Origin of the sequence: Caenimonas sedimenti (genome assembly GCF_007833165.1) — a bacterium.
GTDB lineage: Bacteria > Pseudomonadota > Gammaproteobacteria > Burkholderiales > Burkholderiaceae_C > Ramlibacter > Ramlibacter sedimenti.
This window is the reverse complement of the sequence record NZ_VOBQ01000005.1, coordinates 1-57,671: the sequence shown is the minus strand read 5'-3', so window position 1 is coordinate 57,671 and position 57,671 is coordinate 1. Positions and strand designations below refer to the sequence as shown.

The 57,671-nt window shown below is 66.3% G+C and carries 51 protein-coding genes and 1 tRNA gene (1 of these 52 running past the window's edge); 34 read left to right on the top strand and 18 right to left on the bottom strand.

Going from position 1 to position 57,671, the window contains the following annotated elements; all coding sequences use genetic code 11:
- The 4 genes in view from FN976_RS07630 to lptF are tightly spaced (at most 43 nt apart) and all read right to left on the bottom strand, a layout consistent with a single transcriptional unit that may run on beyond the window.
- A protein-coding gene (locus FN976_RS07630) for a CysB family HTH-type transcriptional regulator (RefSeq protein WP_145892413.1) crosses the window boundary here: on the bottom strand, positions 1–387 show its 5' portion. Its footprint begins 558 nt before the window's first position; only the first 387 of its 945 coding nucleotides appear in the window; its start codon is at positions 385–387; its stop codon lies beyond the left edge, outside the window.
- Between the two features lie 43 nt (positions 388–430).
- Complete coding sequence (locus tag FN976_RS07625) at positions 431–790, bottom strand: sirohydrochlorin chelatase (RefSeq protein WP_145892412.1); 360 nt, start codon at positions 788–790, stop codon at positions 431–433.
- Between the two features lie 2 nt (positions 791–792).
- Positions 793–1,896 (bottom strand): LPS export ABC transporter permease LptG, encoded by a 1,104-nt coding sequence (gene lptG / locus FN976_RS07620; protein WP_145892411.1) that lies wholly within the window; start codon positions 1,894–1,896, stop codon positions 793–795.
- On the bottom strand, positions 1,893–2,993 hold the full coding sequence (lptF, locus tag FN976_RS07615; RefSeq protein ID WP_145892410.1) for an LPS export ABC transporter permease LptF: 1,101 nt from the start codon (positions 2,991–2,993) through the stop codon (positions 1,893–1,895). Before lptF ends, lptG begins: the two co-directional genes overlap by 4 nt.
- 30 nt (positions 2,994–3,023) lie before the next feature.
- On the opposite strand from lptF, the gene FN976_RS07610 reads away from it, so the two are divergent.
- The 9 genes from FN976_RS07610 (at position 3,024) to FN976_RS07570 (ending at position 19,702) form a co-directional block, all read left to right on the top strand.
- The gene (locus FN976_RS07610) at positions 3,024–4,544 is read left to right on the top strand and encodes a leucyl aminopeptidase (RefSeq protein ID WP_145892409.1); all 1,521 of its coding nucleotides are present in this window, start codon (positions 3,024–3,026) and stop codon (positions 4,542–4,544) included.
- Positions 4,545–4,557: 13 nt separating this feature from the next.
- Entirely contained in the window at positions 4,558–4,995 is a 438-nt protein-coding gene (locus FN976_RS07605) for a DNA polymerase III subunit chi (protein ID WP_145892408.1), read from the top strand.
- The gene (locus tag FN976_RS07600) at positions 4,995–5,333 is read left to right on the top strand and encodes a hypothetical protein (RefSeq protein WP_145892407.1); all 339 of its coding nucleotides are present in this window, start codon (positions 4,995–4,997) and stop codon (positions 5,331–5,333) included. The genes FN976_RS07605 and FN976_RS07600 overlap by 1 nt, the downstream gene beginning before the upstream one ends.
- A 153-nt stretch (positions 5,334–5,486) precedes the next feature.
- A complete protein-coding gene (locus FN976_RS07595) occupies positions 5,487–6,608 on the top strand; it encodes a branched-chain amino acid ABC transporter substrate-binding protein (protein WP_145892406.1) in 1,122 nt (373 codons plus the stop codon).
- A 265-nt stretch (positions 6,609–6,873) separates the two neighbouring features.
- Positions 6,874–13,485 carry a hybrid sensor histidine kinase/response regulator gene (locus FN976_RS07590; protein ID WP_349291352.1) on the top strand — a complete coding sequence of 2,204 codons (6,612 nt, stop codon included), beginning with the start codon at positions 6,874–6,876 and terminating at the stop codon, positions 13,483–13,485.
- Between the two features lie 9 nt (positions 13,486–13,494).
- A complete protein-coding gene (locus tag FN976_RS07585) occupies positions 13,495–15,558 on the top strand; it encodes a hybrid sensor histidine kinase/response regulator (RefSeq protein WP_255440218.1) in 2,064 nt (687 codons plus the stop codon).
- Between the two features lie 25 nt (positions 15,559–15,583).
- Positions 15,584–15,674: transfer RNA gene (locus tag FN976_RS07580), tRNA-Ser, on the top strand.
- Between the two features lie 140 nt (positions 15,675–15,814).
- Positions 15,815–17,359 carry a caspase family protein gene (locus FN976_RS07575; RefSeq protein ID WP_145892405.1) on the top strand — a complete coding sequence of 515 codons (1,545 nt, stop codon included), beginning with the start codon at positions 15,815–15,817 and terminating at the stop codon, positions 17,357–17,359.
- A gap of 78 nt (positions 17,360–17,437) precedes the next feature.
- Positions 17,438–19,702 (top strand): arginine/lysine/ornithine decarboxylase, encoded by a 2,265-nt coding sequence (locus tag FN976_RS07570; RefSeq protein ID WP_145892404.1) that lies wholly within the window; start codon positions 17,438–17,440, stop codon positions 19,700–19,702.
- A 94-nt stretch (positions 19,703–19,796) separates the two neighbouring features.
- Here FN976_RS07570 and fabI read toward each other — a convergent pair whose 3' ends face one another.
- Positions 19,797–20,585, bottom strand: coding sequence for an enoyl-ACP reductase FabI (fabI, locus tag FN976_RS07565; protein WP_145892403.1), 789 nt, complete (start codon positions 20,583–20,585; stop codon positions 19,797–19,799).
- 37 nt (positions 20,586–20,622) lie between these two features.
- Between fabI and FN976_RS07560 the strand changes: the two genes are divergently transcribed.
- The 12 genes from FN976_RS07560 (at position 20,623) to FN976_RS07505 (ending at position 36,429) form a co-directional block, all read left to right on the top strand.
- Positions 20,623–22,422 (top strand): extracellular solute-binding protein, encoded by a 1,800-nt coding sequence (locus tag FN976_RS07560; protein ID WP_145892402.1) that lies wholly within the window; start codon positions 20,623–20,625, stop codon positions 22,420–22,422.
- On the top strand, positions 22,423–23,445 hold the full coding sequence (locus tag FN976_RS07555) for a microcin C ABC transporter permease YejB (RefSeq protein WP_145892401.1): 1,023 nt from the start codon (positions 22,423–22,425) through the stop codon (positions 23,443–23,445). It begins immediately after the preceding gene.
- Positions 23,411–24,481: an ABC transporter permease gene (locus tag FN976_RS07550; protein WP_145892400.1), complete on the top strand. Its 1,071-nt coding sequence runs from the start codon at positions 23,411–23,413 to the stop codon at positions 24,479–24,481. Before FN976_RS07555 ends, FN976_RS07550 begins: the two co-directional genes overlap by 35 nt.
- Positions 24,478–26,085, top strand: a complete 1,608-nt coding sequence (locus FN976_RS07545; RefSeq protein WP_145892399.1) for an ABC transporter ATP-binding protein — start codon at positions 24,478–24,480, stop codon at positions 26,083–26,085. Before FN976_RS07550 ends, FN976_RS07545 begins: the two co-directional genes overlap by 4 nt.
- 160 nt (positions 26,086–26,245) lie before the next feature.
- Positions 26,246–26,839 (top strand): ribosome maturation factor RimP, encoded by a 594-nt coding sequence (gene rimP, locus FN976_RS07540; protein WP_145892398.1) that lies wholly within the window; start codon positions 26,246–26,248, stop codon positions 26,837–26,839.
- Positions 26,836–28,332, top strand: a complete 1,497-nt coding sequence (gene nusA / locus FN976_RS07535) for a transcription termination factor NusA (RefSeq protein ID WP_145892397.1) — start codon at positions 26,836–26,838, stop codon at positions 28,330–28,332. Before rimP ends, nusA begins: the two co-directional genes overlap by 4 nt.
- 20 nt (positions 28,333–28,352) lie before the next feature.
- Positions 28,353–31,220: a translation initiation factor IF-2 gene (infB, locus tag FN976_RS07530; protein WP_145892396.1), complete on the top strand. Its 2,868-nt coding sequence runs from the start codon at positions 28,353–28,355 to the stop codon at positions 31,218–31,220.
- Between the two features lie 49 nt (positions 31,221–31,269).
- Complete coding sequence (gene rbfA, locus FN976_RS07525) at positions 31,270–31,638, top strand: 30S ribosome-binding factor RbfA (RefSeq protein WP_145892395.1); 369 nt, start codon at positions 31,270–31,272, stop codon at positions 31,636–31,638.
- 2 nt (positions 31,639–31,640) lie between these two features.
- Complete coding sequence (truB, locus tag FN976_RS07520) at positions 31,641–32,591, top strand: tRNA pseudouridine(55) synthase TruB (RefSeq protein WP_145892394.1); 951 nt, start codon at positions 31,641–31,643, stop codon at positions 32,589–32,591.
- Positions 32,588–34,429 carry a translational GTPase TypA gene (gene typA, locus FN976_RS07515; RefSeq protein ID WP_145892393.1) on the top strand — a complete coding sequence of 614 codons (1,842 nt, stop codon included), beginning with the start codon at positions 32,588–32,590 and terminating at the stop codon, positions 34,427–34,429. The genes truB and typA overlap by 4 nt, the downstream gene beginning before the upstream one ends.
- 39 nt (positions 34,430–34,468) lie before the next feature.
- On the top strand, positions 34,469–35,341 hold the full coding sequence (locus FN976_RS07510; RefSeq protein WP_145892392.1) for a DMT family transporter: 873 nt from the start codon (positions 34,469–34,471) through the stop codon (positions 35,339–35,341).
- Positions 35,338–36,429 (top strand): enoyl-CoA hydratase/isomerase family protein, encoded by a 1,092-nt coding sequence (locus tag FN976_RS07505; protein ID WP_145892391.1) that lies wholly within the window; start codon positions 35,338–35,340, stop codon positions 36,427–36,429. The genes FN976_RS07510 and FN976_RS07505 overlap by 4 nt, the downstream gene beginning before the upstream one ends.
- A 7-nt stretch (positions 36,430–36,436) precedes the next feature.
- Here FN976_RS07505 and smpB read toward each other — a convergent pair whose 3' ends face one another.
- On the bottom strand, positions 36,437–36,910 hold the full coding sequence (smpB, locus tag FN976_RS07500) for an SsrA-binding protein SmpB (protein WP_145892390.1): 474 nt from the start codon (positions 36,908–36,910) through the stop codon (positions 36,437–36,439).
- Positions 36,911–36,975: 65 nt separating this feature from the next.
- Here smpB and FN976_RS07495 point away from each other — a divergent pair, with 65 nt between their 5' ends.
- Together FN976_RS07495 and FN976_RS07490 are read left to right on the top strand one after the other, a co-directional pair.
- Positions 36,976–37,422: a type II toxin-antitoxin system RatA family toxin gene (locus FN976_RS07495; RefSeq protein ID WP_145892389.1), complete on the top strand. Its 447-nt coding sequence runs from the start codon at positions 36,976–36,978 to the stop codon at positions 37,420–37,422.
- The gene (locus FN976_RS07490) at positions 37,419–37,757 is read left to right on the top strand and encodes an RnfH family protein (protein ID WP_145892388.1); all 339 of its coding nucleotides are present in this window, start codon (positions 37,419–37,421) and stop codon (positions 37,755–37,757) included. Before FN976_RS07495 ends, FN976_RS07490 begins: the two co-directional genes overlap by 4 nt.
- 10 nt (positions 37,758–37,767) lie before the next feature.
- Here the strand turns inward: FN976_RS07490 and FN976_RS07485 are convergent, their stop codons facing one another.
- Entirely contained in the window at positions 37,768–38,316 is a 549-nt protein-coding gene (locus tag FN976_RS07485) for a DUF4124 domain-containing protein (RefSeq protein WP_145892387.1), read from the bottom strand.
- Positions 38,317–38,437: 121 nt separating this feature from the next.
- On the opposite strand from FN976_RS07485, the gene guaB reads away from it, so the two are divergent.
- From guaB to FN976_RS07435, 10 genes are all read left to right on the top strand, one after another.
- Complete coding sequence (gene guaB / locus FN976_RS07480) at positions 38,438–39,907, top strand: IMP dehydrogenase (protein ID WP_145892386.1); 1,470 nt, start codon at positions 38,438–38,440, stop codon at positions 39,905–39,907.
- A 71-nt stretch (positions 39,908–39,978) separates the two neighbouring features.
- Positions 39,979–40,248, top strand: a complete 270-nt coding sequence (locus FN976_RS07475; RefSeq protein ID WP_145892385.1) for a type II toxin-antitoxin system Phd/YefM family antitoxin — start codon at positions 39,979–39,981, stop codon at positions 40,246–40,248.
- The gene (locus FN976_RS07470; RefSeq protein ID WP_186510781.1) at positions 40,245–40,667 is read left to right on the top strand and encodes a type II toxin-antitoxin system VapC family toxin; all 423 of its coding nucleotides are present in this window, start codon (positions 40,245–40,247) and stop codon (positions 40,665–40,667) included. The genes FN976_RS07475 and FN976_RS07470 overlap by 4 nt, the downstream gene beginning before the upstream one ends.
- On the top strand, positions 40,668–42,281 hold the full coding sequence (gene guaA, locus FN976_RS07465) for a glutamine-hydrolyzing GMP synthase (RefSeq protein ID WP_145892383.1): 1,614 nt from the start codon (positions 40,668–40,670) through the stop codon (positions 42,279–42,281).
- Positions 42,282–42,435: 154 nt separating this feature from the next.
- Entirely contained in the window at positions 42,436–43,449 is a 1,014-nt protein-coding gene (locus FN976_RS07460) for a catalase family peroxidase (RefSeq protein ID WP_145892382.1), read from the top strand.
- A 34-nt stretch (positions 43,450–43,483) separates the two neighbouring features.
- Positions 43,484–43,792, top strand: a complete 309-nt coding sequence (locus FN976_RS07455) for a high-potential iron-sulfur protein (RefSeq protein WP_255440215.1) — start codon at positions 43,484–43,486, stop codon at positions 43,790–43,792.
- A gap of 108 nt (positions 43,793–43,900) precedes the next feature.
- A complete protein-coding gene (locus tag FN976_RS07450; protein ID WP_145892381.1) occupies positions 43,901–44,512 on the top strand; it encodes an FMN-binding negative transcriptional regulator in 612 nt (203 codons plus the stop codon).
- Between the two features lie 8 nt (positions 44,513–44,520).
- The gene (locus FN976_RS07445; RefSeq protein ID WP_145892380.1) at positions 44,521–44,745 is read left to right on the top strand and encodes a hypothetical protein; all 225 of its coding nucleotides are present in this window, start codon (positions 44,521–44,523) and stop codon (positions 44,743–44,745) included.
- Between the two features lies 1 nt (position 44,746).
- Entirely contained in the window at positions 44,747–46,120 is a 1,374-nt protein-coding gene (gene tadA, locus FN976_RS07440) for a tRNA adenosine(34) deaminase TadA (protein ID WP_145892379.1), read from the top strand.
- Positions 46,117–47,052, top strand: a complete 936-nt coding sequence (locus FN976_RS07435; RefSeq protein WP_145892378.1) for an LD-carboxypeptidase — start codon at positions 46,117–46,119, stop codon at positions 47,050–47,052. The genes tadA and FN976_RS07435 overlap by 4 nt, the downstream gene beginning before the upstream one ends.
- Positions 47,053–47,071: 19 nt before the next feature.
- Here FN976_RS07435 and FN976_RS07430 read toward each other — a convergent pair whose 3' ends face one another.
- From FN976_RS07430 to FN976_RS07390, 9 genes are all read right to left on the bottom strand, one after another.
- Positions 47,072–47,413: a hypothetical protein gene (locus FN976_RS07430; RefSeq protein WP_145892377.1), complete on the bottom strand. Its 342-nt coding sequence runs from the start codon at positions 47,411–47,413 to the stop codon at positions 47,072–47,074.
- 200 nt (positions 47,414–47,613) lie between these two features.
- The gene (gene soxB / locus FN976_RS07425; RefSeq protein WP_145892376.1) at positions 47,614–49,350 is read right to left on the bottom strand and encodes a thiosulfohydrolase SoxB; all 1,737 of its coding nucleotides are present in this window, start codon (positions 49,348–49,350) and stop codon (positions 47,614–47,616) included.
- Positions 49,351–49,420: 70 nt separating this feature from the next.
- The gene (gene soxX / locus FN976_RS07420) at positions 49,421–50,077 is read right to left on the bottom strand and encodes a sulfur oxidation c-type cytochrome SoxX (RefSeq protein WP_145892375.1); all 657 of its coding nucleotides are present in this window, start codon (positions 50,075–50,077) and stop codon (positions 49,421–49,423) included.
- Positions 50,078–50,085: 8 nt separating this feature from the next.
- Positions 50,086–50,886: a sulfur oxidation c-type cytochrome SoxA gene (gene soxA / locus FN976_RS07415; protein ID WP_145892374.1), complete on the bottom strand. Its 801-nt coding sequence runs from the start codon at positions 50,884–50,886 to the stop codon at positions 50,086–50,088.
- Positions 50,887–50,907: 21 nt separating this feature from the next.
- Entirely contained in the window at positions 50,908–51,219 is a 312-nt protein-coding gene (gene soxZ / locus FN976_RS07410) for a thiosulfate oxidation carrier complex protein SoxZ (protein WP_145892373.1), read from the bottom strand.
- A 24-nt stretch (positions 51,220–51,243) separates the two neighbouring features.
- Positions 51,244–51,696, bottom strand: coding sequence for a thiosulfate oxidation carrier protein SoxY (gene soxY, locus FN976_RS07405; protein ID WP_145892372.1), 453 nt, complete (start codon positions 51,694–51,696; stop codon positions 51,244–51,246).
- Positions 51,697–51,769: 73 nt separating this feature from the next.
- On the bottom strand, positions 51,770–52,816 hold the full coding sequence (locus FN976_RS07400; protein ID WP_145892371.1) for a c-type cytochrome: 1,047 nt from the start codon (positions 52,814–52,816) through the stop codon (positions 51,770–51,772).
- On the bottom strand, positions 52,800–54,146 hold the full coding sequence (soxC, locus tag FN976_RS07395) for a sulfite dehydrogenase (protein ID WP_145892370.1): 1,347 nt from the start codon (positions 54,144–54,146) through the stop codon (positions 52,800–52,802). Before soxC ends, FN976_RS07400 begins: the two co-directional genes overlap by 17 nt.
- 103 nt (positions 54,147–54,249) lie before the next feature.
- A complete protein-coding gene (locus FN976_RS07390) occupies positions 54,250–54,585 on the bottom strand; it encodes an ArsR/SmtB family transcription factor (RefSeq protein ID WP_145892369.1) in 336 nt (111 codons plus the stop codon).
- 150 nt (positions 54,586–54,735) lie between these two features.
- Here FN976_RS07390 and FN976_RS07385 point away from each other — a divergent pair, with 150 nt between their 5' ends.
- Positions 54,736–55,881 (top strand): YeeE/YedE family protein, encoded by a 1,146-nt coding sequence (locus FN976_RS07385; protein ID WP_145892368.1) that lies wholly within the window; start codon positions 54,736–54,738, stop codon positions 55,879–55,881.
- A 336-nt stretch (positions 55,882–56,217) separates the two neighbouring features.
- Here FN976_RS07385 and FN976_RS07380 read toward each other — a convergent pair whose 3' ends face one another.
- Positions 56,218–57,342, bottom strand: a complete 1,125-nt coding sequence (locus FN976_RS07380) for a hypothetical protein (protein ID WP_145892367.1) — start codon at positions 57,340–57,342, stop codon at positions 56,218–56,220.
- Positions 57,343–57,447: 105 nt separating this feature from the next.
- A partial coding sequence (locus tag FN976_RS29130) for a hypothetical protein (RefSeq protein ID WP_222432785.1) occupies positions 57,448–57,671 on the bottom strand: 224 nt, incomplete at its 5' end.

The window sequence follows — 57,671 nt, the reverse complement described above, 5'->3', positions numbered from 1 at the left end:
GCCCTGGTGCAGGCTGACGCTGACCTTCGGGTATTGCTCGCGCAGCCGCGCCACCGGCACCGGCAGCACGTAACGCGCCTGGGTGTGGGTGGTGGCGATCGAGAGCGTGCCGCTGTCCTGGGCACTGAACTGCTCGCCGATGCGCTTCAGGTTTCCCACCTCGCGCATGATCAGCTCGATGCTCTGCAGCACGTGCTGGCCGGGCTCCGTCACGCGTTTGAGGCGTTTGCCGTGCCGCGCGAAAATCTCCACGCCCAGCTCTTCTTCCAGTTCGATGATGGCTTTCGACACCCCAGGTTGCGAGGTGTGCAGCGATTTGGCGGCTTCCGTGAGATTGAGATTGCGCCGCACCGCTTCCTGGACGAAGCGGAACTGATGCAGATTCATAACGAATTTCTTCTAAGAGAGAAGTTCATTATGCCAACGGTTCTTATTCCATCGCAATCTTTGCCAGCATTTGCAGCACCCGGGGGTCTTCGCCGACGGGCGGTTGCAACACGAATTCGACTTGCGGGCAGGCGTGGCGGAAGTGGTCCACCAGGGTCGGCAAGTCTTCCCTGACGTGGCGGCCCGTTCCAAGGAACATCGGGACCACGGTGATGTGCGTCACGCCCTTGGCGACCAGGTCGCCGGCGGCAGTGGCCAGATCCGGCGCGGTGAGTTCCAGGAAGGCACAGCGCACGGGCAGCTCCGGCGCCTGCGTGGCCAGCAATGCGGCGACGGCGTCGATCGGCCGGCGCCACAGCGGATCGCGGGACCCATGGCCAAAGAGGATGACGGCGCGTTTCACGGCTACCGCCTCAGCACCAGCCAGCCGAACGCACTCAGGGAGATCACCGAATAGATCATTCCGGGCGCGCCCGCGGCGACCCACGGCCGCCAGTTCTGCAGGTTGCCGATGTAGCCGAACACGTTGTTCAGCAGGAAAAAGCTGATCCCGATCAAGACGCCGCCGAACACATACGAAGTGATGCCGCCGGAGCGGAAGTGCAGGTAGGCGAAGGGCAGGGCCAGGACGACCATCACCAGGCACGAGAGCGGGTAGAACACCTTGCGCCAGAACTCGATCTCATAGCGCTGCGAGGTCTGCGCGTTGGCCTCGAGGTGCCGGATGTACTGGAAGAGCGCAATGGTGCTCATGCGGTCCGGCTTGAGCAGCGCGACGGACACCATCTCCTGCGTGATCTCGGTGGGCCAGCGCAGGGTGGGCACTTTCAGGCGGTCCACCCGCTCCTGCGCATTGCCGGGCGTGCTGAACTCCGTGCGCTCCGCGTTCTGCAGGATCCAGGAGCCGTCGTCGGCGAAGCGCGCGCGCTGGGCCTGCGTGATGCTCACCAGGAAGCCGCGCGAGTCGGCCTCGAAGATGCGGATGTTCTGCAGGTCGCCCTCGGGGCTCAGCGCCCCCACGTTCACGTTGTAGCTGTTGAACTTCTGCCGCTCCTTGAGCCAGGCCCCCGTCTGCCCCACGGTCAGCCGTCCCTCCAGCCTGGCTTTCAGCAACTGGCCCGCGCGATCCGCCAGCGGCGCCAGGTAGTCCCCGGTCGCGAAGGTGAGCAGGGTGAACATCAGGCCCAGCACCAGCAACGAGCGCAGCGCCCGGCCCGGGCCGAGGCCGCTGGTGCGCAGGATGGTGTATTCCGAACTCTGCGCCAGGCGCGCCATCACGAAGATGGTGCCGATCAGCACCGCGATCGGCAGCAGCTCGTACAGGTGGTTCGGGATCCGCAAGGCGACGTAGAGCAGGACGCTCGTGAGCCGGTAGGGCTCGGTGGCCTTGGAGAGGTTCGGCAGTTCGTCGACGAAGTCGAAGAAGAAGAACAGGGCCAGGAAGCCGATGCACACGAAGATGACCGCGAAGATCACTTCGCGGTAGATCAGCCGGCGGATCGTCTTCAAGCGGGTGTGCTCCGCAGGCGGCGCAGAACCGACGGCAGTGCCCAGTTGTTGTGCTGCTTGCCCAGCCAGAACAGCGCGGCGGCGAAAATGCCGCCGTGCAGGCCGAGCAGGAACCCGGCGAACGAGGTGCGGCCGTGGCCGATCCAGCTCTGGCCGAGGTTGAGCATGTTGAAGTACACGATGAAGGCGAAGAGCGCGAAGATGAGGTTGCCGCTGCGGCCGGCGCGCGGGTTGACGCTGGACACCGTGATGGCCAGGACGACGAAGTTGAACGCCGCCAGCGCCAGCCCGAGCCGCCAGGCGAGTTCGGCCCGGTTGACCGGCGTCGGTTCCAGCATGAGGGCCAGGGTCGAGCGGGCCTTGGCCGGACTCGCGTCGAGGGAGCCCAGGCCGCCCCCGTTGACCCGGCTCCCATGCTGTTCGAACTCGCTGATCCGCATGCCCTCGTTCTTCAGCGAGCTCTCCAGGCGCTGCCCGTTCGACAGCAGCAGGAACTGCTGGTCCCCGATGGTCTCCACGCGTCCGCCGCGGGCCGACGTGACCGTCTCGCGATGGTTCTCCACCGTGGAGATGAAGATGTTCTTGCCCGATTTGTTGTCCGGCGTGTCCTTGTCCAGGAAGAAGACCCGGCGCCCGCTGGCAGATTCCTGGAACTGGCCCGGTGCGACCCGCTCGAGGTCGCCCCGGCGGCCGTAGCGGTCCTTCAGTTCCTGCGTCTGCTGGTTGGCCCACGGCCAGATCACCAGGGCCAGGGCGGCAATGGCCAGCAGGATGGGCCAGGCGAAGCCGAACAGGGGACGCAGGAAGGCGGACAGGCCCCGGCCGGCCGAGAACCAGATGACCATCTCGCTGTCGCGGTACATGCGCGAGAGCGTGCCCACGATGGCCACGAACAGCGACAGGGTCAGGATCGGCGGCAGGAAGCCCAGCACGGTGTAGCCCATCACCATCATCACTTCCTGCGGGTTCACGCTGCCGCGGCTCGCCTGGCTGAGCGTGCGGATCAGCGTCATCGTCATGACAATGGTCACCAGCACCACGAGCGTGGCGCCGAAACTCCGGGCGAGCTCCTTGCGCAGGGTTGAATGGAATAACATCGGCGGCAGACCCAAGAACAACGGCGGATTATGGACTTCGAACTCAGGACCCTGGACGCGGCGGGCGCGGCCGGCGAGAAATGCGACGTGCTGCTCGTGCTGGTGACGGAAGGCCACCCAGGCGGCAAGGACCCCGTGTCGGCCCTGGTTGCGGCGGCGCTCGCCGCGCGCGATCTCGAACCCAAGCCGGGCAAACTGCTGCATGCGTACCGCAGCGCGGGCATCTCCGCGCCGCGCGTGGTGCTCGCGGGCGCTGGTGACGGCTCGGGCAAGAAGATCCAGGCGGCCGTGGGTGCTGCCGTGGGCGCGCTGCGCTCCAGCAAGGCGAAGAAGCTGGTCATCGTGCTGCCGCCGGGCAGCGGGGCCGATGCCGTGCGGGCCGCCGTCTGCGCGACGGCCGAGAGCAGCTACGTGTATGTGGCCACCAAATCGAAGCCGGAGGCGCGCGAGTTGCAGCGGGTCGTCGTCGGCGCAGCCGACGCGGCCCTGCACAAGGACGCATTCGCCAAGGCACGCGCTGCGGCGACCGGCATCGAGTTCGCCCGTGAACTCGGCAATCTCCCACCCAACTATGCGACGCCCACCCGCCTGGGCGACGAGGCGAAGAAGCTCGCCAGGGCGCATGGCTTCCAGTGCGAGGTGCTGGGGCCCAAGGAAGTCGCCAAGATCGGCATGGGCTCTTTCATGGGCGTCGCCCAGGGGTCGAACGAGCCGCTGCGCTTCATCATCCTCAAGTACCAGGGCGGCGGCCGCGCCGATGCGCCCACCGTGCTGGTGGGCAAGGGCATCACCTTCGATACCGGCGGCGTCTCGATCAAGCCGTCGGCCGAAATGGACGAGATGAAGTTCGACATGGGCGGGGCGGCGAGCGTGCTGGGCACCTTCCGCGCGCTGGCCGAACTGAAGCCCGCGATCAACGTCGTCGGCCTGATCCCCACCTGCGAGAACATGCTGGACGGCGGCGCCTACAAGCCCGGCGACATCCTCACCAGCCTGTCGGGCCAGACGATCGAGGTGCTGAACACGGACGCCGAAGGCCGGCTGATCCTGTGCGACGCGCTCACGTACGCCGAACGCTTCAACCCGCGTGTCGTCATCGACATCGCGACGCTCACCGGCGCCTGCGTGATCGCCCTGGGCGGCGTGCGCAGCGGCCTGTTCGCCACCGACGATGACCTGGCGGCGCAGCTGCAGGCCGCCGGCGAGGCCGCCCTGGACCCGTGTTGGCGCATGCCGCTGGATGACGAATACGCGGAAGGGCTGAAGAGCAACTTCGCCGACGTCGCCAATGTGGCGGGGCGGGCGGGGGGCGCCATCAACGCGGCCAAGTTCCTGCACCGCTTCACGCAGAACTACCCCTGGGCGCACCTCGACATCGCCGGCACGGCGTGGAAGGGCGGTGCCGCCAAGAGCGCCACCGGCCGGCCGGTGGGCCTGCTGCTCGAATACCTGCTGGGCCAGGCGGGCGACGATGGCCCGACGCGCAAGCCGCAAGGTGCCAGGGCCAAGCCTGCCAAGGCGCCGAAGGCCCGTTCGAAGGCGGCCGCCTGATCCCCGGTCCCGCATGACCGAGGTCTCTTTCCACTTCAACGCGCCCGACAAGGTGGGCTATGCATGCCGGCTGCTGCGCAAGGCCACGGGCACGGGCGCTCGCGTGGTTGTCACGGGCGAGCCGGACACCCTGCGCACGCTCGACACGAGCCTGTGGACCTTCTCGCCACTGGAGTTCATCGCGCATTGCCATGGTGCAACGGCGCCGCCCGAAGTGCTTGCAGCCTCGCCGGTGGTCCTGGCCGAAGCGCCGCGCGCCGCGCCCCACCAGCAGGTGCTGGTGAACCTGGGCGCGGTGGTGCCCGAGGGCTTCGAGCGCTTCGAACGCCTGATCGAAGTGGTGACCCCGGACGAGGACGACCGGCAGCAGGCGCGCCGCCGCTGGAAGCACTATGCCGATCGCGGCTACGCGATCACCAGGCACGACCTCGCGACGCGGGAGGCCGGCTGATGGCCACCCGCGCGCCGCCACGGTTCGTTCCCACGCTCACCGAAGTCGTGCAAGGCGGGGCGCCGCCCGCGCAGGCCGCGGTTGCCGCGCGGGACGCGGCTGCCGACGCTGGGCCGCAGCTGTCGCAGGAGCAGCTCGCGCAACGCGTGCTGCAACGGCTCGACCTCACGCTCGACCGGCGGGTGCGCGAAGCGATTTCCACCGTCATCCTGGAACAGACGAGCGCCCTCGGCCCCTTGCTGCGGGAGCGTCTCGAGGCCGTCGTGCGCCAGGCGGTGGCGCAGGCTGTCGCGGAAGAATTGAAGGCGCGTCAACGGCCGGGCGCGAGAGGCGTTTGAGAGGGACGCCATTAGCGGCGCTGCTCACCGGGAAAACCCCCTGATGCCCGATCACCTAGACGTTTCCCTATGGTTCGGGCCTGGAAATTGCGATATGGTCGCGCCCGTTGAGCAATAACGGATCTCAACCTTTTCCCTACATCTGGAGGTTTTATGCAAATCAAGCTGATTGCCGCAGCGGCCATCGCCGTCGTTTCCGGCGTCGCGATCGCTCAGGACACCGTCGTGAAGATCGGCCACGTGGCGCCCCTGTCGGGTGCCCAGGCGCACTACGGCAAGGACAATGAAAACGGCGTCCGCATGGCCATCGAGGACCTGAACGCGCAAGGCGTCACCATCGGCGGCAAGAAGGTCAAGTTCGAGATCCAGGCCGAAGACGACGCCGCCGATCCCAAGCAGGGCACCGCCGCCGCGCAGAAGCTGTGCGACGCCAAGGTCGCCGGCGTGGTCGGCCACCTGAACTCCGGCACGACGATCCCCGCCTCCAAGGTCTACAACGACTGCGGCATCCCCCATGTCACCGGCGCGGCGACGAACCCCAACCTGACCAAGCCCGGCTACAAGACGACGTTCCGCATCATCGCCAACGACAACGCCCTGGGCGCTGCGCTGGCCCTGCATGCCGCGGACAAGCTGAAGCTGAAGAAGGTCGCCATCATCGACGACCGCACGGCCTACGGCCAGGGCGTCGCCGAAGTGTTCAAGAACACCGCCAAGTCCAAGGGCATGACGGTGGTCGACGAGCAGTTCACGACCGACAAGGCCACCGACTTCATGGCCATCCTGACCGCCATCAAGGCCAAGGCGCCTGACGCCATCTTCTACGGCGGCATGGATCCCCAGGCCGGCCCGATGCTGCGCCAGATGGAACAGCTGGGCATGGGCAACGTCAAGTACTTCGGCGGCGACGGCATCTGCACCAGCGAAATCATCAAGCTGGCTGCCGGCGCCAAGACGCTCGAGAACGTGATCTGCGCCGAAGGCGGCGCGTCCCTGGGCAAGATGCCCGGCGGCACCGCCTGGAAGGCCAAGTACGACAAGAAGTACCCGAACCAGTTCCAGGTGTACAGCCCGTACACCTATGACGCGACGTTCGTCCTGGTCGAAGCCATGAAGGCCGCGAAGTCCACCGACCCGAAGGTCTACACGCCGTTCCTGGCGAAGTCGAACTTCAAGGGCGTGACCTCCACGATCGCCTTCGAAACCAACGGCGAACTGAAGAACGCCGCGACCACCCTGTACACCTACAAGGGCGGCAAGAAGGAACCGATGTAAGACACGCGTAACCGCGTGTTTCGAAAGGCCGCCTTCGGGCGGCTTTTTCATGGGCCCGGCCGATTCCAAAGTGCTGTTTTCGCCTCATTTGCTCCTGTAGGTTCGACCGCTTTCTTGCTGTCAGTGCCTTCCTACAACCCGCGCCAATGCTGGCTCTGCGAGGGATTGACCGGGCGCTGTTGTTGTCGGCGTGCCGTGAACCCGCTACCCTGCTCCGGGCTTGCTGTTGACCTGCCAACAGTTGCTTACCAACGGGGGATATGAAATGGAAGTAGTGGCCAAGCTGCCAGCGGCGGACCACCGTGACAGCGACCTCAAACTGGTGCTGAAGGCGCTGAGCGCCTTTCGCCGGGGCGAATCAGGGGTCACCCTGCCGACGGAATGGGACGGCCTGTACGGAAAGATCGCCGGCGAGTTCAACGAACTGTCGGCGCAGGCGGCACGCACGTCGCAGCGCTTGAAGGTGGTCGAATCGGCCACGCACAACGGCTCACGCGTCACGCGGCGCATCGCCGACGAAAAGCTGACGGGCTTCTGGCAGGAGAACGTCGCGTGTGTCAACGCGCTGCTTGATGAGGTGGAGACGGGCGTCGAGCGCAGCCGCACGCTGCTGGGCGGCTTGTCCGACCTGAAGAAGGGCAACACCTCCGCCGAACTCCCGCACGACTGGACGGGCATGTACGGCAAGGTGGCCGATGCCTTCAACGACGTGGTCGCCGAGAACGTCCGCATGTCGCAGGAGCTCGCCCGGCTGTCTCGCGTGGTGGGCAAGGAAGGCAAGCTCAAGGAGCGCGCCTCCATGCCCGCGGCCAGCGGCTTCTGGCGCGACTCGGCGGAATCGATCAACTCGCTGATCTCGGACCTGGTGCACCCGACCTCCGAAGTGGCCCGCGTGATCGGCGCCGTCGCCCAGGGTGACCTGTCGAAATCGATGGCCCTGGAGGCCGAAGGCCGCGCGCTGGAAGGCGAATTCCTGCGGACTGCCATGACCATCAACAAGATGGTGCAGCAGCTGGGCACCTTCTCCGCCGAAGTGACGCGCGTGGCGCGCGAAGTCGGTACCGAAGGCAAGCTGGGCGGCCAGGCCGAAGTGCAGGGCGTGGCCGGCACGTGGAAGGACCTGACCGACTCGGTGAACTCCATGGCCGGCAACCTGACCGCGCAGGTGCGGAACATCGCGGAAGTGACCAAGGCCGTGGCGGCCGGTGACCTGTCCAAGAAGATCACGGTGGACGTGAAGGGCGAAATCCTCGAACTCAAGAACACCATCAACACGATGGTGGACCAGCTGCGTTCATTCGCCTCCGAAGTGACGCGCGTGGCGCGCGAGGTGGGCACAGAAGGCAAGCTGGGCGGCCAGGCCGACGTGCAGGGTGTGGCCGGCACGTGGAAGGACCTGACCGAGTCCGTGAACTTCATGGCCGGCAACCTCACGTCGCAGGTGCGGAACATCGCCGACGTGACGAAGGCGGTGGCGGCCGGCGACCTTTCGAAGAAGATCACGGTGGACGTGAAGGGCGAAATCCTGGAACTGAAGAACACCATCAACACGATGGTGGACCAGCTGCGTTCATTCGCCTCCGAAGTGACGCGCGTCGCGCGCGAAGTGGGTACCGAAGGCAAGCTGGGCGGCCAGGCCGACGTGCAGGGCGTGGCCGGCACGTGGAAGGACTTGACGGATTCGGTGAACTCCATGGCCGGCAACCTGACGGCGCAGGTCCGGAACATCGCCGACGTGACAAAAGCCGTGGCCGCGGGTGACCTCTCCAAGAAGATCACCGTGGACGTGAAGGGCGAAATCCTGGAACTCAAGAACACCATCAACACGATGGTGGACCAGCTGCGATCGTTCGCGTCGGAAGTGACACGGGTGGCGCGCGAAGTCGGTACGGAAGGCAAGCTGGGCGGCCAGGCCGACGTGCAAGGCGTCGCCGGCACGTGGAAGGACCTGACCGAGTCCGTGAACTTCATGGCCGGCAACCTGACCGCGCAGGTGCGCAACATCGCGGAAGTGACGACGGCCGTGGCGGCCGGCGACCTGTCCAAGAAGATCACCGTCGATCCCAAGGGCGAGATCCTGGAGCTGAAGAACACCATCAACACGATGGTCGACCAGCTCTCCTCGTTCGCTTCCGAGGTGACGCGGGTCGCGCGCGAAGTGGGCACCGAAGGCAAGCTGGGCGGCCAGGCCGACGTGCAGGGCGTGGCCGGGACCTGGAAGGACCTGACCGAATCGGTCAACTCGATGGCCGGTAACCTGACGTCGCAGGTGCGGAACATCGCCGACGTGACGAAGGCGGTGGCGGCCGGCGACCTGTCGAAGAAGATCACCGTGGACGTGAAGGGTGAGATTCTCGAGCTGAAGAACACCATCAACACGATGGTGGACCAGCTCTCTTCCTTCGCTTCGGAAGTGACGCGCGTGGCGCGCGAAGTGGGCAACGAAGGCAAGCTGGGCGGCCAGGCGGACGTGCAAGGCGTGGCCGGCACCTGGAAGGACCTGACCGATTCGGTCAATTCGATGGCGGGCAATCTGACGGCCCAGGTGCGGAACATCGCCGACGTGACGAAGGCCGTGGCCGCGGGTGATTTGACGAAGAAGATCACCGTGGACGTGAAGGGGGAAATCCTCGAACTGAAGAACACCATCAACACGATGGTGGACCAGCTCCGTTCGTTCGCCTCGGAAGTGACGCGGGTGGCGCGGGAAGTCGGCACGGAAGGCAAGCTGGGCGGCCAGGCGGAAGTGCAGGGCGTGGCCGGCACGTGGAAGGATCTGACGGACAACGTGAACTTCATGGCCGGCAACCTGACGGCGCAGGTGCGGAACATCGCCGACGTCACGAAAGCGGTGGCGGCCGGTGACTTGTCCAAGAAGATCACGGTGGACGTGAAGGGCGAGATCCTGGAGCTGAAGAACACCATCAACACCATGGTGGACCAGCTGCGGTCCTTCGCCTCGGAAGTGACGCGCGTGGCGCGCGAGGTGGGTACCGAAGGCAAGCTGGGCGGCCAGGCCGACGTGCAGGGCGTAGCCGGCACCTGGAAGGACTTGACGGACTCCGTGAACTCCATGGCCGGCAACCTGACGGCCCAGGTGCGGAACATCGCGGAAGTGACCACGGCCGTGGCGGCCGGCGACCTCTCCAAGAAGATCACGGTGGACGTGAAGGGCGAAATCCTGGAGCTGAAGAACACCATCAACACGATGGTGGACCAGCTGCGGAGCTTCGCCTCGGAAGTGACGCGGGTGGCGCGTGAAGTGGGTACCGAAGGCAAGCTGGGTGGCCAGGCTTACGTGCAAGGCGTCGCCGGCACCTGGAAGGACCTGACCGACAACGTCAACTTCATGGCCGGCAACCTGACGTCGCAGGTGCGGAACATCGCCGACGTGACGAAAGCCGTGGCGGCGGGTGACCTGTCCAAGAAGATCACCGTGGACGTGAAAGGCGAAATCCTGGAGCTGAAGAACACGATCAACACGATGGTGGACCAGCTCTCCTCGTTTGCTTCGGAAGTGACGCGGGTGGCGCGCGAGGTGGGCACGGAGGGCAAGCTGGGCGGCCAGGCCGACGTGCAGGGGGTCGCCGGCACCTGGAAGGACCTGACCGACAACGTCAACTTCATGGCGGGCAACCTCACTTCCCAGGTGCGCGGTATTGCCAAGGTGGTGACCGCGGTGGCGAACGGCGACCTGGGCCAGAAGCTGACCGTGGAAGCCAAGGGCGAGATCGCTTCGCTGGCCGACACCATCAACTCCATGACGGACACGCTGGCGACGTTCGCCGACCAGGTGACGACCGTGGCGCGCGAAGTGGGTGTGGAAGGCAAGCTGGGCGGCCAGGCCAAGGTGCCAGGTGCCTCGGGGACGTGGAAGGGCCTCACGGAAAACGTGAACCAGCTTGCCGCCAACCTCACGACGCAGGTGCGGGCCATTGCCGAGGTCGCGACCGCGGTGACGCAGGGCGACCTGACGCGATCCATCACCGTGGAAGCGCAGGGCGAAGTGGCCGCGCTGAAGGACACGATCAACGAGATGATCCGCAACCTGCGCGACACGACGCAGGTGAACACCGAGCAGGACTGGCTGAAGACCAACCTGGCCAAGTTCTCGCGGATGCTGCAGGGCCAGCGCGACCTGGTCGCGGTGGGCCACTTGATCCTGTCCGAGCTGGCCCCCGTCGTGGGCGCCCAGCAGGCGGAGTTCTACGTGCTGCGCTTCAGCCAGGAAGTGCCGCGCCTGCGCCTGATGGCCAGCTACGCGTCGGACGGGCATGGCGCCTACGGCAAGGAAGTCGAGCTCGGCCAGGGCCTGGTCGGCCAGGCGGCCTTCGACAAGAAGAAGATCATGCTCACGTCGAGCATCCCGGAGAGCCTGCGCATTGCCTCGGGCCTCACCGAGACGCCGCCGCTCAACGTGCTGGTGCTGCCCATCATCTTCGAGGGCCAGGTGCGGGGCGTGATCGAGCTGGCCTCGGTCGAGCGCTTCAACCCGACCCACCAGGCCTTCCTGGACCAGTTGACGGAATCGATCGGCATCGTGATCAACACGATCGAAGCCAACATGCGGACGGAAGACCTGCTCTCGCAGTCGCAGTCGCTCGCGCAGGAGCTGCAGAGCCGGCAGGAAGAACTGCAGCAGACCAACGAGGAACTGCAGGAAAAGGCCAGGTTGCTGGCCCACCAGAACCAGGAGGTCGAGCGCAAGAACGCCGAGGTGGAACAGGCCCGCCAGGCCCTGGAAGAGAAGGCCAAGCAGCTCGCCCTGACGTCGAAGTACAAGTCCGAGTTCCTGGCCAACATGTCGCACGAGCTGCGCACGCCGCTCAACTCGCTGCTGATCCTGTCGGACCAGCTGTGCAAGAACCCCGAAGGCAACCTCTCGCCCAAGCAGGTGGAGTTCTCCAAGACCATCCACTCCTCGGGCAACGACCTGCTGATGCTGATCAACGACATCCTGGACCTGTCCAAGATCGAGTCCGGCACGGTGGTGGTGGACGTGAACGAGCTGCGCCTGTCGGACCTGCAGCTGTACGTGGAACGCACCTTCCGGCACGTCGCCGAAGCCAAGAACGTGGACTTCGTGGTGCGCAACGGCATCAACCTGCCGGCGGCGATGGTCACGGACGCCAAGCGCCTGCAGCAGATCCTGAAGAACCTGCTGTCGAACGCCTTCAAGTTCACGCACCAGGGCCACGTCACCCTGATGGTCGAGGAGGTGTTCACCGGCTGGACCTACGACAACGAGGACCTGAACCGCGCGCAACAGGTGCTGGCCTTCTCGGTGTCGGACACCGGCATCGGCATCTCGCCGGACAAGCAGCAGATCATCTTCGAGGCGTTCCAGCAGGCTGACGGCTCGACCAGCCGCAAGTACGGCGGCACCGGCCTGGGCCTCGCCATCAGCCGCGAGCTGTCGAAGCTGCTCGGCGGCGAGATCCGGCTGGTGTCCGTGCCGGGGCAGGGCAGCACCTTCACGCTGTACCTGCCGCTGGTCTACATGGCCACGCGCGCGACGCGCCGCATCGTGACCGAGACGCGGGTGGAACTGCCCCAGCCGCCGGCCTCGCGGCGCTTGCCGCCGCCGCAGCAACCGGGGACCCATTCCGCGAACGACGACGACATCTCGCTCCAGGCCGAGCAAGCCGATGATCCGGCCGCCGCCGACAACGTGGCCGGCGACGACCGGGACAACATCCAGCAGGGCGACCGCGTGCTCCTGATCGTCGAGAACGACCTGGCCTTTGCCCGCTTCCTGCTGGACGCGGCCCGCGCCAAGGGCTTCAAGGGGCTGGTGACGACCATGGGCGCCGGTGCGTTGACGCTGGCCAATCAGCACAAGCCCTCGGCCATCACGCTCGACATGTACCTGCCCGACATGGCCGGCTGGCGCGTCCTCGATCGCATCAAGCATGACCTGGCGTTGCGCCACGTGCCCGTGTGCGTGATCTCCACCGACGACTCCAAGGACCGGGCTTTCAAGTCCGGCGCCCTGGCCTTCCTGGAGAAGCCGATCCCGTCGAAGGAAGTCCTCGACGCGATGCTCGACAAGCTCTACCGCTATGTCGCGCGCGAGGAGAAGAGCCTGCTGGTCGCGCTGGACGACACGAGTGTCCGCAACGAATTGCTGGCGCAGATCGAAGGCGAGCAGATCGATGTCACGGTGGTGGCGAACGCAGCCCAGCTGCAGAAGGCGCTGGAAGACGGCCGCTTCGATGCGGTCGTGCTGCAGGACCATTTCGGCGGCACGGACGCGCGCGACTTCCGCCGAGCGGTGGCGGCGCAGGCCCTCATCGGCCCCGTGCCGCTGATCCTGTACCGGGGCGAGGGCGAGGATGACGGGCAGCATGCCTGGCATTCCGACGAAAGCGTCACGGTGCATGAAGTGGGCACGGCGCCCAAGCTGTTCGACGCGGCGCTGATCGCGCTGCATCGCAGCCTGGCGCGGTTGCCGGAGCCCAAGCGCTCCGTCATCGACAACATCTACGAATCGGCGAAACCTCTCGCGGGCAAGCGCGTGCTGATCGTCGACGACGACATGCGCAACATCTTCGCCCTGGCCACCGTGCTCGAGGAGCATGGCATGGACATCGTCTGGGCCGACAATGGGCGCGAGGCGATCAACCGCGTGGCCAGCGACCCCGGCATCCAGGTGGTGCTGATGGACATCATGATGCCGGAGATGGACGGCATGGCCACGATGAAGGAAATCCGCAAGCTGCCCCAGGGCCGCAACCTGCCGATGATCGCCGTCACCGCCAAGGCGATGAAGGGCGACCGCGAGAAGTGCATCGAGGCGGGCGCCTGGGACTACCTGGCCAAGCCGGTGAACACGCCGGACCTGCTGACGGTCCTGCGGGCCTGGCTGCAGCAATAAGGAGAACGGGTGACGGATTCCCAGCCAGAGGAGAACGCGATCGAGAAGGCCAACATCCTGGTCGTCGACGACTTGCCGGAGAAGCACGTCGTCTTCACCACGATCCTGGAGGAGCTCGGCCAGAACATCGTCAGCGCGCGCTCGGGCCAGGAGGCGTTGAAGTACATCCTGGAGATGGAGTTCGCCGTCATCCTGCTGGACGTCAACATGCCCGACATCGACGGCTTGGAAACGGCCAGCCTGATCCGGCAGTACAAGAAGTCGGCGCAGACCCCGATCGTGTTCATCACCGCCTACGTCGACGAGCTGCAGGCGCGCCGCGGCTATGCGCTCGGCGCGGTCGACTACATCCCGTCTCCGGTCGTTCCCGAAGTGCTGCGCTCCAAGGTGCGCGTGTTCGTGGAACTGTTCCGCATGAACCGTCAGTTGCAGAAGCAGGCGGTCCAGCGGGAAGCACTGGCGCGTTCGGAGGCCGCGCGGACCGCCGCCGAGGATGCCATCCACCGCGCGGACTTCCTGGCCGAGGCGAGCCAGGCGCTGTCGCGTTCCCTCAACATCGACGACACCATCGCGGGCGTGCTGGACCTGTGCGTGCCGATGCTGTGCGAACGGGCGATCCTCGGCATCCCGGACGAGGCCGGGGGGGTGCGCCGGCTGGAAATGCACCCGGCCCCTCGCTCCGACGACCCCGAGGCGTTCACGCCTGAATTGCGGGCCACCGCCGACGAAGTGATCCGCAAGAAGGAGTTCCGGCTCTGGCGCAGCAATGGCCGCGCCGCCGCGATCCTTCCCTTGCTGGCCGGCGATGAGATCCGCGGCGCGCTGGCGCTGCTGGGTCCAGCGGCCCATTTCGACTCGACCCGCATCGCGCTGATGCGCGAGTTCGCGGGCCGGGCTTCCATCGCGATGGAGAACGCACGCCTGTACTCCGCCGTGCAGGAAGCCGACCGCCGCAAGAACGAGTTCCTGGCCATGCTGGCGCACGAGTTGCGCAATCCCCTGGCGCCGATCCGCAACGCCGTCTACATCCTGGCCAGCGCCGAGGCCTTGCCGCCGAAGCTGGCCTGGGCGCGCGACGTGATCGGGCGGCAGGCCGACCACATGTCGCGCCTCATCGATGACCTGCTGGATGTCTCCCGCATCGTGCAGGGCAAGGTCGCCGTCAAGCCCGAGCGCCTGCAGCTTTCGGCGCTGATCGAGGGCGCGGTCGAGGCGAGCGCGCCGCGGGTCGCCGCGCGCGACCAGGTGCTGGACGTCAAGCTGCCGGAGGCGCCCGTCCTGCTCGAAGGGGACGCGGTGCGGCTGTCGCAGGTGCTGTCGAACCTGATCAACAACGCCTCCAAGTTTTCGCCGGAAGCGAGTCACATCGGCCTCACCGCGGACTACGAGGCGGGCGAGCTCCGCATTTCGGTGAAGGACCCCGGCGCCGGCATCGCCCCGGAGTTCCTGCCCCACATCTTCGATCTCTTCGCGCAGGCCGACCAATCCCTGGACCGTTCCCAGGGCGGCCTGGGAATCGGGCTCACGCTCGTCAAGCACCTGGTGGAACTGCATGGCGGGCACGTCAGGGCAGAGAGCGCCGGGCTGGGGCAGGGCACGGAAATGATCTTGACGCTCCCCGCCTGGATCGGCACCGAAGCCGCGGTGACGCCACTCCCGCCGGCGGCGCAGGCCGTGGCACACACAGCCTCGCGCATCCTGGTCGTGGACGACCTGGCCGCGTCCGCCGAGACCCTGATGACCTTGCTGGAGATGGAGGGGTTCAAGGTGCGCATGGCGCATGAGGGGGCGGACGCCCTGAAGATCGCTCGCGAGTTCCGCCCGGACGTGGTGCTCCTCGACATCGGCCTGCCGGGCATGAACGGCTTCGAAGTCGCACGGGGCTTGCGGGCGCAGGAGGAGTCGCGCGACGCCTTGCTGATCGCGCTCACGGGCTATGGCGAAGCCGAGAGCCGGACGCGCTCGGCCGAGGCCGGGTTCGACTTCCACATGGTCAAGCCGGCGGACGTGAACCTGCTGCTGTCGATGATCGCGGATCCACGGCAGGCGCGCCGCGCGGAGGCTGCCGCCTAGCCGCTGCTACAATTGCGGGCTTGCTGGAGAGGTGGATGAGCGGTTTAAGTCGCACGCCTGGAAAGCGTGTGAGGGTTAATAGCCCTCCGCGGGTTCGAATCCCGCCCTCTCCGCCAAATGCCAAGCCAACCCGCCCTCCGGCGGGTTTTTGGTTTGTGGCCCCGCACCTGCGGCCGTTCCGCATTGCCCCAACGGATGGGAGCCCGCTATAGTTGAGCCACGTTCAAGCAGTCCGGGGCGCGCAGTGGGATCCGAAATGGCAGTCAAGACAGGACGCGCTCGGCGCGCATGGAGCCGAGGCATCGCGGCATGGGCACTGGTCGGTTTCTCGGCCAGCGCGCAGGCGCCTCTCGACATCCGGGTGGCACTCGTGATCGGCAATTCGGCGTATCCCGGGGCGGCCGCGCTGGCCAATCCGGCCAACGATGCCGCGGCGATGACGGCGTCATTGCGAAAGCTGGGTTTCACCGTCACCGAATTGCGCGATGGATCGCGCGACCAGATGGCCCAGGCCATTACGGCCGTGCGCGACCAGCTGCGGGGAAAGCAGGGCGTCGGCATGTTCTATTACGCCGGCCACGGACTGCAGCTCGATTGGCGCAACTACATGCTGCCGGTGGACTCCCGGCCGACCAGTGCCGCCGACGTTCCAGCTCAGGCCGTCAACCTCGACACCGTGATCGAGGCGTTCAAGGCGGCGGGAAACCGCGTCAACATCGTCGTCCTCGATGCCTGCCGTGACAACCCGTTCGGCGGCGCCGGCTCCGCCAAGGGGCTGGCACAGGTCGATGCGCCGCCCGGGACATTCCTGGCCTACGCGACCGCACCGGGCAACATCGCTGATGACGGAGCCGAGAGCAACGGGCTCTACACAGGTTACCTCCTCCAGGAATTGGCCAAGCCGACAGCGCGCATCGAAGACGTTTTCAAGCGCGTGCGCCTGCAGGTTCGCCAAAAGAGCAGGGGCCGGCAGATCCCATGGGAAAGCACCAGCCTCGAAGACGACTTCGTGTTCAACGACGGCCGCGCGGCAACGGTCGCGGCGGCTCCGGCAGCGCCTCCTGTCCCGCTGTCCAGGGCCACGCCTGCGGTGCGCGAGGAGCTTTTCACCGCGGAGAAGGCCGACTGGGACCGCATCAAGTCGTCCCGCAACCCGGATGACTATTTCAGCTTCCTGCAGAAGCACCCCAACGGCCTCATCAGCGAAGCCGCCCAGGAAAAGCTGGACCAGCTGGCCCGGCCGCAGGTCGTGGCCTCGCCGGTGCAGGGCCGGGCCCCGATCCAGCGCGACCCGCGGGTGGGCGACGAGATCGAGTACGTGTACCGGGAGGGCCTCACGGGGCTGGAGTCGCGGCGCGAGACGCAGCGGGTGACTTCCATCAAGGATGGAATCATCGAATTCAACAACGGTGAACAGGTGATCACGGTCGGCGGCGGGACCATCCGCAACGACCAGGGATCGACCTTCGACCCGCCCCTCCAGGTGCTGCCGGTGGGCGACTTCCAGATCGGGCGCAAGTGGAGCATCCGGTCCACCCAGACGCTGCGCAACGGCTACAAGGGCTGGGTCGAGCAGGACATGAAGGTGGTGGCCTACGAGGATGTGACCATCCCGGTCGGCACGTTGAAGGCCTACCGCATCGAATCGAGCCTGCGCACGCAGTCCGGCGTCTTCGGGACGGGCACGATCTGGGTCAACAGCAACGGCGCGGTGGTCAAGCTGGTGCGAAAGGCGCGCCTGCCCAACGGCCGCGACGACAGCTGGACGCGGGAAGTGGTGCGGGTCCACCGGCCACGCTGAGGGGCGGCGGCCCGGCCATCCTGGCTGGCGGATGCGCGGGCGCACGGCGGTCACGCGAAATTGCATACACTCGCGGCCATGAAATTCCGCTTCCCCATCGTCATCATCGACGAAGACTACCGTTCGGAGAACACCTCCGGGCTGGGCATCCGCGCGCTGGCGCAGGCCATCGAGGCGGAAGGCTTCGAGGTGCTGGGCGTCACGGGCTACGGCGACCTCTCGCAGTTCGCGCAGCAGCAAAGCCGGGCCAGCGCCTTCATCCTGTCGATCGACGACGAGGAGTTCACCCCCGGGCCCGACCTGGACCCGGCGGTGCTGAACCTGCGCAGCTTCATCGAGGAGGTGCGCCGCAAGAACCTGGAGGTGCCGATCTACGTCTACGGGGAAACCAAGACGTCGCGGCACATCCCCAACGACATCCTGCGCGAGCTGCATGGCTTCATCCACATGTACGAGGACACGCCGGAGTTCATGGCGCGCCACATCATGCGGGAGGCCAAGAGCTACCTGGAGGGCATCCAGCCGCCGTTTTTCAAGGCGCTGCTGGACTACGCCGAGGACGGCTCCTATTCCTGGCACTGCCCGGGCCACTCCGGCGGCGTCGCCTTCCTGAAGAGCCCGGTGGGACAGATGTTCCACCAGTTCTTCGGCGAGAACATGCTGCGGGCCGACGTCTGCAACGCGGTGGATGAACTCGGCCAGCTGCTGGACCACACCGGCCCGGTCGCGGCCAGCGAGCGCAACGCGGCGCGGATCTTCAACGCCGACCACTGCTTCTTCGTCACCAATGGCACCAGCACGTCGAACAAGATGGTGTGGCACCACGAGGTGGCGCCGGGCGACGTGGTGGTGGTGGACCGCAACTGCCACAAGTCGATCCTGCACTCGATCATCATGACCGGGGCGATCCCGGTCTTCCTGAAGCCGACGCGCAACCACTTCGGCATCATCGGGCCGATCCCGCAGAGCGAGTTCACCCCGGAGTCCATCAGGAAGAAGATCAAGGCCAATCCGCTGCTGGCCGGCGTCGACCCGGAGACGGTGAAGCCCCGCATCCTGACGCTGACGCAGTCCACCTACGACGGCGTCCTGTACAACACCGAGACCATCAAGTCCATGCTGGACGGCTACGTGGAGGCGCTGCACTTCGACGAGGCCTGGATTCCGCACGCCTGCTTCCACCCTTTCTACGGCAGTTTCCACGCCATGGGCAAGAAGCGGCCGCGGCCGCAGAAGTCGCTGGTCTATTCCACGCAGTCCATCCACAAGCTGCTGGCCGGCATCAGCCAGGCCAGCCACGTGCTGGTGCAGGACGCCGTCGAGAACAAGCTGGACCGGCACCTGTTCAACGAGGCGTACCTGATGCACACCTCGACCAGCCCGCAGTACGCCATCATCGCCAGCTGCGACGTGGCCGCCGCGATGATGGAGCCACCCGGCGGCACCGCGCTGGTGGAGGAGAGCATCCTCGAGGCCCTGGACTTCCGCCGCGCCATGCGCAAGGTGGAGGGCGAGTACGGCAAGCAGGACTGGTGGTTCAAGGTCTGGGGCCCGGACAAGCTGACCGACGACGGCATGGGGCGCGCGGACGACTGGATCATCAAGGGCGAGGCGCGCACCGCCAAGTGGCACGGCTTCGGCAACCTGGCCGAGGGGTTCAACATGCTGGACCCGATCAAGTCCACCATCGTGACGCCCGGGCTCGACCTGAACGGCAAGTTCGCCAAGACCGGCATCCCGGCTTCCATCGTCACCAAGTTCCTCGCGGAGCACGGGATCATCGTGGAGAAGACGGGGCTCTACAGCTTCTTCATCCTGTTCACCATCGGCATCACCAAGGGCCGCTGGAACACGCTGCTGTCGGCGCTGCAGCAGTTCAAGGACGACTACGCCAAGAACCAGCCGATGTGGCGCATCCTGCCGGAGTTCTGCCAGCGCTTCCCGCGCTACGAGCGCATGGGCCTGGCCGACCTGTGCCAGCACGTGCACGAGCTCTACGCCAAGTACGACATCGCGCGGCTGTCGACCGAGATCTACCTGTCGGACCTGCAGCCGGCCATGAAGCCGAGCGACGCCTTCGCCCACATCGCCCACCGCAAGACCGAGCGCGTGGCCATCGACGACCTGGAAGGACGCATCACCACCAGCCTGGTGACGCCGTATCCCCCGGGCATCCCGCTGCTGATCCCGGGCGAAGTCTTCAACAAGCGGATCGTGGACTACCTGAAGTTCTCACGCGAGTTCAACGCCGAGTGCCCGGGCTTCGAGACGGACATCCACGGCCTGGTCGGCGAGGTGGGCGCCGACGGCAAGATGCAGTACTTCGCGGACTGCGTGAAATAGGCCCACCCCCGGAGCGCTTACGGCGCTTCCCCCTCAAGGGGGCGCCACCCGCGGCCCGGCAAACCCGGTTCCGCGGTGGCCGCGAAGAAGCCAGCTACGCCGGTTCGGCGATTCCGCCGACCACGTGGCTGAACCCGCCGTCGACGTACGTGATCTCCGAGGTGACGCCGCCCGCCAGGTCGCTCAGCAGGAAAGCGGCGACGTTGCCGACGTCCTCGATGGTGACGTTGCGGCGGATCGGCGAGGCTTCGGCCACCACGGACAGGATCTTGCCGAAGCCCTTGATCCCGCTGGCCGCCAGCGTCTTGATCGGCCCGGCGCTGATGCCGTTCACGCGGATGCCCTTGGGCCCCATCGATTCGGCCAGATAGCGCACCGAGGCTTCCAGCGAAGCCTTGGCCAGGCCCATCGTGTTGTAGTTGGGCACGGTGCGGATGGCACCGAGATAGGTCAGCGTGAGCAGCGCCGACTTCTGGTTGAGGTAGGGCAGGGCCGCCTTGGCCATGGCGGGGAAGCTGTAGGCACTGATGTCGTGCGCGATCCTGAAGGCTTCCCGGGACAGTCCATCGAGGAAGTCGCCTGCGATGGCTTCACGGGGCGCGTAGCCGATGCTGTGCACGAAGCCGTCGAACCTGGGCCAGGTGGCCGCGAGGTCCTGGAAGAGCTTCTCGATCTGTGCATCATCGCCCACATCGCAGTCGAAGATCAGGCTGGAGCCGAAATCCGATGCAAACTCGGCGATGCGGTCCTTGAACCGTTCCCCCACGTAGCTGAAGGCGAGTTCGGCCCCCTGCTGGTGGCACGCCTTGGCGATGCCGTAGGCGATGGACCGGTTCGACAGGACGCCGGTGATCAACAATTTCTTGCCAGACAGGAAGCCCATGGGTCTCTCGCATGTAAAAACTCGGCAGAATTGTCGCATGCGAGGTTTGCTTCTCCTGTTGGCCTGCGGGCTGAGCCCGGCGGCCTGGGCGGCCCATGGCTACGCGCTGTGGGGCGACCTGAAGTACCCCCCCGATTTCGCGCACTTCGCCTACGTCAATCCGAAGGCGCCGAAGGGCGGCGAACTGCGGCTCGTCAGCAACCTGCGGGTGTCCACCTTCGACAAGTACAACCCGTTCACGATCAAGGGCAACGCGCCGGCCTATCTCTCGGGCCTGTTGTTCGACAGCCTGCTGTCGGGTGCGCAGGACGACGTGGGCTCGGGCTACGGCTTGCTGGCCGAGGATGTTTCCGTGTCGCCCGATGGTCTCGCGGCGACCTTCCGCCTGCGCAAGGAGGCGCGTTTCCACAACGGTGACCCCGTGCTGGCCCAGGACGTGAAGCACAGCTTCGACACGCTGCTCGGCAAGTACACCTCGCCGGCGTACAAGACCTCACTGGAGGACCTGGCCGGCCTGGACGTGCTGGACGACCGCACCGTGCGCTTCCGCTTCAAGCGCCTGAACCGGGAAATGCCGCTCACCGTCGGCGGCTACCCGATCTTCAGCCGCAAATGGGGGGCCGGCAAGACTTTCGACCAGGTGGTGATGGACACGCCCATCGGCAGCGGGGCCTACAAGATCGGTCCGGTGCGCTTCGGCAAGGACATCACCTATGTGCGCGACCCGAACTACTGGGCGCGGGACCTGAACGTGCGGCGCGGCAGCTCCAACTTCGAACGCATCACCGTCAAGATCTACAAGGACAACACCGCCCGACTTGAAGCGCTGAAGGCCGGCGAATTCGACCTGATGCGCTTCTTCTCCGCCGGCGACTGGGCGCGCCGCGTCAATGGCAAGAAATTCGACAAGGGCGAGCTGGTCAAGGGCGAGTTCCGGCACAAGCTGCCGGCGGGCTTCCAGAGCTACACGCTGAACACGCGAAGTCCGAAGCTGAAGGATGCGCGCGTGCGCGAAGCGCTCGGGCTCGCCATGGACTACGAGTACATGAACCGGCAGATGTTCTACAACTCGTACCAGCGCGTGCGCGGCCTGTTCATGAACACCGATTGCCAGGCCAACGGATTGCCCGGCCCGGAGGAGCTGGCCGTGATGGAACCCTGGCGCGGCAAGATCCCGGATGCCGCCTTCGGCCCGATGTACGAGCCGCCAAGGACCGACGGGGCGACCACGTTGCGCGACAACCTGCGGCGCGCGCGCGACCTGCTGAAGCAGGCCGGCTGGGAAATCAAGGACGGCGTCCTGCGCAATGCGAAGGGCGAGCCGCTCGTGCTGGAATACCTCGATAGCAATGAAGGGGGCGTCCGCACGCTATCGCCATGGCAGCGCAACCTCGAGAAACTGGGCATCAGGCTCAACTTCCGCCAGGCGGACTTCGCCCTCTACCAGCAGCGGCTGCAAAAATTCCAGTTCGAGATCACCTCGCTGGCCTACCAGGGCACGCACACGCCGGGCCAGGAGTACGCCGACCTGTTCGGCAGCAAAGCGGCCGACACCGAGGAGTCCGGCAACCTCACCGGTGTCAAGAGTCCCGCCGTCGATGCCATGCTGGCCCGGATGACCAGCGCCAAGACCAAGGCGGAACTCATCCCCGCGTGCCGCGCGCTGGAGCGCACCATCTCCCACATGCACATCCTGATCCCGCAATGGACGGCCGGCACGCACCGCATCGTGTACAACGCCTGGCGCCTGCAGATTCCCGCCTCGATGCCGCCCTACGCGCAGGGTGAAGCCTGGGCCATCGATACGTGGTGGGCCAAGGAAGGAGCGCCGAACTAGATGGCCTCGTACATCCTCAAGCGGCTCCTTCTCATGCTGCCGACGCTGCTCGGCGTCCTGCTGATCACTTTCGTCGTGACCCAGTTTGTGCCTGGAGGACCGGTGGAGCAGTACATGGCCGAGGCCCGGGCGGGGCAGGGCGGTGAGGGCGGGACGTTCAGCTACCGCGGCGGGCAGGGGGTGGATCCCAAACGGGTCGAGCAGATCAAGGCCCTTTACGGCTTCGACAAGCCCGCGCCCGAACGATTCGTCCAGATGCTGGGGCAATACGCCCGCTTTGACCTCGGCAAGAGCTTCTTCCAGAACAAGGACGTCTGGCAGCTGATCCGCGAGAAGCTGCCGGTCTCCATCAGCCTCGGGCTCTGGACCTTCTTCATCAGCTACCTGATCGCCGTGCCGCTCGGCGTCGCCAAGGCCGTGCGCGCCGGAACGCGCTTCGACCTGGTCACGACGGTGCTCGTCCTCGTTGGCTATGCCATCCCGGGTTTCGTGTTGGGGGTGGCGCTGCTGGTCATCTTCGGGGGGCAACTGCAGTGGTTCCCGCTGCGCGGCCTCACGTCGAGCAACTGGGAGGAACTCAGCTGGGGCGCCAAGGTGGTGGACTACCTGTGGCACATCACCTTGCCGGTCACGGCGATGGTGGTGGGCAGCTTCGCGGTGACGACGATGCTGACCAAGAATTCGTTCCTGGAAGAGATCCGCAAGCAATACGTGTTGACGGCGCGGGCGAAGGGCCTGGATGAGCGGCGCGTCCTCTGGAAGCACGTGTTCCGCAACGCGCTGATGCCGATCATCGCCGGGTTCCCGGCGGCGTTCCTGGGCGCTTTCTTCACAGGGTCGCTCCTGATCGAGACGCTGTTCTCCCTCGACGGCCTGGGCCTTCTCAGTTTCGAAAGCGTGATCCGCCGCGACTATCCGGTGGTGCTCGGCACGCTCTATCTCTTTACGTTGATCGGGCTCGTGACGAAGCTGATGAGCGACCTCATGTATGTCTGGGTGGATCCGCGTGTCAAGTTCGACTGAGGCTCCGCCGGTCCACCTCTCGCCGGGCCGGCGGGCCTGGCGCCGCTTCAAGCGCAACAAGCTGGGCTTCTGGAGCCTGGTGATCTTCGTCACCCTGCTGGTGTTGAGCCTGTTCGCGGAGCTGATCTCCAACGACAAGCCCTGGGTGGTCCGGTACAACGGCAATTTCTACTTCCCCCTGGTCACCAGCTACCCCGAGAAGACATTCGGCGGCGACTTCGAGACGGAAACCGATTTCCTGGACCCCTTCATCCGGCAGCAGATCTCGAAGGAGGGCAACTGGTCGATCTATCCGCCCAACCCCTATGGGCCGAAGACGCTGAATTATTTCGCGAAGGAACCCAATCCCTCGAAGCCGACGCGCGCCAACCTGCTGGGCACCGACGACCGGGGCCGCGACATGCTGGCGCAGCTGATCTACGGCTTCCGCCTGAGTGCGCTGTTCGCGCTTGCGCTCACGATGACCGGGGTGGCCATCGGCGTCATCTCCGGCGCCATCCAGGGCTTCTTCGCCGGCAAGGTCGATCTCACGCTCCAGCGCTTCATCGAAATCTGGGACTCTATGCCTGAGCTGTACCTGCTGATCATCTTCAGCGCCATCTTCTCGCCGAGCGTCGCGCTGCTGCTGATCCTGCTCTCGCTGTTCGGCTGGACGGGTCTTTCAAGCTACGTCCGCGCCGAGTTCCTGCGCAACCGGCAAATGGACTATGTGCGCGCGGCACGCGCGCTGGGCGTGGGCAACGGCCGGATCATGTGGAAGCACATCCTCCCCAACAGCATGACGCCCGTCATCACCTTCCTGCCTTTCCGCATGAGTGGCGCGATCCTGGCGCTGACCTCCCTGGATTTCCTGGGTCTGGGTGTTCCGCCCGGAACGCCCTCCCTGGGCGAATTGCTGAGCCAGGGCAAGAACAACATCGACGCCTGGTGGATTTCACTCTCGACTTTCGCGGTGCTGGTGATCACCCTGCTGCTCCTCACGTTCATGGGGGACGCGCTGCGCGACGCCCTGGACCCGCGGAAGGCCGACGCGTGAGCGCGCCCTTGATCGACGTCCGGGACCTCCGCGTCGCCTTCGGCGGCAAGGAAGTCGTGCATGGGGTCAGCTTCTCCATCCAGCCCGGTGAAAAGCTCGCGCTGGTCGGCGAATCCGGCTCCGGGAAGACGGTGACCGCGCTCAGCCTGGTCCGGCTGGTGCAGAACGCCCAGCTGTCGGGCTCAGCCAGGCTGGCGGCGGCCGATGGCACGCCGGCGGCCGTGGAGTTGCTGCAGGCGCCGGAGCGGGAGCTGCTGGGCATCCGCGGGCGGGACATCGCCATGATCTTCCAGGAGCCCATGACAGCCCTGAACCCGGTCTACACGATCGGCAACCAGATCGCCGAAGTCCTCCAGCTCAAGCAGGGGGTCTCGGCGCGCCAGGCCTGGGATGGTGCCGTGGAGGCGCTGGCTGCGACGGGCATCCCTGAGCCGGCACGGCGCGCCCACGACTATCCCCACCAGCTTTCCGGCGGCCAGCGGCAGCGGGCCATGATCGCCATGGCCCTCGCATGCCGGCCGCGCCTGTTGCTGGCCGATGAGCCAACGACCGCCCTCGACGTCACGCTGCGCCAGCAGATCCTGGACCTCCTGGCCGACCTGCAGCGGCAAACGGGCATGGCGGTCCTCCTGATCACCCACGACCTGAACCTCGTGCGCCGCTTTGCCGACCGGGTGGCGGTGATGGAGAACGGGCACCTTGTGGAGCAGGGCCCGGTCCAGGAGGTCTTCGCGAAGCCGGAGCATCCCTACACGCGGCGGCTGATCGACAGCCGGCCGGCCCGGGACGTCGACGCCCCGGCGGCCCGCGCCCCCGCCGTCATGAAGGCCAGGGCGCTGCGGGTCGGCTATTCCACGCGCATCGCCGGATTCTCCGGCTGGTTCCGCAAGGGTGAGTTCATCGCGGTGCGGGGCGCCGATTTCGACGTGCCGGCGGGCGGCACGCTGGGGATCGTCGGTGAATCGGGCTCCGGCAAGTCCACGCTGGCGCTGGCGGCGCTGGGGCTCGTGCCCCACCAAGGCGCGCTGGAAGTGGTGGCCACGCAGTGGGGCCCGGGCGCTGCCGGAAACCGGGCGATCCGCCGGCTGGTCCAGGTGGTGTTCCAGGACCCATTTTCCTCGCTGTCCCCCCGGATGACCGTGGAGGAGATCGTCGGCGAAGGCCTGCTGGTGCACGAGCCCACCCTGAACCTGGAGCAGCGCCGGGACCGCGTGATCCTGGCCTTGGCGGACGTTGGGCTCGCGGAAGCCCAGTTCCCCGGCCTGCTGTCGCGCTATCCGCACGAGTTTTCCGGCGGCCAGCGCCAGCGGCTCGCCATCGCCCGGGCCCTGATCGTCGGGCCGAAGGTGCTGGTGCTGGACGAGCCGACCAGCGCCCTCGACGTCACCATCCAGCAGCAGGTCTTGAAATTGCTGCAGCGGCTGCAACGTGAGAAGGGTCTCAGCTACCTGCTGATCACCCACGACGTCGACGTGATCCGGGCCATGGCGCACCATGTGCTCGTCATGAAGGACGGGCAAGTCGTGGAGTCCGGCACGGTCGAGCAGGTGCTGGAAAAGCCGCGTGAGGCCTACACCCGCACCCTGGTGGCCGCCGCGGCCTGACGCCAGGGGCAAGTTGCCTCGAACGCGTTGCGAATCAACGCGTTAGGCGATACAATACCGGCCTGACGACCAAACGGGCGGATTACCAACCGCCCGTTTTTTTTGGTTCACCGGTTTCCGAAAAGATTTCGAAGACTTCCGAAGATTAGCGCAAGCGCAAGTGGCACTGCAAGACATCGTCGCCCAGACCGTGGCCGGCCTCGGCTACGAACTGGTGGAGCTCGAACGCTCCGCCGGGGGCACCTTGCGGGTGACGATCGACCTGCCATGGCAGCCGGGGTCCGAAGCGACGGTGAACGTCGAAGACTGTGAAAAGGTCACGCGGCAGTTGCAGTACACGCTGGAAGTCGAGGAAGTCGACTACCAGCGGCTGGAAGTGTCATCGCCGGGCATCGACCGGCCGTTACGCAGCGAGCGGGATTTCGAGCGGTTTGCCGGCGAGGTGGTCGACGTCACCCTGAAGGCGCCGATCGGCGCTGCGGCAAAGGCGGCCAATGCGGTCGAGGGCGCGGCCCAGGTGGCGGCGAACCGCCGCAAGTTCCGCGGCACGCTGGAGCGGGCCGAGGCCGGCTGGCAGGTGGTCTGGAGCGATGAGCCCGAGCCCGCCCCGGGCCGGAAGGTGAGCAAGAAGAAGGGGCCTGCACCGCTGCAGGTTCTGGGTTTTACGCTGGACGAGCTGAAGGAAGCACGGCTGGCACCGATTGTGGATTTCAAGGGGCGCAAGCGCCCCGGGGTGCAGGAGCAAGGGAAATGAATCGCGAACTGTTGATGCTGGTGGACGCCATCTCGCGCGAGAAGAACGTGGAACGCGACGTCGTGTTCGGCGCGGTCGAGGCCGCGCTCGCCCAGGCCACCAAGAAGCTCTACCAGGGCGAAGTCGACATCCGTGTGGCCGTGGACCGCGACAGCGGCAACTACGAGACCTTCCGCCGCTGGCTGGTGGTGCCGGACGACGCCGGCCTGCAGAACCCCGACGCCGAAGAACTCCTGATGGACGCGAAGGACCGCATCGCGGACGTCGAGGAAGGCGAATACATCGAGGAAGGCGTCGAATCGGTGCCGATCGGGCGCATCGGTGCGATGGCCGCCAAGCAGGTCATCCTGCAGAAGATCCGCGACGCCGAGCGCGAGATGCTGCTGAACGACTTCATGTCGCGGGGCGACAAGATCTTCGTGGGCACCGTCAAGCGCCTCGACAAGGGCGACATCATCGTCGAGAGCGGCCGCGTCGAAGGGCGCCTGCGCCGCGGCGAGATGATCCCCAAGGAGAACCTGCGCAACGGCGACCGCGTGCGCGCCATGATCATGGAAGTCGACCTGACGCTGCGCGGCGCACCGATCATCCTGTCGCGTTCGGCCCCGGAATTCATGATGGAGCTGTTCCGCCAGGAAGTGCCCGAGATCGAACAGGGCCTGCTGGAGATCAAGAGCTGCGCCCGCGACCCCGGTTCCCGCGCCAAGATCGCCGTGCTGTCGCACGACAAGCGGGTGGACCCCATCGGCACCTGCGTCGGCGTGCGTGGCTCGCGCGTCAACGCCGTCACCAACGAACTCGCCGGCGAGCGCGTCGACATCGTGCTGTGGTCCGAGGACCCCGCGCAGTTCGTGATCGGCGCGCTGGCGCCGGCCAACGTCTCCTCCATCGTGGTGGACGAGGAAAAGCATGCCATGGACGTGGTGGTCGACGAGGAGAACCTCGCCATCGCCATCGGCCGCGGCGGCCAGAACGTGCGATTGGCCAGCGAGCTGACAGGCTGGAAGATCAACATCATGGACGCGAACGAGTCGGCCCAGAAGCAGGCCGAGGAGCAATCCGGCCTGCGCGCGCTGTTCATGGAAAAGCTGGATGTGGACGAGGAAATCGCCGACATCCTGATCGTCGAGGGTTTCACCGGTCTCGAGCAGGTGGCATACGTGCCCATCGAAGAGATGCTGGAGATCGAAAGCTTCGACGAGGACACCGTCAACGAACTGCGCACCCGCGCCAAGGATGCCTTGCTGACCATGGATATCGCGCGCGAGGAAAGCGTGGAAGAAGTCTCGCAGGACCTGCGTGACCTCGACGGCCTGACGCCCACGCTGATCGCCAAGCTCGCCGAGTCCGGCGTGCACACCCGCGATGACCTGGCCGACCTGGCCCTGGACGAACTCACCGACATCACCGGCCAGTCCACGGACGAGGCCAAGTCGCTGATCATGAAAGCCCGCGAGCACTGGTTCACCGGTGCCACGGCGACCCAGGAATGAGCGGGAGGAACTGAGAACACATGTCGAGTACCACCGTCGCCGAGTTCGCGAGCGAACTCAAGAAATCCCCCGACCAGCTGCTGGAGCAGCTGAAGAGCGCCGGCGTGGCCAAGTCCGCCCCGACCGATTCGCTCACCGATGCGGACAAGCAGAAGCTGCTGGGCTACCTCCAGGCCAGCCACGGCACCGCCACGGCCGAACGCAAGAAGATCACCCTGGTGAAGAAGTCCACCAGCGAGATCAAGCAGGCCGATTCGAGCGGCAAGGCGCGCACGATCCAGGTGGAAGTGCGCAAGAAGCGCACTTTCGTCAAGCGTGACGACGGCTCCGACACCACCGTGGTGGAAGCGCCCGAAGCCGCCCAGCCGCCCGCCCCCCCTGGGGTGGACCAGGCCGAGCTGGTCCGCCGCGAGGAAGAAGCGCGCCGCCAGGCCGAACTGATCCGCCGCCAGGAGGAAGAGCTGGCCGCCAAGCGCCGCGAGCGCGAAGAGCAGGAAGCCCGCGCGCGCGCCAACGAAGAAGCACAGCAGGCCGCAGACGTCCGGGCGGCGCAGTACGTCGCCAAGCAGGCCGACGACGTGGCCAACGCCCAGGCAGGCGTCACGGCCGCCAAGGCCGCTGCCGACGAGGCCGCTCAAGCCGTGGCCAAGGCGCAGCAGGAAGCCCGCGACAAGGCTGCCGCCGAATCCAAGGCCCGCGCCGACGAGGAAGCTGCGCGCGCCCAGGACCTCGGCGACCGCCGCCGCAAGGCCGAAGCCGAGGCCGCCGCGATCCGGTCCATGATGTCCGCGCCCAAGAAGGTGCTGGTCGCGAAGGCACCGGAGAAGCCGGTCGCCAAGGCGCCGGAACCCGCGAAGCCGGGCGTCAAGGGCACGCTGCACAAGCCGGCGACGCCGGTGCGCGCGCCTGGAGCCGCGCCCGCTCCGTCGGGCCCGGGTGCCGGCAAGGAAGTGAAGTCCGCCAAGCTGTCGTCCAGCTGGGCGAACGATCCGGCCAAGAAGAAGGAAATCAAGACCCGCGGCGATTCGTCCGGCGGCGTCGGGCGCAATTCCTGGCGAGGCGGCCCGCGTGGCCGCAAGGACCACCGGGATCACCGCGACGATTCGCAGTCCTCCGCACCGGTCGAAGCGCGCGTGCTCGAAGTGCACGTGCCGGAAACGATCACGGTCGCCGAGCTCGCCCACAAGATGGCGATCAAGGCCTCCGAGGTCATCAAGTCGCTGATGAAGATGGGCCAGCTGGTCACCATCAACCAGTCGCTGGACCAGGACACGGCCATGATCGTGGTCGAGGAAATGGGCCACAAGGCGGTGACGGCCGCGCTGGACGACCCGGAAGCGTTCACCGAGGACGACACCGCCCAGCAGGACGTCGAATCCGTGTCGCGCGCACCGGTCGTCACGGTGATGGGCCACGTCGACCACGGCAAGACCTCGCTGCTGGATTACATCCGGCGCGCCAAGGTCGCCGCGGGCGAAGCCGGCGGCATCACCCAGCACATCGGTGCCTATCACGTGGAAACCCCGCGCGGCATGATCTCGTTCCTGGACACCCCGGGCCACGAGGCGTTCACCGCCATGCGGGCGCGCGGCGCGCAGGCGACCGACATCGTCATCCTGGTGGTGGCGGCGGACGACGGCGTGATGCCGCAGACCAAGGAAGCCATCAAGCACGCGAAAGCGGCGGGTGTGCCGATCGTGGTCGCCATCAACAAGATCGACAAGCCGGATGCCAACCTCGACCGCGTGAAGCAGGAACTGGTGGCCGAGCAGGTCGTGCCGGAAGAGTACGGTGGCGAGTCGCCGTTCGTCCCGGTGTCCGCCAAGACGGGCGCGGGCATCGACGCCCTGCTGGAGCAGGTGCTGCTGCAGGCCGAAGTGCTCGAACTGAAGGCGCCCGTCGATTCCCTGGCCAAGGGCCTGGTCATCGAGGCGCAGCTGGACAAGGGCCGCGGCCCGGTCGCCACCGTGCTGGTGCAGTCCGGCACGCTGAAAGTGGGCGACGTCGTGCTGGCCGGCCAGACCTTCGGCCGCGTGCGCGCCATGCTGGACGAGAACGGCAAGTCGATCAAATCGGCCGGCCCCTCGATTCCGGTGGAGATCCAGGGCCTGACCGAAGTGCCGCAGGCGGGCGACGAATTCATGGTGATGACCGACGAGCGCCGTGCGCGCGAAATCGCGACCTACCGTGCCGGCAAGTTCCGCAACACCAAGCTGGCCAAGCAGCAGGCCGCCAAGCTGGAAAACATGTTCACCGACATGACGGCCGGCGAGGTCAAGACCGTGCCGATCATCATCAAGGCCGACGTGCAGGGCTCGCAGGAAGCGCTCGCGCAGTCGCTGCTCAAGCTCTCGACCGACGAGGTCAAGGTGCAGATGGTGTACGCCGCGGTGGGCGCGATCAGCGAGTCCGACGTGAACCTGGCCATCGCCTCCAAGGCGCTGATCATCGGCTTCAACGTGCGTGCCGATTCGGGCGCGCGCAAGACCGCCGAAGGCAATGGCGTCGACATCCGCTACTACAGCATCATCTATGACGCCGTGGACGAGCTGAAGGTCGCCATGTCCGGGATGCTGGCTCCGGAGAAGAAGGAAGAAGTCATCGGCTCCGCCGAGATTCGCACCGTCTTCGTGGCCTCCAAGATCGGCACGGTGGCCGGTTGCATGGTCACCTCCGGCGTGGTCACCCGCAGCGCGCATTTCCGCCTGCTGCGCGACAACGTCGTCATCTACACGGGCGAGCTCGAATCGCTCAAGCGCGTGAAGGACGACGTGCGCGAAGTCAAGGAAGGCTTCGAGTGCGGTATCAAGCTGAAGAACTACAACGACATCAAGGAAGGCGACCAGCTCGAATTCTTCGAGGTGAAAGAGATCGCCCGTACGCTATAACGCCCAACAGGAAACGAGGCTCGCTGCGCGAGCCTCGTCCTTGTGTTTGATGAAGAAAAGGTCCTCCTCACCCAACCGCGGTTTCCAGATCGCCGACCAGATCCAGCGCGATCTGTCGGAGCTGATCGCGCGCGAGCTGAAGGACCCGCGGGTGGGCATGGTGACCATCAACGCGGTGGAAGTCACGCCCGACTACGCCCATGCCAAGGTCTTCTACAGCATCCTCACCGGTGACCCGGAAGAGACGCAGGAGGCCCTGAGCCAGGCCGCCGGCTTTCTGCGCAACGGCCTGTTCAAGCGGCTGCACATCCACACGGTGCCCACGCTGCACTTCCAGTTCGACCGCACCACCGAGCGCGCGGCCGACATGAACGCCCTGATCGCCAAGGCGGTCTCTTCCCGTTCCAAGGAGGAGTAGCCTTGAACGCGCCACGCACCAGGGTGCAGCGGCGCCCTGTGCATGGGGTGTTGCTGCTCGACAAACCGCTGGGTCTCTCCAGCAACGATGCGCTGCAGAAGGCCAAATGGCTGCTGCGGGCGGAAAAGGCCGGCCACACCGGCACGCTTGATCCCATGGCGACCGGCGTGCTGCCGCTTTGCTTCGGGGCCGCCACCAAGTTCAGCCAACTCCACCTCGACGCCGACAAGACCTATGAGGCCGTCGCCCGCCTGGGCGTCCGCACCACCACCGGCGATGCCGAAGGTGAAGTGATCGAGGAGAGGGACGTGCCGCGCATCGCCCCCGGCAAGCTGGCCGAGGTGCGGGGCCGGTTCCTGGGCGCACTCCAGCAGGTGCCGCCCATGTACAGCGCGCTCAAGCGCGATGGCAAGGCCCTCTACGAATACGCCCGTGCGGGTGTCGAAGTCGTGCGTGAGGCGCGCGACGTGCACATCCACGAGCTGAACCTGGCGCTGGCCACCGACAAGGACGCGCCCACGCTGCGCATCGTCGCCAAGGTCAGCAAGGGCACCTACATCCGCACGCTGGCCGAAGACATCGGCGAAGCGCTGGGCTGTGGTGCCTCCCTCATCGCGCTGCGGCGCCTCGCCACCGGTCCGTTCGACGTGGCGCAGTGCGTGACGCTGGAACAGCTGGAGGCGATGAGCGAAGACGCCCGTCGCGCAGCCTTGCTCCCGGTCCAGGCGCTGCTGCCGGATCACACGGCCGTCACGCTCGACCCCGAAAATGCGGGGCGCTTCCTCTCCGGCCTGCGGCGCCGGGGTGAGTGGCCGGACGAACGAACCGTGGCCGTCTATGGCCATGAACCGCGCGCCTTGCTCGGTACGGCGCACGTCAAGGCCGGCGAACTGATCCCGGGGCGGCTGCTCGCCCCCACCGAAATCCAACAAATCCTGCAGAGCACATCATGAGCAACCAACAGATCCGAAACATCGCCATCATCGCGCACGTCGACCACGGCAAGACCACCCTGGTGGACCAGCTGCTGCGCCAGAGCGGCACCTTCCGCGAAAACGAGAAGGTGACGGAGCGCGTGATGGACAGCAACGACATCGAGCGTGAACGCGGCATCACCATCCTGGCCAAGAACTGCGCGGTCAGCTGGAAGGGCACGCACATCAACATCGTCGACACGCCCGGCCACGCCGACTTCGGCGGCGAAGTGGAGCGTGCGCTGTCGATGGTCGACGGCGTGGTGCTGCTGATCGACGCGGTCGAGGGCCCGATGCCGCAGACCCGCTTCGTCACGAAGAAGGCGCTGGCCCTGGGCCTGAAGCCGATCGTGGTGGTGAACAAGGTTGACCGGCCCGGCTCGCGCCCCGACTACGTGATCAACGCGGCGTTCGACCTCTTCGACAAGCTGGGTGCCACCGATGAACAGCTCGATTTCCCCGTGGTGTACGCCTCCGGGCTGAACGGCTGGGCCACCCTGAAGGAAGGCACGCCCGGCGAGAAATGGGGCGAGGACCTCGCCCCCCTGTTCGACACGGTGCTGCAGCACGTGCCCGCGCACGCCGGCGACGTCGCCGCGCCGCTGCAGCTGCAGATTTCCAGCATGGATTACTCCACTTACCTGGGCCGCATCGGCGTCGGCCGCATCAACGAGGGCACCTTGAAGTGCCCGATGGATGTCGTGATGATGGCCGGCCCGGACGCCACGCCGGTGAAGTGCCGCATCAACAACGTGATGACCTTCGAAGGCCTGGAGCGCCACCAGCTGCAGCCCGGCGAAGAGGCGTACCCGGGCCACATCGTGCTGGTCTCCGGCATCGAGGACATCGCCCTCGGCGTGACGATCACGGACCCCCTGAATCCGAAGCCCCTGCCCATGCTGAAGGTGGACGAGCCGACGCTGACCATGAACTTCCAGGTCAACGCCTCGCCCCTCGCCGGCCGCGAAGGCAAGTTCATCACCAGCCGCCAGGTCCGTGACCGCCTCGAGCGGGAACTGCAGTCCAACATGGCGCTGCGCGTGAAGGACACCGACGAGGAGGGCGTGTTCGAAGTCTCCGGCCGCGGTGAACTGCACCTGACCATCCTGCTGGAGAACATGCGGCGCGAAGGCTACGAGCTGGCCGTCTCCAAGCCGCGCGTGGTCTTCAAGGAGGAGGGCGGGCAGCGCCTGGAGCCGATCGAACTGCTGACCGTGGACCTGGAGGAGGGCCACCAGGGTGGCGTGATGCAGGCACTGGGCGAGCGCAAGGGCGACCTGGTGAACATGGAACCGGACGGCCGCGGCCGCGTGCGCCTGGAATACCGGATTCCCGCGCGGGGGCTGATCGGCTTCCAGAACGAATTCCTGAACCTCACCCGCGGCACCGGCCTGGCGTCGAACATCTTCGACGGCTACGAGCCGTACAAGGGCGAGATCGCCAACCGCAAGAACGGCGTGCTGATCTCGATGGACGATGGCGAGATCGTGACCTACGCCCTCGGCAAGCTGGAAGACCGCGGCCGCATGTTCGTGAAGGCCGGGGACCCGGTCTACGAAGGCATGATCGTGGGCATCCACAGCCGCGACAACGACCTCGTCGTGAACGCGGTGCGCATGAAGCAGCTGACCAACTTCCGCGTCTCCGGCAAGGAGGACGCGATCAAGATCACGCCGCCCATCATGCTGACGCTGGAGTACGCAGTGGAATTCATCGAGGACGACGAGCTGGTGGAGATCACGCCGAAGTCGATCCGCCTGCGCAAGCGGTACCTGAAGGAGCATGAGCGCAAGCGCGCCCTGCGCGAAGCCGCGTAAGATTTCGGGCTTCGCGCGCACAGAAGAAGAAAACGCAGGATGAAGCTCACCCACACCCAGGCCGTCTTCCTCATGGTGGCCGTGACCCTGATGTGGTCGATCGCGGGGGTCATCACCCGGCAGCTGGAACACGCGCGCAGCTTCGAGATCACCTTCTGGCGCAGCTTCTTCACCGTGCTGTCGCTGCTGGTCATCCTGCCCTTCTTCCAGGGGCGCGAAGTGTTCGCCAAGATCCGGCACGGCGGCAAGGCCTTGTGGGTCTCCGGGCTGTGCTGGAGCGTGATGTTCACCGCCTTCATGGTGGCGCTCACGCTGACCAGCGTGGCCAACGTGCTGGTCACGCTGGCGCTGGGCCCCTTCCTCACGGCGCTGGTTGCACGGGTATTCATCGGCCACCGGATCCCGCTGCGGACCTGGACCGCCATCGTCGTGGCGGGCGCGGGCATCGCCTACATGTACGGCGCGCAATTCCAGAGCGGTCAGCTCGCCGGCACGCTCGTGGCGCTGTGCGTGCCGATCGCCGGCGCCATCAACTGGACGGTCACGCAGCGCTCACATGCCCTGGGCCAGGACATCGATCTCGTGCCGGCCGTCCTGGTCGGCGCCATCATCTCCTCGCTGGCCACTTTGCCGCTGGCGATGCCGTTCCAGGCGTCGGCGCACGACGTCGGACTGCTCGCGTTGCTGGGCCTGGTGCAGCTGGCGATCCCCTGCGCGCTCTCTGTCGTCTGCGCGCGCGTGCTGAAGGCGCCGGAGATCGCGTTGCTGGCGCTGCTCGAAGTCATCTTCGGCATCGTGCTCGCCTGGGTGGGTGCCGATGAAATTCCGAGCCAGACCGTGCTGGCGGGTGGCGCGCTGGTGATCGGCGCGCTGGTGGTGAACGAACTTGTAGGTTGGAGGCAGCGGGCATGAGCGACGTCATGGTGGAATTGCGGGGGGCGGCGGGATTGATCACGCTGAACCGTCCGCGTGCACTCAATGCACTGTCCCTGGACATGATCCGCTCGCTCACCGCGGCCTTGCTGGCCTGGCGGGACGACGATGAGGTGAAGCTGGTCGCCATCCGGGGCATGGGCAAGGAAGGGCCGTTCGGCGCATTCTGCGCCGGAGGCGACATCCGCTTCTTTCACCAGGCGGTCCTCGCCGGCGACCCCCGGCTCGAGGATTTCTTCACCGAGGAATACGCCCTCAACCACCTGATCCACCGGTTCCCGAAACCCTACGTTGTCTTCCTGGACGGCGTCGTGATGGGGGGCGGCATGGGCATTTCCGGACACGGCAATCCCAACAGCATGCGCATCGTCACCGAGCGTACCCGCATGGCCATGCCCGAGACGCTGATCGGTCTGTTCCCGGACGTGGGCGGCGGCTGGTTCCTGGGCCGCTGTCCCGGGCGCGTGGGCGAATACCTGGCGCTCACGGGGCATGCACTCGGCGGCGACGATGCATGCGCGGCCCTGCTGGCGGACGGTGTCGTGAACAGCGCCGAGCTGGAGTCGATCTGGACGGAACTCGCCGCCGGCGGCTTGGCCGCATTGCCTGGCGTGCGTGAGCGGCTGGGGGCTCCCATGGGCGAGACACCGCACCTGGGGCCGCATCGCGAACAGATCGACCGCATCTTCGGGCTGCACAGTGTGGCCGCCATCCTCAGGGCACTCGAAGCGGAGCCGGATGGGGTGTGGGTCTCGCAAACGGCCAATGCGCTGCGCAAGGCCTCTCCACTGATGCTGAACGTCACGCTGGAACAGGTGCGGCGCGCCCGCGGCCTGACGCTCGCGGACGAACTGCGGATGGAACGTGGCATCGTGCGTCGTTGTTTCCAGCTTCGCCCCGGGACGGCCAGCGAGACGATGGAAGGCATCCGGGCCATGGCGATCGACAAGGACCATGAGCCGCGCTGGAACCCGGAGACGGCCGAGGAAGTCGTGACGGAAATGGTGGGAGCGTACTTCGACAGCCCCTGGCCGGCGCACGCGCACCCGCTGCGGCACCTGGACTGAGCCCGGCCTACTTGTGGCGCTCTTTCATGGCGCGCTCCACTTCCCGCTTGCCTTCGCGCTCCTTGATGGTGTCGCGCTTGTCGTGCTCGGCCTTGCCCTTGGCCAACGCGATCTCGCACTTGACCTTGCTGTCTTTCCAGTAGAGGTTGAGCGGCACCAGCGTGTAGCCCTTCTGCTCGACCTTCCCGATCAGCCGCCGGATCTGCTCCTTGTGCATCAGCAGCTTCTTGGTGCGCTGCGCCTCGGGGCTGACATGGGTGGACGCGGTCTTGAGCGCGTTGATCTGGCAGCCGATCAGGTACAGCTCCCCCTCGCGGATGACCACGTAGCCGTCCGTCAGCTGGACCTTGCCTTCGCGCAGCGCCTTCACCTCCCAGCCTTGCAGCACCATGCCGGCCTCGAACTTCTCCTCGAAGAAGTAGTTGTAGGCGGCTTTCTTGTTGTCGGCGATGCGGCTGGCGTTGTTCTTCTTTTGGGTCATGGCTGACAGGTGGGTGCGCAGAGCACTCTCTACAATCCCGCACGGAGCAGGGCTCAGCATTCTCCATGAAAAACGTCCACCGATCCGTGCTCATCTGGTACAGCGCCGAGGAGATGTTCGGCCTGGTGACCGACATCCCCAAGTACCCGGAATTCCTGCCGTGGTGCGATCACGCGTCGATCCTGGCGCTGGAGCCGGACGGCGTGAAGGCACAGATCGGCATCGCTTTCGGCGGCATCCACCAGACTTTCACCACGCGCAATGTCCACGCCCCGGGGCGCGAAGTGAAGATGAAGCTGGTCGACGGGCCCTTTTCCCAGCTGGACGGCCGCTGGCTGTTCACGCCCCTGGGCAAGGCGCCGGGTGAGCGCGCCTGCAAGGTGGCGCTGGAGCTGCACTACACGTTCAAGAACCCCGGGCTGGCGACGCTCGTGGGCCCGGTGTTCGACAAGATCGCGGGCAACCTGGTCGATGCCTTCGTGAAACGTGCCGAGCAGGTCTTCGGCCAGTGACGACCGTGCGCGTGACGGTCACCTGTTCTCCAGCCCACCGCGAAGTGCTGGAGCGGCACCTGGAAATGCCGGCGGGCTGCACCGTGCGGGATGCGGTGGCCGCCAGCGGCCTGGCCGCCGCGGCGACCCTGCCCGATCCGGGCCAGGCGAGCGTGGGCATCTGGGGGCGCCGATGCGGCTGGGACCAGCCGTTGCGCGAAGGGGACCGGGTGGAGATCTACCGGGGCCTGGCCGTCGACCCGAAGGTCGCCAGGCGCGAAAGGTTTCGCGGGCAGGGGGCCCGTGCCACGGGCCTGTTCGCCAGGAAAAGGCCGGGTGCGAAGCCCGGCTACTGAGTGCCGCGCCTCAGGCGCATTCCTTGGCGATGATGCCTTCGAGGCGCTTGACCTCGGCGTCGCGCTGCTTGTCGTCAAGAATCTCGCGTTCGCCCTTCGCATTGGTTCGGGCAATGCGAATGCCGGAGTCGAAAGTCGCCTTGCTCGACTTCGCGCGGTTGCAATTCTCCGCGCGTGCCAGGGCGAACTTGGCGTCTTCCTGCTTCTTCTTTTCGGCCGCGGCGGCTTCCATTTCCTTCTTCTTCGCTTCGAGTCCCTTGTCCTTGCCGCTGGGCCGGGGCATGCTGGCCGCAGCCTGGGCCGGCGCGGCCGCGGTCGTGGTGGCGCCCGCGGCTGCGGGGTCAGCCCCCGGGGCGGCCGTGGCGTCCGCCGGTGCGGCGGCCGGCGCCGCGCTGCTGCCGGCTGGCTGCTTCAACACCCGGTTCGCCGGGATGTCCGACGGTGGCGGGCGGTCGCTGAAGACCTTGCGGCCATCCTTGTCCAGCCATTGCCATTGCGCCATGGCGAGCGCGGGCAGCGCGCAGGCCAGCGCGAGGAGGAGGGGACGAAGCTTTTTCATCGCGGCAGTGTAGCGCGACTCACCTATTTTGCCGATGGGCACTTTACGGAGCCGAGACCAAGCCCCCAGAGGGGGCGTGCGAAATTCCACACGGGTAGAATCCGTTTTTTGGAGCCCCGACATGCGCCTTCTAGGAAATGCGCTCACCTTCGACGATGTGTTGCTGGTGCCTGCGTTCTCCCAAGTCCTCCCCAAGGACACTTCCCTCGCGACCCGCCTCTCCCGGAACATCACCCTGAACCTGCCGCTGGTGTCCGCCGCCATGGACACAGTCACCGAGGCCCGCCTGGCCATCGCGATCGCGCAGGAAGGCGGCATGGGCATCGTCCACAAGAACCTCACGCCCAAGCAGCAGGCCGCGGAGGTGTCGCGGGTGAAGCGGTACGAATCGGGCGTCCTGCGCGACCCGGTGGTCATCACGCCGCAGCACACCGTCCGCCAGGTGAGCGACCTGTCGGAGCAACTCGGCATCTCGGGCTTCCCGGTCATCGACGGCGGCAAGGTCGTGGGCATCGTCACCGGCCGTGACCTGCGCTTCGAGACGCGCTACGACGTGCCCGTGACGCAGATCATGACGCCGCGCGACAAGCTGATCACCGTCAAGGAGGGCACCAGTGCCGCCGAGGCGAAGGCGCTGCTGAACAAGTACAAGCTGGAGCGCCTGCTCGTGGTGAACGATGCCTTCGAGCTGAAGGGGCTGATCACCGTCAAGGACATCTTCAAGCAGACCAGTTTCCCGAACGCCGCCCGTGACGCCTCGGGCCGGCTGCGGGTTGGCGCGGCGGTTGGCGTCGGCGAGGGCACCGAGGAGCGCGTGGAAGCCCTGGTGAAGGCCGGCGTGGACGCCATCGTGGTCGACACCGCGCACGGGCACAGCAAGGGCGTGATCGAGCGGGTACGCTGGGTCAAGCAGAACTATCCGCAGGTCGACGTGATCGGGGGCAACATCGCCACCGGTGCCGCGGCGCGCGCGCTGGTCGAGGTGGGCGCCGACGCGGTGAAAGTCGGCATCGGTCCCGGCTCGATCTGCACGACGCGCATCGTGGCGGGCGTGGGCGTGCCGCAGATCACCGCCATCGACAACGTCGCCACTGCGCTGGCGGGCAGCGGCGTGCCTCTGATCGCCGACGGCGGCATTCGCTATTCCGGGGACATCGCGAAGGCCATCGCGGCCGGCGCCACGACCGTGATGATGGGCGGCGTGTTCGCCGGCACCGAAGAGGCGCCGGGCGAGATCGTGCTGTACCAGGGCCGCAGCTACAAGAGCTACCGCGGCATGGGATCCATCGGCGCCATGCAGCAGGGCAGTGCCGACCGCTACTTCCAGGAGTCGAGCACCGGCAACCCCAACGCCGACAAGCTGGTGCCCGAAGGCATCGAAGGCCGTGTGCCCTACAAGGGCTCGATGGTCTCCATCATCTTCCAGATGGCCGGGGGCGTCCGCGCGGCGATGGGCTATTGCGGCTGCGCGACCATCGAAGAGATGCGGCAAAAGGCCGAATTCGTCCAGATCACCGCGGCCGGCATGCGCGAGAGCCACGTGCACGACGTGCAGATCACCAAGGAAGCGCCGAATTATCGGGCCGACTGATTCTGGCCAGATTTGCAAAGATGGGCCTGATGGTTTAAAATCAGGCCCGCTTTCAAGTTCTAGCCAGAATCATGCAAACCGTTCCCATTCACCAGGCCAAGGATCGATTTTCCGCGCTGCTGCTGGCGGTCGAAGAGGGCGAGGAGGTCGTCATCACCCGCCACGGCAAGAAGATCGCGCGGATTGTCAGGGAGAGCGACCCGGTTCCCGACGAGGCTGAGCGCGAACGCGCCCGCCAGGAGGCGATTGCCGAACTCAACGCCTTCCGCGCGCTCGTGAAACCCGATCCGGAGTACCGCAAAGGCGATTGGAAAACCTACCGCGACGAGGGACGCCGTTGAAGCCGATCGTGCTGGATGCGTCGGCGACGGCTCCCTGGTTCCTGCCGGACGAGCAGACGCCCGTGGGCGACCAGCTGTATGCCGACGTCCGCAGTGGCGGCGGCATCTTCTGGGCCCCGGCGCTGTGGCTTTGGGAGACGGCGAACATCCTGCTCGTCGCCGTCCGGCGCGGACGATTCGATGCCGACAGCGCCGATCGTGCCCTGGCCTTGCTGGCCCGCTGCCCGATCCAGCTCGATGCCATGCCGGATGCCCATCGCCGGGCCCAAACGATGCGGCTGGCCCACGTGCACACCTTGAGCTACTACGACGCGGCGTACCTGGAATTGGCGCTGAGGCTCAACAGCCAGCTGGCCTCCGCCGACCGCCGCCTCTGCGAAGCCGCGAAGAGCTGTGGCATCCCATGTCTGGACCTCTGAATGCAACACGACAAGATCCTCATTCTCGACTTCGGCTCCCAGGTCACCCAGCTCATCGCCCGGCGCGTCCGCGAAGCGCATGTCCTTTCCGAAGTGCATCCCTGCGATGTGTCGGACGACTGGATCCGCGAGTACGCCGCTGACGGCCGGCTGAAAGGCGTGATCCTGTCCGGCAGCCATGCCAGCGTCTACGAGGAGACGACGGACAAGGCGCCTCAGGCCGTTTTCGAGCTGGGCGTGCCGGTCCTCGGCATCTGCTACGGCATGCAGACCATGGCGCACCAGCTGGGCGGCAAGGTCGAAGGCGGGCACAAGCGGGAGTTCGGGTTCGCGGCGGTGCGGGCGCGCGGCCACACCGAGCTGCTGCGGGACATCGCCGACTACACCACGGCCGAAGGCCACGGCATGCTGAACGTCTGGATGTCGCATGGCGACAAGGTCGTCGAGATGCCGCCGGGTTTCAAGCTCATGGCCTCGACCGAGAGCTGCCCGATCGCCGCCATGGCGGACGAGGCGCGGAAGTTCTATGCCATCCAGTTCCATGCCGAGGTGACGCACACGGTGCAGGGCAGGGCGATCCTCGAGCGCTTCGTCCTGGGCATCTGCCAGGCGCGGCCCGACTGGGTGATGCGCGACCACGTTGCCGAAGCCGTTGAAGCCATCCGGAAGCAGGTGGGCGACGAGGAGGTGATCCTGGGCCTGTCGGGTGGTGTCGACTCCTCCGTGGCCGCCGCCTTGATCCATCGCGCGATTGGCGACCAGCTCACCTGCGTCTTCGTCGATCACGGCCTGCTGCGCCTCGACGAAGGCGACATGGTGATGGAGATGTTCGCCGGCAAGCTGCACGCGAAGGTCGTGCGCGTGGACGCCGCCGACCTGTTCCTGGGCAAGCTGGCGGGCGTGAGCGAGCCGGAAGCCAAGCGCAAGATCATCGGCGGCCTGTTCGTGGACGTGTTCAAGGCGGAGGCCGCGAAGATCAAGGCCAGCCACGCTCGGCACGTCGCCTGGCTGGCCCAGGGCACGATCTACCCGGATGTCATCGAATCCGGCGGTGCCAAGAGCAAGAAAGCCGTCACCATCAAGAGCCATCACAACGTGGGCGGCCTGCCCGAACAGCTCGGCCTGAAACTGCTGGAGCCGCTGCGCGACCTGTTCAAGGACGAAGTGCGCGAACTGGGCGTGGCCCTGGGCCTGCCGCCGGAGATGGTTTACCGCCACCCCTTCCCGGGGCCCGGCCTGGGCGTGCGCATCCTCGGCGAAGTGAAGAAGGAATACGCCGACCTGCTGCGCCGCGCCGATGCGATCTTCATCGAGGAACTGCGCAACTTCCGGGACGAGTCTAGCGGCAAGAGCTGGTATGACCTCACCAGCCAGGCTTTCACCGTCTTCCTGCCGGTCAAGAGCGTGGGCGTGATGGGTGACGGCCGCACCTATGACTACGTGGTCGCATTGCGGGCGGTGCAGACCAGCGACTTCATGACTGCCGACTGGGCCGAGCTGCCCTATGCGCTGTTGAAGAAGGTGTCGAGCCGGATCATCAACGAGGTCCGGGGCATCAACCGGGTGACCTACGACGTGAGCAGCAAGCCGCCGGCGACCATCGAATGGGAATGAACCAGGGGCCGCGCAGATCGCGGCGCCGGATCTATTTCGGTTTGGACCTGTAAGTTCGGGCGGGCGGGCTCGACTAGCTCATCAGCGTCGCTTTCCGGCCTGAGGGCCGGCGCGATGGTTCGTGCAACCCTTCGTCCAGCCCCAGGAGTCTTCGATGACCAAGCTCGCCCTTTCCGCCGCTGTGGCGGCATCCGCCATGTTGACCGTGAGTGCCTTCGCGCAAACCGCGGCCGCGCCGGTCGACCCGAACAGTTTCCTGAACCAGTTCGAGGCCACGTTCGGCAAGTTCGAGGGGTATCGTCGATCGGGTGCCAAGGGCGTTTGCGCGATGGGCGAATTCGTCGGGACGGCGGAGGCCCGTGGCCTGTCGACGGCCTCGGCCTTCAGTGGCGCGCCGGTGCCTGTGGTGGTGCGGTTCTCGGTTGGCGGCGCCAACCCGAAGGCACCCGACAACGCGAAGTCCCAGCGCAACCTGGCATTGCAGTTCAACCTCCCCAACGGCGAGGTCTGGCAGATGGGAAACATCTCGGCACCGGTGTTCGGCGCCTCCTCGCCGCAGCAGTTTCTCGGGCGCCTGGCTTCCCTCCAGCCGGACCCGGCGACCAAGATGCCGGACGCGGCGAAGGTCAAGGCCTTCGCCGATGCCAACCCTGAGGTGCTGCTGCAAGGCAGGCACTTCGCCTCACAGCCTGTTCCGGCCAGTTTCGGCACGGTCAACTACTGGGGCGTGCACGCCTTTGGCTTCACCAATGCCAGCGGGAGCAAGCAGTTCGGGAAATGGGTCTTCGAACCGGTGGGCGGGCTCCAGGGCCTGACGGACGACGAAGCCAAGGCCAAGGGACCGGCCTTCCTGTTCGACGATCTTCGCCAGCGCGTGAAGGATGGCAAGGTCGCGTTCAACTTCAACCTGGAACTGGCGCAGGCCGGCGACCAGATCGACAGCGCCACCGTGCCGCTGCCGGCCGGCCGGACCAAGGTCAACCTCGGCATGCTGAAGGTCACCTCGGTGGCCGAGGACGGTGGCGGCCCTTGCCTGACGATCACCTACAACCCGATGGTGCTGCCAAAGGGCGTGGAGCCTTCCGCCGATCCGATGATCGCAGCCCGCGCGGCCCCCTATGCCGTCGGGCTCGGACGGCGGCTGACGGAAGGCGCCAAGCAACAGTAAATCCGCCCCGTCCGGTTCCTTGCAAGGAGTACTCATGATCCAGCCGATTCAGCGCCGCGTCTTCCTGATGACCTTGGCCGCCACTGCCACCGCGGCAGCTCCGCTCGTCCACGCGCAGGCCCTCGTCGACGAAAAGGATGCCACGGCCATGGCGCTCGGCTACGTGAGCGACGCCAAAAGGGTGGACGCGCGGAAGCACCCCGCGTTCGCCGCCGAACAGAGCTGCGCGCGATGCGCGCTCTACCAGGGCCAGCCCACCGACAAATCCGGCGGCTGCCCGCTGTTCGCCGGCAAGCAGGTCGCCGGTTCCGGCTGGTGCAGCGGCTGGTCCAGGAAAGCCTGATCGACGCGGCGCGGGCGGCAGCCGTCCGCCGCAGCGCATCGCAGTGATGCGGAATTTGCAGCACATGGGGCATGGGGCAAGGCTACAGTGGCCGTTGGAGGACTCGCCATGTACATGCCCCCCCATTTCACCGCCAAGGATCAGGCCCACGCCGCCACCCTGATCCGCGAGAATCCGTTCGCCAGCCTGATCTCCTGTGACGACGAGGGCGTGCCCTACGTCACCCACCTGCCGATCCACCTGGAGGAGCGCGCCGAGGGCTTCGTGCTGCTCGGGCACTTCGCCCGGGCCAATCCGCATGCGCGCTTCCTGGCCAGCCGGCCCACGGCGGCGGTGACCTTTCTGGGGCCCCACGGCTACCAGTCGCCTCGCATCTATCCTGACCTGAAACGTGTCCCCAGCTGGAACTACGTGGCCGTCCATTGCACGGTCCGGGCGACGCTGATCGACGACCCCGAAGGCAAGGATGCGCTGCTGAAGAAGCTGATCGGCGACCACGAACCACCCTACGCGGAGCAATGGCGCCAATTGCCGCAGGACTTTGCACATGCGCTGCTTGGAGGTATCGTCGCGTTCGAGCTGACCGTGCTGCAGCTGCAATGCAAGATCAAGCTGAACCAGCACCGGCCTGAATCGCACGCCGCGCTCAAGGCGGGCTACGCGGCCGGCAACGAGCAGGAGCGTGGGCTGGCGCTGTGGATGGAGCGGGTGGGAATCTAAGGAACGACATGCGGGCAATCTTCGGGGTGGTGGGCCTCTTGATGGTGGTGGCCATCGTCGCCGTGCTGGCCAAAAAGCAGCTGGGCGCGGGCGTGGCGCCGCCGGCTGCGTCGACTTCGGTGCCAGGCGTGGCCGCGCCGACCGGCACGCCCAAGCAGCAGGTCGACCAGTTCCAGAAGGCTGTCGAAGGCGCGGTGCAGGCACCCCGGCCGATGCCCGAGGAGCCGAAGTGAAGTGACCGACGAGGACTTCATGCGCGAGGCCCTCGCGCAGGCCCGCCTGGCGGCGGCGGCCGGTGAAGTGCCGGTCGGAGCGGTTGTCGTGCGGGGCGGCCAGGTCATCGCGCGCGGCCACAACCGGCCTGTGGGCGCGCATGACCCGACGGCGCACGCCGAGATCGCGGCGTTGCGCGCCGCGGCCGAGTCGCTCGGCAACTACCGCCTGGACGGCTGCGAACTGTTCGTGACTCTCGAGCCTTGCGCCATGTGCAGCGGCGCGATCCTGCATGCCCGCCTGGCGCGCGTGATCTACGGCGCCCCCGACTCGAAGACCGGCGCCGCGGGCTCCGTGATGAACCTGTTCGCAGAACAGCGCCTCAACCACCAGACCGGTGCGCAGGGCGGGGTGCTCGCAGACGAGTGCGGCGCCTTGCTGGCCGACTTCTTCCGGCAACGCCGCCAGGAGGCGCGCGCGAGCGCCCAGCCCTTGCGCGAGGACGCTTTGCGTACGCCCGAGGGGCGCTTCGTGGGGCTGCCCGGCTATCGCTGGGAACCGCACTTCGTCCACGACCTGCCCTCCCTGGCCGGCTTGCGCATGCACTACCTGGATGAAGGCCCACGGGATGCGCCGCTCACCTGGCTCTGCCTGCACGGCAATCCGGCCTGGAGCTACCTGTACCGCACGATGATCCCGGTCTTCCTGCAGGCCGGTGACCGGGTCGTCGCGCCGGACCTTGTCGGCTTCGGCAAGAGCGACAAACCCAAGCGCGACGCGGCCCACAGCTTCGGCTGGCATCGGCAGGTGCTGCTCGAACTGGTGGAGCGGCTGGACCTGCAGGACGTGATCCTGGTGGTGCAGGACTGGGGTGGACTGCTGGGCCTGACCTTGCCCATGGAAGCGCCGGAACGCTATCGCGGCCTGCTGGTGATGAACACGACCCTGGCCACCGGGGACGCGCCGCTCAGCCCGGGGTTCCTGGCGTGGCGGGAGATGTGCGCCAAGAACCCCGCATTCGATGTTGCGCGGCTGTTCGCGCGGGGCAATCCGCACATGAGCCCGGAGGAATGCGCGGCCTACAACGCGCCGTTTCCCGATGCCGGCCATCGCGCCGCGCTACGGGCTTTCCCGCCGATGGTGCCGGACCAGCCGGATGCCGATGGCGCTGCCGTCTCCCGGCAGGCGCGCGACTTCTTGTCCTCGCAGTGGAGCGGGCGGACCCTGATGGCCATCGGCGCGCAGGACCCGGTGCTGGGCGAGCCGGTGATGCGCGCCCTGCGCGCCCTGATCCGCGGCTGCCCGGAGCCGCGCGTGTTGCCACAGGCCGGCCACTTCGTGCAGGAACACGGCGAAGCCCTTGCGCGTGAGGCGGTGGGATACTTCCGCCCGTGACCAAGAAGCACATCTACATCTTTTCGCCGTCCAGCGCTGTCCGCAACAAGCCCGCGGTCCGCCGCGGCGTCGCCCGCCTGAAGGCCATGGGCCACGAGGTCGAACTGGACCCCGCCACGTTCGCGACCCACATGCGCTTCGCCGGTGACGACGAGACCCGCCTCGAGGCCATCCACCGCAGCGCGGCGAGCGGCGCCGACATCGCCATCATCACGCGGGGCGGCTACGGCCTCACGCGGCTGCTCCCCGGCATCCGGCACAAGGCGATCGCCAAGGCCATCGACGGCGGCTTGCAGTACGTGGGCCTGAGCGACTTCACTGCCTTCCAGAACGCGGTGCTGGCCGAAACCGGCCGCACCACCTGGTCCGGCCCGGCTGTCGGGGAGGACTTCGGCGTGGAAGCCGAGCCCGACGACATCATGCAGGCCTGCTTCGACGACCTCGTGAGTGCGCGGGGGGAGGGCACCGGCTGGCGGCTGCCGGCGCGCGAGGCGCAAGACAAGGCGCTGGAAATCTCGGGCACTCTGTGGGGCGGCAACCTGGCCATCGTCGCGGCGCTCACAGGCACACCATGGATGCCGCAGATCAAGGGCGGCATCCTGTTCCTGGAGGATGTGCACGAGCATCCCTACCGCATCGAGCGCATGCTGACGCAGCTGCTCTACGCCGGCGCCCTGAAGCGCCAGAAGGCCATCGTGCTGGGCCACTTCACGAACTACCAGCCGGTCCCCCATGACAAGGGCTACCGGTTGCAGACCGTGGTGGACTGGTTGCGGAAGGTTGTGGGGGTCCCCGTGTTCACCGGTCTGCCGTTCGGCCACGTGCCGACCAAGGTGTGCCTGCCCGTGGGCGCCAAGGTGACGCTGGCAGTGGAGGGCCGGGACGCGTTCCTGTTGTGGGGCCACCTGGGCCACCACGACCACCGGCACTGAGCGGCCGGCGCCCCGCGCCTTACATGAGCGGGCTCGGCCTCGAAGACAGGCTGCCCGGCAACAGCCCATGGAACATGTTGGTGATGCGCTGGATCTTCTCGCGCGCCGCGGATTCGCCCTGGGTGGCCGCCAGGGCGGCCATCAGGTCACCACGCAGGTACCAGAGTGCCTGGATGTCGTTGGCGTAGCGAACCCGGCGGGTGACGTGCGGGAACCGCTTGGTCCCGCTTTCACCCAGCAGGCCCAGCATGGCCTCACGGATGTCCTCGGTGCCGCTCTCGAGGGTCGATTCCGTCGGCGCCACGGGGTTGCCCAGCAGTCCGTAGATGCTGCCCCGGAGATTCGGTTTGAACCAACGCATATTCAGATTTCTGTCAGGCTCACAGGTGAAGTGCCGTGCATGGGTGTCAACTTATGCTTCAGAGTAGCAAAGGGGCAAGACATCGGAGTGACGGAGTTCACGGAAAACAACAAGCAAAATCAACACGTTGGTAACGAATCGTGAAGCTGTTTCCAAGTGTTTGTTACGCGTAGTTCCTTGGTCTACTTTCCGGGCAAGCTTCATGCCGGAGCAAATCCCGGGTTGGGCAGCACGCCGACCAGCCGCGGGACGGACGGCTGGCGGGCCGCGACCCGGCCACCGCGCGCCTTGAGCCATTGCTCCACCAACTCCCAGACCGGCCGCGTGTTGGCGGCTCGCGCCTCCTCGGAAACCGGCGCCCAACCCGCCACCTTGTAGCGCCGCCCGGCCTCCAGGGCGCGCCCGTTCAAGCGCATGTCGCTGATTCGCTGACCGGCCCCGGCAGCCGGGTCGATGCTGTAGGCCAGACCGCCCACCCGGACCATGTCACCGCCTTGCTGGTAGTACGGGTCGGGATTGAACAGGTTGTCGGCGACGTCTTCCAGCACGGCCTTGATGGTTTCGCCGGTCATCTCGGTGAGCGTGCTGTAGGAGTACGTCGTGGCCGTCATGTCCATCAGCCATTCGCGCGTGACCGGCTGGCCGGCCAGCAAGCTGGTGCCCCAGCGAAATCCGGGGGAGAAGGCGATCTCGGCGCCTTGGACGTCCATCAGGGCATCGAGCAACAGCTGGTCGCCGCTGCCGTTGAAGTTGCCGCGGCGGTACAAGGCGCCTTCGGTGACCGCGAGTACCTCACCCAGCTTCTGTTCGTACGGCGCGCGGACCCGGGTGATCAGCGCCTGCATTTCCGGGTCGGCGGGCAACAGGTTCGCGAACACCGGCAGCAGGCTGTAGCGGAAATCGAAGAGGCGGCCGCCCCGCACGTCGAGATCGAGCACGCCCAGGAATTTGCCGTTGGAACCGGCGTTCGTGACGATGGTCTGCCCCGAGCGATTGCGCACGACGTTGGCCACGGGCACGCCGTCGTGCGTATGGCCGCCCAGGATGGCATCGATGCCGGCGACGCGGCCGGCGAGCTTGAGGTCGACATCCATGCCGTTGTGGCTGAGGAGGACGACCACCTGCGCGCCTTTGCCGCGGGCTTCGTCCACCACCTTCTGCATGGCTTCGTCCTGGATGCCGAAGGTCCAGTCCGCGACGAAATACCGAGGGTTGGCGATGGGGGTGTACGGGAAGGCCTGCCCCACGATCGCGACACGCGTGCCGTTGATTTCGCGGATGGTGTATGGCTCGAAGACGGGGTCGCCGAAATCCGCCGTCTTCACGTTCTGCGCCAGGAAGGCGATCTTGCCGGCCAGCTCCTTGTCCACCAGCTCCTTCACGCGGTCCATGCCGAGGGTGAATTCCCAGTGGCCGGTCATGATGTCCACGCCCAGCAGCTTGCTGGCATCGACCATGTCCTGGCCGCGTGTCCACAATGCCGTGGCCGAGCCCTGCCAGGTGTCGCCACCATCGAGCAACAGCGCGCCCGGCCGGCTGGCCTTCAGCCGCTTGACCAGCGTCGCCAGGTGGGCGAAGCCGCCGACCTTGCCGTAGCGGCGGGCCGCCGCTTCGAAGTCGAGATACGTGAAGGCATGGGCGGCGGCCGTGCCACGCGGCATCTTCGCCGCGGCCAGGAGGTGCTCGCCGACCAGGTGGGGCCATTGCCCCTTCATGGTTCCCACTCCCAGGTTGACGCTGGGCTCGCGGAAGTGCAGGGGCAACAGCTGTGCATGGCAGTCCGTCATGTGCAGCAGCGAGACGTTGCCGAAACGGGGCAGGTCATACATGGCCTCGCCCGCGGCCTGGGCGTCCGCCTCCAGGTGGCTGCCGAGGCCAAGGCCGGCGACCGTGCCGGCCCCCATGACCTGGAGGAATTCGCGCTTGGAGAGGTTCATGGCGGGTTCACAGGTTCACGCAAAAAAAGGCCCGGACCGAAACTGGCCCGGGCCCGTGACCCACGAGGGCCTATTTGTTCACCGGGGATGCCGGGTCGAGAAGCAGGGCCATGATGTGCTTGATCTGCTCTTCGGTGAGGTTGCCCATGTGCCCCGAACGCGGCATGTTGGAGCAGGCGTTGTACGCCTTGGCGTTCCAGATCTTGCCCCAGGTGTATTCCACGATGGGCCTGGAACCGGGATGGGCCGGGTCGGTGACGCCGCGGATCTTGCCGTAGTTGTAGAGGCTGGGCCCGATGGTGCCGAAGGAGATTTCCTCCTTGGAGATCTGGTGGCAGTTGTAGCAGTTGCCGCCGTTCACGGAACCCGCGGTGTCCGTCCAGGTCAGGCCGCGGCCGCTTTGGGCGATGGCTTCGCCCTGTTTCCAGTCGCCCAGGAACTTGCCGTCCCGGGGCCACTTGATGGTCTTCAGGTTGGCTTCTTCGAGACGCTTGGCCTCGGCGGCGGAGAGCTGCTTGCCGGCGACGTCCGCGGCGTTGCACAGCTGCAGCGTTTCGTCGATGCCGAGCACGCGGTCGACCTTGGCGATGCCCTGGTCGCGGAAAGCGGCCTTGGTCATGCCGAGGGCCACGGCGTCGAGCTCGGAGCTGCTGGGGAGCGTGGCGCAGCCCATGACGGCGATGGCGCCGGCGGCGGCCACCGCGAAAGTGGAGAGTGGTTTCTTCATGCCCGGCCTCAGCGCTTGATGGAGGGAGCAGCCGACTTGGCGCCCTTGGCGTTGACGCCGAGGTACGTGCTCAGCGCGGTGAGCGCATCGCTGCCGAACTCGGGGTAGGGGAAGCGCTGCTGCCGGTAGCAGTCGTTCAGGCGCAGCTGCATGCTCCACATCTGGCCGTTGGACACCCGGTAGGCCGGCCAGGCGGCGAAGCCGGTGCCGTCGCCCGGGTTCTTGGTGAGGTCGGGGAGATCCTGCAGGCGGATGCGCTTGCCGGCTTCGCCATGGCAGGACGCGCACGAGAAGTCGTGCGTGCCGCCGCGCATGAAGAAGATGCGCTTGCCCGCCTCATAGAACACCTTCTCCTGCTGATGCGCCTGCGGCAGGTTGAAGCTCAGCCCCTTGGACTCCGCCGCGACAAAGGTCGCCAGCGCCGTGACGTTGGCCATCTCGCCGCGGCCAAACGGCGTCTTGCCGATCTCGGCGGCATCGAAGCCTTGCAGGCGCTCCATGCAGCTGACGAGGCGGGACTCCAGGTCCTGCACCTTGCCCGTGTCGGCGAAATACCTCGGCAGTTCGACGAAGGCGCCCTTGACCACGCCTGCTCCCTTGCCCAGGTCACATGCCTCCAGCGATGCGTTCTTCGGCCCCCGCTTCTGCTTCCAGAGCGCTTCGCCCTTCGCCTCGAACAGGTCCGCCGGGTTGCCGTCGGCCAGCATGGCCCGGTATTCGTCGATGGCCTGGGAGGGACTCTTCTGGGCCGCGGCGCCGGCAGCGAGGGCCGCCAGTGCCGCCGCGACCAGCAGCTGGTGTCTGCGCATCGTTGTCGCCTCCTCTTGGTCTCAGCTGACGGTGGCTTCGTCGGTACGGGTCTCGCCGCGGTTGTCCTTCCAGCTCACGCTGACCTTGTCACCGGCCTTCGCCCCCTTGATCGTGAACTGGAGGAAGGGATTCTTGGCCACTGCCGGCCCCCACTCGGCCGCGAATACCTGCTTGCCGTTCAGGGAAGCCGTGACGTCGCTGATGTGCCAGGCGGGAATGGTCTTGCCGGCCGCGTCCTTGCGCTGGCCGGTTTCCATTTCGTGGCTCATGAGGACGCGGACGACCGCGCCGCCGCCCTGTGCCTGCGCGCGAATGCGCATGGGATCTGCCATTTTCTTGCTCCTGAATGTGTTCGATCAGCCGCCGCAGCCGCCTAGGGTGACCTTGATTTCCTTCTTCGAGAAGAAGGCTTTGCCGTCCTGCGTGATGGCTACGGCGTAGACGTCGGAGGATTGGCCCATCTTGGCGCGCGTCGAGAAGTTCGACTCGATGGCCGGGTTGAGGTCGAACACGGCGACCAGCGCATTGGGGTTCTTCTCGACGAGAAGGGCCAGGTGCTTGACCCCGGCCATGGTCGTGGCCGCGCCGATCGGCACGACGGCGCCGTTTTCGGCGATGTCCGGTCCCTGGATCGTCACATCCTTGCTCTCGGCCAGCGCGCCGCCGCCCAGCGCCTTGACGGCGTCGGCGACGTTCTTGGCTTCGAACGCGTTCTTGTTGAACGCCTGGGCGGCCCCACTGAACAGGGTTCCCGTGCCCAGGGTGGTTGCCACGAGGCCTTGCTTGAGCGTGTCTCGGCGAGTCTGCATCGATTTCTCCTTCATAAGCACATCCTAATCAAGTCTGGGGTCATCATCCATCCGGACTACTAGCTAAGCCGAATCACTTCGCGGCACCGTTGGCGAGCCAACCGGCGATCGCCCGGGCTTCGGCCTCGTCGATGGCTTGCGGCGGCATGGGGATCGCCCCCCAGACGCCGGAGCCGCCTGCGCGGATCTTGCCGGCCAGGTAGTCGGCCTTCCCCGCATGCTTGCGTGCGATGTCGCGCCAGCTGGGGCCGACCAGTGGCGCCTCCGCGGCATGGCAGGCGAAACAGCTGTTTTTCTGCACCAGTGCCGCCGCTGCCGCCGCCCCCGGGGCCGCGGAGGGCTCGGAAGAGGGCGCCGCTGCCGCGACCGGCCGCTGCGTCACGACGCCGCGCTGCGGGCCGACCGGGCGATTCTGCTCCGCCAGGTTGCCATGCGCGTCGCGCGCGTGGTCTGGCAGGAAGGAAGCCACCTTGGCCTCGACGGGGCAATCCGACATGCAACGGGCGGCCCGCACGTCGGGGCGGGCCGTGCCACCAAGTTCCTGCCCTGGCCAGAGGGCATGCTTCGTCGTCATCCCGTTGCGGTTCGGCATGCGTTTCTGCACGTCGGCGATGTTTCGATCCGACAGGACAAACTTGTCATCGACCACCTGCGCGAGATGCAGCATGTAACCCGTGACGGCATACACCTCCTCGACGCTCAGCGACTTGGGGGCGTTCCAGGGCATGGCGCGGTTGATGTAGTCCCAGAGGGTGGACACGGTCGCCAGCTTCATCATCGTGGTGCGGCCGGGGTAGCCGGGCTCCACCAGGCGCTGCACGCGGCCGGTCCGGGCGTCGTCGGGCGACGTTCCGCCGATCAACGGGTTGAACACCTGGTTCGATTCGCCGAACACTCCGTGGCACGAGGCGCACTTCGCCTCCCACACTTCCTGGCCCCTGGCAACGCTGCCGGCGCCTGGGGGCAGGCCCTTGAAGTCGGGCCGGACGTCGATGTCCCAGGCGGCGACCTCGGCTGGCGTCGCGTTGCGTCCGATGCCGGGGAAGCGGTTGTCCTGGGCTTGCGCGAGTCCCGCGGCCAACAGGACGGCGGCGGCGGCAAGGTCACGAAACCTGGACATTCTTCACCTCGCCGGACGCTTCGACCAGCCAGGTCTGGATGGCGTTGTTGTGATAGATCGAGCGCGAGCCGCGCACCGCGCGCAGCTGGCGGTAGTTCGGCTGCACATAACCGGTTTCGTCCACGGCGCGGCTCTGGAGCAGAGCCGGTTTGCCGTCCCATGCCCAGTCCAGCTGGAACCGTGTCAGGCATTTGTCCAGCACCGGGCCTTGCAGCCGCGCGGCCTTCCAGTTGCGTCCGCCGTCGACAGACACGTCGACCTGCTTCACCTTGCCGCGGCCGGACCAAGCCAGGCCGGTGATGCTGTAGTACCCCTGGTCGAGCAGCATCTGCCCGCCGGACGGCGTGGTGATCACGCTTTTGCACTCCTGGATGCCGGAGTACTGGCGATGTGTGCCATCCGGCATCAGGTCCAGGTAGTGGATGGCTTCGTCCTTGGTGGCGTAGGGCTGGTCACCGACTTCCAGGCGCCGCAGGTACTTGACCCAGCTCACGCCCTGGATGCCCGGGACCACCAGGCGCAGCGGATAGCCGTTCTCGGGACGCAGCATTTCCCCGTTCTGCCCATAGGCCACCAGGACCTCGCCGGAGCGGATCAGGGACATCGGGATGGTGCGCGTCATGGACGAACCATCCGCGCCTTCGGCCAGCACGAAGCGTCCCTTCTTCAGGTCCACCCCGGCCATTTCCAGGAGGGTGATCAGCGGGACGCCTGTGAATTCGCTGCAGGAAAGCATGCCGTGGGTGTATTGAACGGTGGGCACTGCGACATTGCCCCATTCCATGCCCGTGTTGGCGCCGCATTCGATGAAGCGGAAGCGCGACACGGACGGCAGCCGCATGATCTCGTCGATCGTGAAGACCTTGGGCGCCTTCACCAGCCCGTTGATCATCAGGCGGTGCTTCGATGGATCGATGTCCCACCAGCCCTGGTGATGCCGCTCGAAATGCAGGCCGCTGGGCGTGACGATGCCGAACAGGGATTGCAGCGGCGCGAACGAGACGGAAGCCTGGCGGGTCTGGGTCAGCCCGGGGCTCTGGCGGCGCTGGACGTTCGTCTCGAAGCGTGAGGGCTTGCCGTAACCATCGGCAGCGACCGGTTGGCCGAGGCCACGCGTGTGTTCGGGCAGTTCCAGGATCGCCGGGTCGCCTGCCGGCTGCGCGGTTGCCGGTGCCGCGGCCAGGCCCGCCGCGGCTGCCGCGAACGCGCTCCGGAGGAAGCCGCGCCGGCCTTGCCGGGCTTCATCGGCCACCTGGGCGATGGCAGCCCGGTCCAGGAAGTTTTCCGGAGCCGCGCGCAGGCGGCCGGTGGGAGCAGGGCGGGAGGCCATCGAGGTCAGGGGAGGCGGGGCGGGATGAATCCGAATATCGGCATGCGCGAATATATTCGTGAAGCGCCGTGAGCATCCGCCCGAATGACTGGTGAAAACCCTGCTACTGCAAGTCCGCTTCGATCGCGACCTGGGTGCAGACCGCGCGGCAGAGGGTGACCACCCGGTCGTTGATGATGCGATAAAAGATCTGGACGCCTTCGCGCCGCTTGCCCAGCACACCGGCCTGGTACAGCGTGTTCAGGTGCTGCGACATGTTCGGCTGCGTCGTGTCGATGGCTTCCAGCAGTTCGCTGACGTTTCGTTCGCCGTTGCACAGGCAGCTGATGATCCTGAGGCGCATGGGCGCCGACATGACGCGGAAGACTTCCGCCGCGATCTCGAAGACCTCGTCCGATTCGGTGAGCGTGGCGGTGGACTTGAGCGGGCGGCGGGGCATGCTGGAGCGGAGGCGTGCTTCGTGGGAGCGTGGGCTGCCGGCAAATATATCGCTGAATCGTTGCAGACGGATGTATTTCGGTGGATCGTCACAGTGGGCCGTGGCCCTGGCCGACTAAAATCGCGGCTTTTGCGCGTCACCCCCAATTCCATGAGTGCCACCGTCGATCCAGTCTCCATCAGCCGCGCCGTCGTCTACGGCGGGCTTGCGTTGGGCGTGGTGCTCGGCGCGGTTGGCCAGTCGACGCGGTTTTGCGTTCGTGGCGCGATCGCCGACTGGTTCGAGTTCCGCGGCCCCGGCCGCCTGGTGGCCTGGCTGCTGGCCATTGCCATGGGCGCCGTCGCCGTGCAGGGGCTCATCAGTTTCGGATGGCTGGACGGCACGCGGGTGCTGGCCTGGAACAACCGGCTCGTCTGGGCTTCGTGCCTGGCTGGAGGCCTGATGTTCGGCTTCGGAATGATCCTGGCGGAAGGGTGTCCTCAGCGCCTGCTGGTGAAGGCGGGCGCCGGCAGCTTGAAGGCAGCGGCGGCCCTGATGATGATCGGGATCGTGGCGGCGATGACGCTACGCGGACTCTTCGCTGGACCGCGGGTGGCGCTCCTGGACAGCTGGAACGTCACACTGGCAGGCCCGCAGGATCTTGGAGCCATCGCTGCTGGCCTGATGGGCGGATCGGCACCTGTCCTGCGCTGGCTGCTTGTTCTTGCCATCGTCTTGGCCGTCGGAGCGACAGCGTGGCGCTTCCGGCAGAAGGTGTCCAAGGCGGACTGGATCGGCGGCCTCGCCGTCGGCCTGCTGCTGGCCGTGGCGTTCCTGTTGACCGGCAAGGCCGGCTTCATCGCGGAGCACCCGGAGACGCTCGAGCCGGCCTGGCTGGGCACGCAGTCGCGCCGGCCGGAAGGATTGTCGTTCTCGGCGCCGTTGGCCCACGCCCTGGACCTGCTGACGTTGTGGTCCGACAAGAGCATGGCGGCTACGTTCGGCGTGATGCTGAGCCTGGGCGTGATCCTTGGAAGTGCCGCCAGCGCACGTGCTCGCGGCGAATACCGGCTCGAATCGTTTCGCATGCCCGGCGAAATGGGTGCCCACGCACTGGGTGCCGTGCTCATGGGCTTCGGCGGTGTCACCGCGCTCGGATGCTCCGTCGGCAATGGTGTCACGGGTTTGGCGATGTTGTCCGCCGGTTCCGTCCTGATGGTGGGCGGAATGGTGGTCGGTGCGTGGGCTGCCTTGCGCTTGCGCCAGCGGCAAAGCGTTGCGGGCAGCCCAGGCGTTGCCGCGGTCCGGGCGGCTTGAAGTCCGCGGGTTTGTGTACGACTGCAGTGAAAGTGTTCAGGTCGAAAGCTAGCTAAGTTACTGATTCCAAAGAACTTTTTGACTATAGCTGGCGTGTGTGCCTCCCAAGAGAGCGGCAGACGACCCGACCAGCATTCGCCAAAAATCAGTCTGGCTGACCACCATTTGACCAAAGGCATCTCAGTCTCGCCAACATTTGGACAGAACAAGCATTGCTCGCTGAGCGCCCCGGTGGGTGACGATGCGGAGGCTACGAAGACATTAGGCCATCGTCGGTTGAGTCATCGCCGCGACCGGACGTTTTTCCAGTGGCGGGTGCGCGCGGCATTCGCCGCATCAAGAATGGGCCGCGTCTTCGATTCTGGATTCACCAAGACCCTGGAACCAGGTTCGCGGCACTCGGGCATTCGGCCGCGCCGCCGGACGACCTGGTTTGCGCAGAATCCATTGAGAGAACTCTGGGAGGTATGCCAACAGTTTCGGCATGTTGACAACCATCGTTTTCGGAGCATCTCGCCACGGAAATCGTAACGTTGGCGCGGATCGTGCCCAACGATGCAAGCGTGCACGCCTGCGCGACGTCGAGGCGGGCGAGCAAATCTCTTTGAGTTCCTCACCAAATTCACCTCTGAGCACGCTTGCCATGGTGTTCTCTCGGGGAAACCAGGTGAGCTGATGCTCGTCCGGCGCCATCCAGGCGGCCATTCCCACAGCATTGAGACAGGCAGACGCGTAGGCGATTTCGAGCGCGTCAACGTGAAGACCTCCCAGCGGGAAGATCTGCTCCGAGCAGTATCGCGTCAGCGCCGTGCCGATGCCTCGATCATGAAGCTCCACGGCAAGCATGACCAAGGAGTGACATGCGCACTCGGCCATCAACTGCGCCGATTCAGGTTTGTTGGTCTCGTGGAAATGCCGTAGGAGAACGATGCAGCCGGACAGGTAGGGCAGTGAAGCTTGGCGCGTCTCAGCAAGACCACCTATCCACCCCGTGTGCAGCATGGCTTGCAAATGTCCCAGGCTCTCCACAGGATGCGCCTCGAGCAACCGCTGCTCCATGCCTGCTATGGGGCGGTCCACCAACAGTGAAAGCCAAAGCGATTGGAAAAGATCGGCCTTGAGCGACCAGTTGGGGCACTTATCCAGCCACTCGTCTGGCCGCACGTCTTCGATGCGATCGTCCAGCATGGAAAGCGTTCTGTCAGTGGGCATATGTGCTCCACGCTTCAGGCTACGCGCGCAGCCCTTCGTCTTGCCCAAGGGTCGGGGCGTGTTCCAAGCGGACTCGAAAAATCTCTCGACCTGCGCGACGCCGCCGCGGCGGCCGACCTGACCAAGCAATCCATAGAGGCTCAAGGCCTGCATTCTCTTCACCTGCTGCCAGCGCTCCAACTCCGATGAAGCCGAGCACTCCAGGCTCTCCTCCACCATCGTCTTGCACAGCTCGGCAGTGGAGGCCATGCTTCGCCTTAGCACAGGCATTGGAGATTGTCTATGCGGTAATTTCTTTGCCAGTTTTACCGCGTAGCTCTCCATCGGGGTGGCCTCTAGCATCCAGGCGTGTCCTCAGGTCACCCGGCGAAACCAGACTCGAGTCTTGAGTACGCGAATCTTGCGGCTCGACTCGAAGAGGACCTGTTCGCGCGGCACGGACCCATGATCGGCGGAGCGGCATTGCATGCTGCCCTGGGATATCCGTCCGCCACCGCTTTCCGGATGGCTCTGGCCCGGGACCGAGTGCCGATCCCCGTGTTTCCCTTGGACCATCGTCGGGGGAAATTCGCGTTGGT

What these genes read in the sequence shown, in the direction of transcription:
- lptF (WP_145892410.1), bottom strand. Translation starts at nt 2,993, where the DNA reads ATGTTATTCCATTCAACCCTGCGCAAGGAGCTCGCCCGGAGTTTCGGC.
- FN976_RS07610 (WP_145892409.1), top strand. Translation starts at nt 3,024, where the DNA reads ATGGACTTCGAACTCAGGACCCTGGACGCGGCGGGCGCGGCCGGCGAG.
- FN976_RS07605 (WP_145892408.1), top strand. Translation starts at nt 4,558, where the DNA reads ATGACCGAGGTCTCTTTCCACTTCAACGCGCCCGACAAGGTGGGCTAT.
- FN976_RS07600 (WP_145892407.1), top strand. Translation starts at nt 4,995, where the DNA reads ATGGCCACCCGCGCGCCGCCACGGTTCGTTCCCACGCTCACCGAAGTC.
- FN976_RS07595 (WP_145892406.1), top strand. Translation starts at nt 5,487, where the DNA reads ATGCAAATCAAGCTGATTGCCGCAGCGGCCATCGCCGTCGTTTCCGGC.
- FN976_RS07590 (WP_349291352.1), top strand. Translation starts at nt 6,874, where the DNA reads ATGGAAGTAGTGGCCAAGCTGCCAGCGGCGGACCACCGTGACAGCGAC.
- FN976_RS07575 (WP_145892405.1), top strand. Translation starts at nt 15,815, where the DNA reads ATGGCAGTCAAGACAGGACGCGCTCGGCGCGCATGGAGCCGAGGCATC.
- FN976_RS07570 (WP_145892404.1), top strand. Translation starts at nt 17,438, where the DNA reads ATGAAATTCCGCTTCCCCATCGTCATCATCGACGAAGACTACCGTTCG.
- fabI (WP_145892403.1), bottom strand. Translation starts at nt 20,585, where the DNA reads ATGGGCTTCCTGTCTGGCAAGAAATTGTTGATCACCGGCGTCCTGTCG.
- FN976_RS07560 (WP_145892402.1), top strand. Translation starts at nt 20,623, where the DNA reads ATGCGAGGTTTGCTTCTCCTGTTGGCCTGCGGGCTGAGCCCGGCGGCC.
- FN976_RS07555 (WP_145892401.1), top strand. Translation starts at nt 22,423, where the DNA reads ATGGCCTCGTACATCCTCAAGCGGCTCCTTCTCATGCTGCCGACGCTG.
- FN976_RS07550 (WP_145892400.1), top strand. Translation starts at nt 23,411, where the DNA reads ATGTCTGGGTGGATCCGCGTGTCAAGTTCGACTGAGGCTCCGCCGGTC.
- nusA (WP_145892397.1), top strand. Translation starts at nt 26,836, where the DNA reads ATGAATCGCGAACTGTTGATGCTGGTGGACGCCATCTCGCGCGAGAAG.
- infB (WP_145892396.1), top strand. Translation starts at nt 28,353, where the DNA reads ATGTCGAGTACCACCGTCGCCGAGTTCGCGAGCGAACTCAAGAAATCC.
- rbfA (WP_145892395.1), top strand. Translation starts at nt 31,270, where the DNA reads ATGAAGAAAAGGTCCTCCTCACCCAACCGCGGTTTCCAGATCGCCGAC.
- typA (WP_145892393.1), top strand. Translation starts at nt 32,588, where the DNA reads ATGAGCAACCAACAGATCCGAAACATCGCCATCATCGCGCACGTCGAC.
- FN976_RS07510 (WP_145892392.1), top strand. Translation starts at nt 34,469, where the DNA reads ATGAAGCTCACCCACACCCAGGCCGTCTTCCTCATGGTGGCCGTGACC.
- FN976_RS07505 (WP_145892391.1), top strand. Translation starts at nt 35,338, where the DNA reads ATGAGCGACGTCATGGTGGAATTGCGGGGGGCGGCGGGATTGATCACG.
- smpB (WP_145892390.1), bottom strand. Translation starts at nt 36,910, where the DNA reads ATGACCCAAAAGAAGAACAACGCCAGCCGCATCGCCGACAACAAGAAA.
- FN976_RS07495 (WP_145892389.1), top strand. Translation starts at nt 36,976, where the DNA reads ATGAAAAACGTCCACCGATCCGTGCTCATCTGGTACAGCGCCGAGGAG.
- FN976_RS07485 (WP_145892387.1), bottom strand. Translation starts at nt 38,316, where the DNA reads ATGAAAAAGCTTCGTCCCCTCCTCCTCGCGCTGGCCTGCGCGCTGCCC.
- guaB (WP_145892386.1), top strand. Translation starts at nt 38,438, where the DNA reads ATGCGCCTTCTAGGAAATGCGCTCACCTTCGACGATGTGTTGCTGGTG.
- FN976_RS07475 (WP_145892385.1), top strand. Translation starts at nt 39,979, where the DNA reads ATGCAAACCGTTCCCATTCACCAGGCCAAGGATCGATTTTCCGCGCTG.
- guaA (WP_145892383.1), top strand. Translation starts at nt 40,668, where the DNA reads ATGCAACACGACAAGATCCTCATTCTCGACTTCGGCTCCCAGGTCACC.
- FN976_RS07460 (WP_145892382.1), top strand. Translation starts at nt 42,436, where the DNA reads ATGACCAAGCTCGCCCTTTCCGCCGCTGTGGCGGCATCCGCCATGTTG.
- FN976_RS07455 (WP_255440215.1), top strand. Translation starts at nt 43,484, where the DNA reads ATGATCCAGCCGATTCAGCGCCGCGTCTTCCTGATGACCTTGGCCGCC.
- FN976_RS07450 (WP_145892381.1), top strand. Translation starts at nt 43,901, where the DNA reads ATGTACATGCCCCCCCATTTCACCGCCAAGGATCAGGCCCACGCCGCC.
- FN976_RS07445 (WP_145892380.1), top strand. Translation starts at nt 44,521, where the DNA reads ATGCGGGCAATCTTCGGGGTGGTGGGCCTCTTGATGGTGGTGGCCATC.
- FN976_RS07430 (WP_145892377.1), bottom strand. Translation starts at nt 47,413, where the DNA reads ATGCGTTGGTTCAAACCGAATCTCCGGGGCAGCATCTACGGACTGCTG.
- soxB (WP_145892376.1), bottom strand. Translation starts at nt 49,350, where the DNA reads ATGAACCTCTCCAAGCGCGAATTCCTCCAGGTCATGGGGGCCGGCACG.
- soxX (WP_145892375.1), bottom strand. Translation starts at nt 50,077, where the DNA reads ATGAAGAAACCACTCTCCACTTTCGCGGTGGCCGCCGCCGGCGCCATC.
- soxA (WP_145892374.1), bottom strand. Translation starts at nt 50,886, where the DNA reads ATGCGCAGACACCAGCTGCTGGTCGCGGCGGCACTGGCGGCCCTCGCT.
- soxZ (WP_145892373.1), bottom strand. Translation starts at nt 51,219, where the DNA reads ATGGCAGATCCCATGCGCATTCGCGCGCAGGCACAGGGCGGCGGCGCG.
- soxY (WP_145892372.1), bottom strand. Translation starts at nt 51,696, where the DNA reads ATGCAGACTCGCCGAGACACGCTCAAGCAAGGCCTCGTGGCAACCACC.
- FN976_RS07400 (WP_145892371.1), bottom strand. Translation starts at nt 52,816, where the DNA reads ATGTCCAGGTTTCGTGACCTTGCCGCCGCCGCCGTCCTGTTGGCCGCG.
- soxC (WP_145892370.1), bottom strand. Translation starts at nt 54,146, where the DNA reads ATGGCCTCCCGCCCTGCTCCCACCGGCCGCCTGCGCGCGGCTCCGGAA.
- FN976_RS07390 (WP_145892369.1), bottom strand. Translation starts at nt 54,585, where the DNA reads ATGCCCCGCCGCCCGCTCAAGTCCACCGCCACGCTCACCGAATCGGAC.
- FN976_RS07385 (WP_145892368.1), top strand. Translation starts at nt 54,736, where the DNA reads ATGAGTGCCACCGTCGATCCAGTCTCCATCAGCCGCGCCGTCGTCTAC.
- FN976_RS07380 (WP_145892367.1), bottom strand. Translation starts at nt 57,342, where the DNA reads ATGGCCTCCACTGCCGAGCTGTGCAAGACGATGGTGGAGGAGAGCCTG.